This is a genomic window from Clostridium sp. Marseille-P3244, from assembly GCF_900120155.1.
Lineage (GTDB): Bacteria > Bacillota > Clostridia > Lachnospirales > Lachnospiraceae > Mediterraneibacter.
In genome coordinates, this window is the sequence record NZ_LT635549.1 from 171,217 (window position 1) to 228,887 (window position 57,671).

Genomic DNA, 57,671 nt, shown 5'->3' on the forward strand with positions numbered 1-57,671 from the left:
AATTTCCCTCGGTGTCCCGTGGATCACGATATGGCCGCTGTCCATAACAAAGACCTGATCCGCGTTGATCACCTCTTCCATATAATGCGTGATCAGGATCACTGTAACCTGCTTGTCCTTCCTCAGTTTCTCTACCGCCCGGATCACTTCCCTGCGTCCGCTGGGGTCCAGCATGGCGGTGGGCTCGTCCAGCACAATACACTTTGGTTCCATTGCGATCACACCGGCAATCGCCACGCGCTGCTTCTGGCCACCGGACAGTTTATTGGGCGATGCCTTTCTGTATTCCAGCATCCCCACAGAACTGAGACTGTCCTCCACCCGTTTCCATATCTCATCAGTGGGAACTCCCAGGTTCTCCGGTCCAAAACCCACATCCTCTTCCACTACAGTCCCGATGATCTGGTTGTCCGGATTCTGAAATACCATTCCGGCTGTCTGTCTTATATCCCACAGCTCCCCGGGATCCTTTGTGTTGTGCCCGTCCACCCAGATAGTCCCTCCCACGGGTACAAGGATGGCGTTCATATGCTTGGCAAGTGTAGATTTCCCGGATCCGTTATGTCCCAGCACAGCAACAAAGGAGCCCTGCGGCACGTCAATATCCACACCGTCAATGGCGCGGTTTCTTCCGATCACATTGCCTTCTTCATCCCGTTTATCATATTCATATACAAGCTTTTCGGCATGTATCATTTCCATTTGATCAACTGACCTCCATAGTAGAGTCTTCCGCATTATCTTTCAGATAATCCCCGACATTTTCCTGCGTGATCTTGGAATAAGGAAGGTAGACATATTTCCCGTTTTTAAAATCAATATCTTCCATCCCCTTCCCGGTGATTATGGCCACTGCCAGTTTTGCCATCGCTTCTGCCTGTCCCTCTTTGTCATTGTATACTGTTCCCCACATATCGGAACTGACCACCGCCTGGAGTCCCACATCTGTGCCGTCGATCCCCAGTACAAGGGGCAGCGCATTTTCCGTATAATTTGCCTTCTTATACGCGTCAATAGCTCCCAGAGCCATATCATCATTGTTTGCCAGGACAAGCTCGATCTGATCATGATACTGACTGAGCAGCTGTTCCATCCGATTCTGGGCCTGCGCGCGGTTCCAGTTAGCGATCTGATAACTCAGCTTTTCCAGTTCAATGCTATTGTCTCTCAGTGTCTCCACCGCATTTTCCGTCCGAATGATCGCGTCCTGATGGCCTGCCTCACCTTCCAGCACAACATACTGGATTTTTCCGTCATTATTTCGGTCGATCCTGTCATTTGATTTAATGGCCTCTGCTGCCAGCTCGCCCTGCATGATTCCCGACTGCTGCGCGTCCGCTCCCACATAATAAAGCTTCTCCCACTGCATCAGGTCTTCTGCCACCGGCTCTCTGTTAAAAAAGATGATGGGGACATCATTCTCCCGCGCCAGATCTATGATTTCCGACGGATCCGCCCGGTCTACCAGATTGACACAAAGAACATCACATCCCGCGTCAATCAGCTCTTTCACCTGATCATCCTGCGTCCTCTGGGAGCCTCCCGCGTCCCTTATCGTTACTGTGATCTCCAGATTTCCTTCTTCCAGAGCCGTCAGCTGTTTCCGAAAGCTGTCCAGCAATCCGTTTAAGAATGTATCGCTCTGGTTATAATAGGTAACTCCCACATGGATCTTTTCTGTTCTGGATGGCTCCTGCCTTGCGCAGGAACACAAAAACGGGATACCCATGCACACCACCAGCGCTGCTGCCAAAATTTTTCTTATCTTCATCCCATAACACCTCCGGTTTCCTTTTCCGGCCCATTCAGCAAATTTGCATTACTGACTCATCGTAAAAATAATCTCCTGATTCTCCTGGGTGAACAGCTCATCCCTTCGGATAACCGTATGGGAGATTGTTCTGTCCCGCATGCCATGCAGATAACTTCTGAGATTCTCTGATATTTCCGTCAGACTCTCATATCCCACATTAAATTCATCCGGTACGACAAGACATTCTGCAATGCCTGTGTCCAGATAGTATACTGCCTCCGTGGAATGACCGATCCCATACACCAGCGCTCCGTGCAGCCTGTTGGACGCGGAACATGCTCCTGCCGCCTTAAGACTGGCGTCATCCAGAGCCATAACACAGTCAACGGAAGGCAAGGTCTCTATGGAAGTCGCAGCCTCCCCTGAAAAATTTCCGGCCACTGACCAGGAAACCACCGCTCCTTCTGCTTCCGCCACATCCCGGAATCCTCGCTCCCGCTCCAGTATCGCCTGAGAATCTGTGGTCTCTGAAAGGATCCCAAGTATTCTTCCCTTTATATTACCGTCATAATCTTTCAGGAGCTCTTCTGCCAGAGCAGTGCCCATGGCATAATTGTCCGGCGCCACTACCGGAAGCCCGGAGCTGCTGTCTTCGGTAGCGGCATATCCTACGAGGACTACCGGCGTCTTTTTCTCGATCTCCTGCAGCATCTCCTGTGATTCCATTCCCGGGACCGGCTGTACAATGACTGCGTCAGCTCCGTTATCGACCTCACTTTCGATCAGTTCTTTTTCTTCTTCCATTGTCATCTCAGATCCGGTACTGACTACAAACATCTCAACTCCCTGGTCTTCCGCTGCCATCCTCAGGCCGTACTTAAAGGCCGACCACTGAGAATCATCAGAATTCCTGACAATAACAGAAATCTTTTCCATGTCTCTGCCCCTTCTCTCCCAGAGCATGGCGATCGCCACCACAAGGACCATTACTGCCAGGACTGCCTCTATGAGAATAAACATTTTTCTGCCGTTTTTCATTTCTGTGTCTCCTGTATTCCCTTATCTCCCATCTCTTCTTTACTCAGGATATGCCCCTGTTCCAGGACCTTTCTGTTTTCCTCCGTATAGGGGATCGCAGGAAGGCGGATAGAGACAGTGGTTCCTTCATCTGGCTCACTTTCCACCACAAGTCCATATTCCTTTCCGAAGAGGATCTGGATCCGATTATTTACATTGATAAGCCCTACTCCGGATCCATGCTTGTGGATTCGGTTACTGTCTGTCAGAACAAGGCTGACCTCCTCCTCTGACATGCCGATTCCATTATCCGCCACTGAGAGGATCACCGTCCCCTCTTCCTCTCTTCCTGTCACCCGGATCTCCCCGCTGTCATCCATTCCTTCCACTCCATAATTGATCGCATTCTCCAGCAAAGGCTGAAGGATCAGCTTAACAGTACAGCAGGAACAGATGGCAGGATCCACGTCAAATACTACCGAAAAAGTATTTTTATATCGGATCTTCTGTATATTCATATAGCTCTGGGCATGCTGCAGCTCATCCTTGATACTGATGATCGTACGGCCCTTTGAAAGACTGATCCGGAAAAGTTTCGCCAGCTGAGAAATCATAAATACCGCTTCGTCATTGCGCTCTCCCTCCACCATCCATGTGATAGACTCAAGCGCGTTATAAAGAAAGTGAGGATTGATCTGGCTCTGCAGCGCGTCAAACTCGCTTTTTCTCCTCTCATTCTGCTCCAGAACAATTTTTTTCATCAGTGTATCGATCTGCGCATACGAATTCTGTATAGAATAGCCCAGATGCCGGATTTCTGTAGATCCGCCGATATAAATCTCCGGCTTTTCTCCCGCCTCATATTCCATGACAGAATCATTCAGCTTCCGGATCGGACTGGAGATCCTGTCAGACACAACCCGGTTGATAATGACAAGCATCATCAGCATCAGCAGGATCAGCAGAATGATAAAATACCGTATATTGATCGTCCCGGCCACAAAAGTATCATTCGGGATCACACCAATCAATTTCCATCCTGTATAACTGATCGTATTAACCAGTACTTTCCGCTGATCCCCTTCAAATTTTACATCATAAACGCCATCCTTATACTTTGCCACCGTCTCACTGTCTTCATTAATGATGCCGTCGCTGATCTGGATCTGGCGTGGATGATAGATGATCTCCCCGCTGCTGTCACAAAGATAATAATACTGGCCGGTATTGGATGTATTGATCTGATTCATCATCCGCGAGATGGCAGAATAATCCATATCAACAAGAAGGACCCCCGGCTGGGAGACCCCGCCGTCCGTCAGTTCCACCACCCGGCTTAGTGAGATTACCCAGTAATAATTCCGGGTGCCATCGTCAAACAGATTCTGGATATGAGGCGTAGAGAAATGCATATTCTCCATTTCTTCCACCGCCTGCTCAAACCAGTCCTGCCGCGTCACATCAGGGTCCTCTTTCTGCGCAGCCACAGGCTCCGCCACGATCAGACTCCCGTAGTTATTATAAAGGGCAATGCTCTGAAGATTGTCTCTGTTCGCCTCATACAGAAGGTTCAGCCTGGTCTGGATATCCTGAGCCTGAGCAGAAAAATCATTCTCTTTTATGACATTATAATACGCGGCGTCTGATATCTGCCGCATACTGACCAGGTAATCTTCCAGATTTTCCCCGGTCTGCTCCATCAGTTTCTGAGTGCTCTGAACCGTCTCCTCCTTCCATATGGTGGAGAATCTCATATACAGCACAACTCCCAGAATCAGCATGATGGAGATCGATATCACGGAAAACGCCGCCATGATGGTCGTCTGAATCCCTCTGGGCTGAAGTTTTTTCAAATGCCTGAAATACTTATCCTTCACTCTCTGTATGCTCCGCTCTGTATTTTGATGGTGACACGCCAAATTTCCTCTTAAATACATAACTGAAATAATTGGGGTCCGCATAGCCGACCTGTTTTGCTATGATATAATTCTTCTCATTTGTCTCCAGCAGAAGCCGTGATGCCTGTTCCATCCGGTAGTCTGTCAGATATCCGATAAAAGAGTTTCCCGTCTCCTTCTTAAAAATAGTCGAAAAATAAGAATTAGACACATTTAAAGCCTGGCAGACACGATCCAGTGACAGCGACTCATCCGCATAATTCGTGTGTACATATTCCTGTGCCTTAAATACAAAGGACTTCGTCGATCTGCTCCTGGCATTGATCAGGCTTTCCCGGAAAGAAAGGCAGATCTCATAAAGCCATTTCCTGAGCGCCTCCGGTTCCAGATCCAGAAGACTGCTGTACAGATGCTTCATGTCCCCTGAAAAATCTTCCTCCGCGATGTCATTATTGGCGGCGAACCTGTACAGCTCTCCTGCCAGCTCGATCACCGCGATATGATGGTACTGCAGAGATTTCATCGGGAAGATCGTGCGCTCCATGTATCGGTCTACCGCGCCGGTGACATCTTCCTCTGATCCAAGCCGGACTGCCTTGAACAGCGCCGCCAGCTCCTCGTCCGCGGCATCATCCGCCTCTCCTTTTTCCTGGGGGGCGATCTCCTTTATATTCACAGCCCTTGACGCTCCGTATATGACCCGGTAGGACACGGCCTCACGGGCAGTACTGTAGGACTGGGACAGCTCCAGGACACTGGAACATACCTGACCGACACCTACAGTGACCACAGCGCCAATAATTTTCTGAGCGTACTTGCAGAAACGGTCACATTCATCCGTCAGCTCTGACACTTCATTTTCGCTCCTGAGCTGGGCGATCATCACCGTATTCCCCAGATAGGAAAAGCTCTTCGCGCTCCATCTCTTTTCCAGCCGTTCCTCCGCCTGCTTCCGTACGGAAGTCGACAGCAGGAGCGGATTCATATCCCCCGGTACCTGAGCGGAAGACGTATGGATGACCAGGCAGCAAAAATAAGGTCCCGGAAGAGATATCTGATAATCGGACAGATATTTTTCAAGCTCATTTTCATGGATCCTTCCCTCGATCAGCGTAGAATAAAAGTTTGCCTGCAGCAGCGGCAGAGACTCCAGATAATACTTCTGGAGCGTCTGCGCGTTTCTCTTTTCACTGATCTCCTGGTCCAGCTTGATCTTAAGTGATGTAAATACATTCATCAGCTCTACAGAATTGACCGGTTTTAATATATATTCCTCGACCTCCAGATGGATCGCTTCTTTCGCGTATTCAAACTCATCGAATCCGGTAAAAAGCAGGAGCTTAGTAGCCGGATACTCCGTCTTGATCCGATTGGCAAGCTCCAGCCCGTCCATGTATGGCATCTTGATATCCGTCATGACCACATCCGGCTGAAACTCCTCTACCATCTCAAGGGCTTTTACCCCATTGTTGGCATACCCGATGACAGAAAAGCCAAGTCCCTCCCAATTGATCTTCTTCATGATGACGCGGATCACTTCCTCCTCGTCATCCACCAAAAGTACTGTATATGTATCCATGTTCTCTTCTCCGTATCATTCTGTCCCTATTTTCGTCCGTTTCGTATCATTATACCAAATACGCAGAAAACTGTAAACGTGAAAAGAGCCAGATCAAAGTCTGACTCTTTTCCCTCTCATTCTTTATACTGGAATATAATAACCTTAGCGTCGCATTTAAAAAATCTGTATCTCCCTGATCATTTCTTCTGAACATATTTCAGGCAGTCGAGCGTTACCGCTACGAGGATGATGATACCTGAGAATACGAACTGAAGGTTTGTGTCGATACCAAGGATCGTCAGGGAATATGTAAGTGCTGTAAAGATACATACACCAACTACCACGCCTGAGATCTTACCGATACCACCGGTAAAGGATACACCACCAACAACGCAGGCAGCGATGGCATCCATCTCCCAGCCCTGTCCATAAGCGGCAGAACCGGAACCTACCATTCTCAGACATTCAAGCCATGAACCGAATCCGTAAAGGATACCAGCCAGAACGAAAGCTCCAACTGTCACGGCAAATACAGAGATACCAGAAACTGAAGCCGCCTCAGCGTTTCCGCCGACAGCGTACAGATTCTTACCAAATGTTGTCTTGTTCCAGATGAACCATACGATCACGATAGCAGCGACCGCCCAAAGGATGATCGTCGGGAATGTCCCTACTTTCGGGATGATCATGTTCGGGATCGTAGGCTCGATCGCTCCGAAGGACACACCCTTCGTCGCGTATGTAATAAGACCAAAGATCACAAGCATGTTCGCCATCGTTGAAATGAACGGATGCATCTTAAACTTAGCGGTAAAGAAACCGGCAATCGTCGTAAAGAATGTACAAAGTACAACACACATCACAAGCGCCAGGATGACTCTCGCGATGATCGGCATTGACGTAAAGTCAAAGATATGCCCGAACACACCGCCTGTATTGATCCCCTGATGCATGATGATCGTAGCAGTCGTCATGCCCATACCGACCATACGTCCGATAGACAGGTCTGTACCTGCAAGCAGGATCAGCGCGGCAACACCCAGCGCAAGGAACATTCTCGGGGAAGCCTGCTGAAGGATATTCAGGATATTGTTATATGTAAGCAGCGGTGATCCCTTTACGATCGGTGTAATGATACACAGAGCGATAAAGATCAGGATGATCGCGATATACAGACCATTGCGCAGAAGGAATGATCTGCGGTTGAATGTATATTTGTAGTTCTCCCATTTCTGTGATCTTGTCTCCATGAATGTAAACTTTGACATCCTGAGCAGATCAATCAGATGATACTTCCATGTGAAAGCCGCATGCTGTCTGTCTTTTGCGGCCTGGAAATCTTTCTGAAGATCCAGCTTCGCGTCAAACAGCCGGTTTTTATACACGTATTTCTCGTCTTTGATCTCCTGCTGGTCCGTGAGCTTTGACATATTCTGCTGATGCTCTTTTTCCAGTTCGGCGATCTTTTTCTGATACTTTTCTTTCGCGGCCACTTTTTCCTGCGCGCAGCTTTCTTTCACTTTTGAATAATATTCACTGTCAAAGTGCTCTTTCAGGTAAGCCTCCGCTTCAGAGATCAGCTTCGCGATCTCTCCTTTATTCTGCGCTTCAACGGCCTTAGCTTTCTCCATTTCGCTTTTGGCCTGTGCTATTCTGTTTTCTCTTTCTCCGGATGTAAGACTCTTGTCCTTCTTCGTTGTGTCGATAACACTCTGAAGAGAGACAACTTTATCCGTGCCATCTACTCTCAGGCTGTCGATCTTTGCCTGAATTTTACCGATATGATCCTCGATCGGCCTGCGGAGCTCCATCTCCTGCTCTGCCGTAAGGATCTTACTATTTCCATTCGCCATATCCATCAATCTCCCTCAACTATAGGTACTTCGCACTGAGTCTCAAAAGTTCTTCCTGGTTTGTCTCTTTTGTATTGACAATTCCAGAAAGATGTCCGTTAGACATAACACCAATGCGGTTGGTTATTCCCAGAATCTCCGGCATCTCAGAGGAGACAACGATGATCGTCTTGCCCTGTTTTGCCATGTTAATGATCAACTCATATATTTCATATTTTGCCCCGACATCGATTCCCCTTGTAGGTTCGTCCATGAGGAAGACCTGTGGGCTGCGCTCAAGCCATTTTCCGAAGATGACCTTCTGCTGGTTACCGCCGGAAAGACTCGAGATCATATCGTCCGGACCCATACATTTTGTATGCATGATCTTAATCTCTTTTGATGTTGCCTTTACCATCTTTGAATCAGAAAGCGCAGGTCCGGATTTGTACTGGCTCAGATTCGCGATAGTGGTATTGAATGTAAGGTCGCCCTTCAGGAAAAGGCCGTTTGCCTTACGTTCCTCCGTGATCATGGCAAACCCATGATCCATGGCCTCTCTGGCACTGTTGAAATTCATGAGACGCTTGTTCAGGTAGACACGTCCGGCTGCTCTGGTCCTGACCCCGAAAATGGTCTCCAGCAGTTCGGTACGCCCGGCTCCCACCAGGCCGTACAGGCCGAAAATTTCTCCTTCTTTTACGTCAAATGTAATATCCTGCAGATGAGGCTCAAACTTTGTGGACAGATGCTGGATAGACAGGATCACGTCTCCGGGCGTATTATCCACAGGCGGGAACCGGTTCTCAAGAGACCGGCCGACCATCGCCGCGATCAGCTCGTTCATATCTGTATCCTGGATATCCTTTGTCATGACAAGGTTACCATCACGCAGTACGGATACTTCATCACAGATCGTAAAGATCTCATCCATCTTATGAGAGATGTAGATCAGGGAGATCCCCTGTGCTTTCAGCATGTTCATCATCTCAAAGAGCTTGTCAACTTCCTGTACAGTCAGTGAGGAGGTTGGCTCATCAAGAACGATCACTTTTGAATTATAGGAAATTGCCTTGGCGATCTCACACATCTGCCTCTGTGACACAGACATGTTCCGCATCGGCTGAGTCAGGTTGACTGTCATACCCAGCTTTCTGAAAAGCTCGGAAGCTTCCTTTTTCATTCTTCCTTCATCAACCACACCCAGAGAATTCACCGGATACCGTCCAAGGAATAAATTGTCCATTACATTTCTTTCCAGACACTGGTTCAGCTCCTGATGCACCATGGCGATCCCGTTTTCAAGAGCGTCCTTGGGGCCTGAAAAGCTAACTTCCTTGCCATCAAGGAAGATTGTTCCCTCGTCTTTCTGATAAGTACCGAACAGGCACTTCATCATCGTCGACTTTCCGGCGCCGTTTTCACCCATCAGGCCCATAACAGTGCCGCGCTTCACATCCAGATTGATGTGATCCAGCACCCGGTTACGCCCGAAGGACTTACTCATGCCGCGTATCGATAAGACGATATCATCTTTCTTATCTGCCATTGTTTTTACTCCTGTATGCTTAGATTGATAATTTCCATTTTACAGAACCGGGTAATAGGGAGAATTTCTTCTCCCTATTACTCCGCTCCTCATTATTTCAATAACGTATTACTGACTAAGTATGGATGTGTAAGAAGCCGCGTTGTCCGTCTTCACCATGTTGATCGCAAATGCGTCATACTGGCTCGGGTTTCCAAGACGGTTTGTGATGTTGGACTCTGTCTGTCCGTCACCGCCGATGTACTCAACATCAAGGTTAAGAAGATCATCGTAGTTCTCAAGCAGCGGCTGATATGTTGAGCTTAAGAAGTTATCAGAAGCATTGTAGATATTCAGCCAAACTGATTTAACCGGTGATGTGCTCTCATCCAGCTGATTTGATACAGGCTCATAAACCTTTGTGGAGTCTGTGAAATCCTGATAGTTGTCAGCTGTAACGGCAACATTCAGTGCGTAGTAGGAACGCTCATCTGCGTTGTATACATATACATCATCGCTCAGCACGTTTCCTTCCTCGTCCTCTGTACCGATACCTGTGTCAATATCTACACCGTCCAGAGCGTTACGCAGAACACGAAGTGTCAGGTAAGCCTGTACGTCTGCATGCTGGCTGATCGTTCCGCCGTATCCCTCTGCGATAGCAGCAACCGCGTCAGCGTTTGCGTCATATCCGAATGTCGGAACGCCCTCGTCCTTTGACCAAGCGTTGAACATTGACATTCCCATACCATCGTTGTTAGATACAACAACATCGATCTGATCGCCGAAAGAAGAAGACCATGTTCCGATCGCGTTACCTGCTGTAGCTGCATCCCATGTAGCTCCTGCAGAGTTCTTCATCTCCTGTGAAGCAAGCTCGCGAACTGTGTATGTTGTTCCGTTGATATCAAGTGTTCCATCCTGTACAGCAGTTGCGGATCCGTCTGTGTTTGTTCCGATCGGATCACTGTTGACAGCGCCGTCAGCTTCAACAGCTGTGCCAAGTGCTGAACGAACGCCTCTTGTACGTGCGATAGAATCGTTATGTCCGATATCACCGATTGCCAGAACATATCCGATCACGCCGTCGCCGTTGCGGTCGATCGTGTCAATATTTGCTTCGATGTAATCCTTAACCATCGTTCCCTGGAGCTCAGCACCCTGATTTGCGTCGAATCCTACATAATATGTATCATCGTTGAAGCTCAGAGCTGTCATATCAAGCTCTCCGGTGGAGCTGTTGGATGGCTGACGGTTGAACCATACAAGCGGTTTGTCTTTGTTAGCAACTTCTCCGCCGCTTTCGCTTCCGGACTCAGAGCTGCTGCTGCTGTCATCTGATCCGCCGCCGCATGCAGTAAGTGAAAATACCATTACTGCAGCCATTGCCAGTAAAGCAAATTTTTTCTTCATATTACATTGTTCCTCCTTTTTCCGGCACGTTTCCGCGCCATTTGTTGATGGAGACAGTATAACTGATGTATCCGAAAAAAAACATAGAATATTTTTTTATCTTTATTGAAATTTTTATCTTTTTTTAGTTATATTTTACAATTTATTCCTGGCTTTCCATAAAAAAATATCCTCACTGCCCTATATTTCTCCGGAACCCTTCTCCAAACACCTCGCTTGTCTCGGCAAACATTACAAAGGCTTCTTCGTCTGTTTCCTGCACGGCCCTCCTCACCAGATAGGCTTCCGCCTTAGAACAGGCGCACAGAAGCACATTTCTCTGGATTCCGGTATACGCTCCCACCGCCGGCACAGAAGTAACGCCTCTTCCGACGGTCCCCGCGATCCTCTCCGCGATCTCGCCGCCCTTCTTTGTCACGATCAGTGCCAGAGTCCCCGCGCCGATTCCGTACAGGATCTTATCAATGACCACAGTGGAGACAAATGTCGCAAGCACACCGTATAAAACCGCGTCTACATCACCAAATACAGGCCATCCCAGAAGGATAACTGCCAGGTCGATCAGCAGTGTGATCACTCCGATGGTCATATGAGGTTTTTTCTTCTTGATGGTGAGCGCCAGAAAATCAATCCCTCCGGAAGAAGATCCCCGGATATAGAACAAAGCCATCCCTGCTCCCAGAAATACGCCGGAGCAGATGGCCGCCATCATCCGATTCCCGCTGTACATGGGAAACAGTGGAAAGATCAGGTCCAGGAACAAAGAAGAGATGACCATGGTAACAGCGCTCTTTATGAGAAGCCGCTTTCCCACAGCCCGATAGCTGATAAGCACCAGAGGAATGTTAAAAAACAGAGTCACAGTCCCCACCGGAAGCCCCCACAGATGATTCAGGATCAACGCAAGGCCTGAGACCCCTCCCGGGGCAAATCCCGCGTTTCCCGCGAAAGTATAGATGCCGGCAGCATACAGAATGCTCCCGGCAATATCATAGATCAGGTCAACTGCAACGCGTCCGGCTTTCGATGTATCCTCTTTCAACATCTGTGATCCCCTTTCCCTGCCGCCGCCGGCGGCCCGTCCATCACCATTGAGATACCTTCAGCATATGCAGTTTTCTGAAAAATCATACCTTTTCTTTATGGTTTTAAAACCGTCTCCAGAGTGACGCTTCCCCGGCTCGTATATTCTCCGGGTTCATACGCGATCACTTTCAGAGACACTTCTGTCTCTTCCTCTACAACTCTCTCAAGTTCAATATACTCTGTGTACTGTCCCTGCTTAAGTATTCCGCTCTCTCCGATCCGCTCTCCGTCCCGGTCAAGGACAGCCACCTTAAACCACACGTCATTTCCTGCCGGATTGGTAGGATAAAAATAAACTTTCTTCCCCTCGATCTTTGGATTCCCACATATATCAAGCTCAAATCCGTCTGTGACAAGCACATGGGCATACTGTTCTTCCTCCGGCACCTGAGGGGTTCCCTCCTGCGCCCCTGACTCCATCTGATAACCGTCGCCAAGAGACGCGGCGGCGCAGCATCTCACCCCGATCACCAGCGCCCCTGCCGCCAGTACAGACATTATAATGATTATCACTCTCTTCTGCAGCGCCCGCTTCCATGTAAAGCACATCATGGTCCTTCTTCCGCCTCCTTTTTCGTCTGTACAATAACCGTGATCTGTCCGGTCTTTACAGGATTGTTCTCGGGCTCAAAACTTCCGTCTGTTCCGTCAGTCCCGTCTGCCGGTTCTCCCGCTAACGAGAGATAGAGCTCTTTCTGATTTTCTTCTTCAGACGGGGAATCCTTATCGTTAAAGAGTTCAAACCTCCAATTCCCGCCTTCCGTCTGTTCCAGCGGAATACTCAGGCCGGGATCCTCATACCAGAAAGGAGTGACTCCCTGAATATCCATTTCTGTCTCAACAGTGAACACCGTTCCTTCCCCTTCCTCCGTAAGAGAACTGTCTCTGATAAAAAGCCGGTTGGCACTACCGTCAAATCCGTACCATCCCGGTTGTCCCTGCACAGTCCCCGATGCCGGGCAGATACTGGCATCATCTGCTTCATACGCAAATGTATTCGGATTCCATCTCCCGTAATCATACGTGAAATTCATCTCCCCCCATTCCATAAAAATGATATACTTATCATTCTCCCCCACGTGGCCTCCACTGTCCCGCGCAGCGCTGACACTTGCCGGCCCGCCCGGAAAGACCACGGTCAACGCGGCGGCACCCGTCAAAAGAATTGCCGATATTTTATGTATTTTTCTCATCCTGTTCATAATTCAGCACCTCTTTTCGCGGTTCTCATGCTCTGCTCTCCTCCCTGTAACAAAGGGCCGCCGCTCCGGTCGCTTTATTCGACGGCCCCGTCTTTTCGTTACGGGCTGACAGAATTGATCGTGAGAGTGACCGTAGCGATCGTCCGCGCTGTGGCATAATCTGCCGGATCGATTCCTGTCGGCGCTCCGGAGAGACTGATCGTTCCTGTTGTCTTCCAGTCACCCTCCGCAGCCTCTCCGATCGGATGAGCCCCCAGCTGTGTTTCGGAGACAGCTCCGTCAAACTGGGCGGTCACCGTTACTCCGGAAAGACTGGATGATATCGTCTGGGGGAGGCTGACCCTGACCGGAAGATCCGAGTGATTCTCCACACCAAATGTTTTGGACCCTTCCTCCCAATCTGGATTCTGGGCAGAACTGTCATATGTATGGGTCTGGGGATCCCATGTCCCGTCTCCCATCTTGTACACGAATGTCATTTCCTCTGTATCCAGAAGTACGGCGTATTTGTGGGTTACATCATCGTTCTTCACCTGCACTTTGACATCAATACTCCCCAGCTCCGTGTCCTGAGAGATTGAATCTTCTCCCTCTGTTCCTCCGTAGGTATAATTGGTGTCGGCCAGGACTGTTCCCGGCGCGCACATCACTGCCAGCGAAACAGCCAGCAGAACTGCTGCTTTTTTCTTCATAATGTTTCCTCCTTTTCTTCTGTGCCTGTTGTCTTCAAGCCGGAACTATGATCCCGGTTCGAATTTGACTGTTATTGTCCCGATCGGGACATAATATGAACTTTCTTCCATCTGGGGCGCATCCTTGCTGAAATAAAAATATACTTCCTTCTCTGCTCCTGGCCCTCCTTCCTGCGCCCTGTCTATCGTAATATCCGTAATTCCGCTCTCCGTCTGGTCCGGACTTTCCGAGAAAATCCCTTCCAGCCCTCCCAGATTGACCGGAAAATCAATATTGGCAGAAAATTCTGCCCGGATCTCCCGATTCGATCTGTTTGTTATCCTGATCCTGTTGTTCTCTCCATCATAGCCATCCCACGCGCCATCCGTAAAAGTACTGTATTCATGGCTCTGAGGATTCCAGACAGAACGGGTAAACACAAAATTCATTTCACCGATATCCAGATCGATTCTCACGAAATCACCTGGCTTACATCCGGATGGGAATTTTATCCGGACCAGATTTTAGCCCCGGGAGAAGAATCTGACGATTATTTGTCTGTCTATATCGGGCAGTATTTCAGTCTCTCCCGCTTTCATGAAAACGGATCTCCTTATGGGGAGGGTACCTACCGTATCACTGTCCGTGGGACAGGCGCTTACTCTCTTCTTATCCCGGAAGTATTTTCTGCATCCCGTGTCTACGTAAATGGAGAACTCGCGGCATCATCCGGATCTCTGGCCCCATACCGGGCTCAGGTCAAAGATCTGGTGGTCCCTGTCTATCTGGATGGATATACGGAAATTCTTATACAGACCGCGAATTATACCCACTATTACAGCGGTGTAACTTATCCTCCGGCGATCGGAAGCCCAGAGGCAGTCAGTACTCTGATTGCCTCCCGGATGATATTCTATGGTTTTTTCTGCTTCAGCTCACTGGCTGTCGCACTTTTTTCCTCGGTTGTCTGGATCGGTATGAGAAAAGACCGTTCCTCCCCGGAAGATCTCTGGCTTGGTATCCTCGCCCTGGCCTTCTCTTTGCGGGTATGCTATCCCTTCGTGCGTCTGTTCGGGATTCCCGTCACAGAGCCTCTCTATGCCCTGGAAGACGTCTCCGCCTCGCTGGGTCTGCTCTGTGTGACGCGCATTACGTCTCTGCTGTGCCTGAAAGCGGGTTCTCTGACAGATCGTATTCTGACAGGGACTTCATTCGGCTTTGTCCTGATCAGCGGAGCCGCCCCTCTTTTTCTTCTCCATCTTCTGCCCGGCTTCACCCCTGTGTACGGACAGATCGTCTTCTGGTACAAAGCGCTTCTCTCCCTGCTCCTGACCGGACTGCTGTTAAAGCACTGTCTCGCAAAAACCGCGCGGCCTGATCTTCTTCTGCTGCCTGGTCTGTCCGCCTACTTCATGTCTCTGGGAGCCCACGCCATCTGTCTCGGTCGCTTTGAGCCGGCACGCTTCGGATGGTTTGAGGAGTGGGGCAGTTATCTTCTCATCCTGTTCTTTTCCGTGCGTATGGTCCTGAAAAATATTGCTCTGGTCCGGGAAAACCGGTATCTGAATATACATCTGCAAGAAGAGGTGAACCATAAGACATCCGCCCTCTCCACTCTTCTGGATGAAAGACGGATGCTCCTGGCGTCATTTTCACATGATCTGAAGACCCCTATCACCTCCATTACCACATTTACCCGGCTGGTAGAAATGAATAATACCGCGCTTGACGAAGAATCCCGGCAATATCTGGACACGATCCGGCGCAAAGTCCAGGAAATGCGGGAGCAGATCGACAGTCTCAGCGAATTTACACGTCAGGATACTCCCGCCGCGGCATTTAATCCTGTGGATCTGACCGATCTTGTCAGCGAGTTTTTTCAAGCAAACAAAGACGATATGGAAGTTGCCGGAATCAGTTTTGAACTCTCCCTTGCTCCCGGGCCTCATATTTTTGTACTGGGGGACAAAAACCGACTGATAAGCGTACTTCAGAATCTTGTATATAACGCGGCTGCCTTCACCCCTGAAGACGGCACGGTCCGGATCACCCTGAGCCGGAAACAAAACAGTGGAAAATCCAATGCGGTGCTTACTGTATCTGACACAGGTTCCGGTATATCGCCGGATGACCTGCCTCATATTTTTGATCGTTTCTTCACCCGCCGGAAAGGACATACCGGTCAGGGAATGGGACTGTATATTGTAAAATCTGTTGTCACAGAACACAACGGAACAATCTGGGTGGATTCCGATACGGGAAAAGGCAGCGTGTTCACTGTCACGCTGCCCGAAAAGCAATTGGAAATATATTGAAAAACATTCTTTTACTCGTTGTGGATCGCCGCCAGAGGACTTAACCGCATTGCCCGCCGCGCAGGAAAATATCCCGCTGCCGTTCCTACCAAAACCGCGAATACGACAGACGCAAGGATCAGCCATACCGGTATATAAGAGATATTCCCGGATACTCCCATGCTTCCCCCAAGAGAAAGCATGTTGATCACGGATGACATTACAAGACTGAGCACATTTCCGATAATGCCGCCAGCCAGCCCGATAAACGCCGCCTCCAGGAGGAACATCTGACGTATATTTTTCAGACCGCATCCGATGACTTTCATGATCCCGATCTCTTTGGTCCTCTCATAAATAGACATCATCATCGTATTGGCGATTCCGATTGCCGCCACAAGGAGAGAGACCGCTCCGATCCCGCCCAGCACCGCCTGGATCATCGCAAGCTGTTTTTTCATACTGTCGATATATTCTGCGTTTGTAGTTACATTATAGCCAAGACTTCGGATAGCAGCGGACACCTGATCTACATTTTCAAATCTGTCCGCCTGAATTTTCGCGGAACTGTAGACAAACTTACTGTAAGGCTTTCCACTCTTTGTAGACGGTTGTCCCGGGATGGCACGCCCTCTGAATTCCTTCTGCAGAAATTCCCTGAGTTTATTTATATCGCAGTATGCAGAAAAGGAATTCACATGATAGCTGTCGATCCCGCCCGCAATTACGCCGCTTCCTTTTACCACATACTTTTTCGGCGCGGTCTGTAGCTGCCCTGTGCCCTGACTTCCGGCATCTCCTGTTCCGCTCTCGCCTACGGCCGACACTCCCGCCTGAGGAACATTCTGCGTCTGATAATATCCTTCCTGATCCAGTATAAGAAACAATGAGTCATTCTTCAGATCGATGTCCGGCCGTTCTCCGGTATCCCAGTAAGTCTTTCCTGTTCCTTTCTCATAGAAATTGGTAAGGACCGCATTCCCGTAAACCAATTCCAGCTGGGCGCTGTCCGGATCCGGCAGCGTCCCTCCCGGCTCCAGTTCCAGATCCAGAGACGCAAGCCCTTCCGGGGTCATCCCACAGATTTCGAGGCTCCCCTCATAACGTCCCTTCAGCGCCGTGGCAGAAAGGTTGAGCACAGGCTCCGCGCTTTTGACATGTTCCAGTGTCCTCAGATCTTTGATCGTGTCATCCGTGATGTATTTCTCAGACTCTTCCTGCTCTCCCATACCACTCATATACATTCCGGATCCGGTGTCTTTTCCCGTAACGGTAATACCTGCCGCCCCTCCGCCCTGCTCCACTTCTTTATACATTGACTCCTGAAGGCCAAGCCCTAGAGAGATCATGACCACGATCGAAGCTGTGCCGATCACCACGCCGAGAACTGTTAGAAAAGACCTCAGTTTTCTCCGTTTCAGGCTGCTAATGCTCATTTCCAGAAGATCGCTCCACCTCATCAAACAATTCCTCCTCTTCCGCCTCCCGAAGCTTTTTTCTTCTACGTCTGGTCAGCAGCACCGCCGCTGTCACGGCCGCGGCTGCCACAATCCCCCCGGGGATCAGCCACAGAAACGGGTGACTGCTTTCTGACACATCCTCAGACAGCATTCCCATATCTTCCGGGATACTCTCCGGCATTACATTCATCATAAATTTCTGTTCCGACGTGCTCACTTTTCCCGCGTCATCCTCATAACTCAATACCAGCCTGCATTCTTCTTCTCCCGCAGTCTCCTTAACAGCAGTGACAATACTGTCCACTGTCCCGGACGCGCCCGCGTCCAGATTCCCGATAAACTGCTCCTGTGATTCGATCATGTCTCCTTCAAACCGGGCTTTTACATTATACATTTTGACCCTTCCAAGATTGTACAGGTTACAGGTAATATTCGCTTCCTCCCCCGCCGATACAGGGTCCGGAGCGATCTGGATCTCACTGAACTCAAATCTTGCCTCCTGGATGACCGGGATCGCCAGGCTGGACTGTGCTTCATACTGTGTCGCCGAGCTGTCTTCATATTTCATGCTCATGCTGATGCTGTACGGTTTCTGCACCAGATCCGCGCGCGCGTTAAGATCGATGGATATGTCGCTGCTTCCGCCCGCCGGGATATTTTCCAGATAGATGGAACTGGAACCCGAGGATGGCAGGAATGCCGGCGCTTCTGCTGCCGCTTCTGTACCTGAAGACGGCGCCTGAAGATCAAAAAGCATATTGGAGACAGCAGTCCGGGAAGATGTATTTTTCAGATGTATGATCAGTTTAAAATCGCTCCCCGCCCGTACTTCCCCGGGCTGAGTATCAAACCCTGTAACAATCACCCGCGGCACAGACCCGTTTCCTGTTTCGGACGCTCCGCCGCCTGAGATGACCGGATCCCCGTTGTAAAAGCTGCCGGTATCCGGTCCATCCCCGGAGGAACCTGTTCCCGGACTGCCCGCCTGGTTATTTCCTCCGTTTCCCGGCTCATCCTTGGGAGTTTCACCTTCCGAAGCTCCGTCTTTCGCGGCTGTCTTCACAAAAACGTACTTTTGTATTGTGTATTCCTTCTCTCCGTCGTCGTAACTGATATCGAATATAAGCTTATAAGCCTTTCCTGTCACATCTTTTCTCACTGTAAGCAGATCGTCTTCCGTTCCCCAGACTGCCGTTGTCTGTCCGCCGGCTCCGATCGTACCAAGACTTTGAGCGTAATTCATTTTTTCCATCTCAAAAGGCCACTCAGACTCCTTCTGGATCACGGGAGTAATCTGTACATTCCGGGCATCCATGTTCCCGCCGTTTTTTACGCTGAGCTCAAGTTTTGCCTTTTCTCCCGCCCGGAACAATGGAGTCTCCTGTCCGTCTCCCACGCTGATCTGGATCCTTGCCAGCGCTCTGGCATTTTCTCCCTGCTCTTCTGCTGCAACCGCAGTCTCTATCGCTCCTGCTCTTGCCGGAACAACAGCGGCAAACACCACTGACGCGCACAGTAACGCTCCGATCTTCTTCAGATATTTCTTCCGCCTATACTCTTTCATTCTCATAATTCCTCCTGTTTTCCTGTATCTGTACGATCTCTCCGTCGATTATATGAAATACCCTGTCTGCATACTCTGCTTCATGGGGATCATGGGTGACCATTACAAGCGTTTTCTTCTGTTCCTTTACGACTCTCCGCATCAGACGCATCACTTCCTCTGACGTATGCGAATCCAGATTCCCCGTAGGTTCATCAGCAAAGATGATCCCGGGGCCTGAGACAAGAGCTCTCGCGATCCCCACTCGCTGCTGCTGTCCGCCGGACATCTGCCCCGGCAGATGCATTCGGTGTTTCCTCAGCCCCACCATCTCCAGCATCCGGTCTGCTTTCTTCATCCTTATTTTCTTCGGCTCTCCCCGGAAGGTAAGCGGAAGCGCCACATTCTCAAGTGCGTTCATTGTGGTGAGCAGATGAAAGGACTGGAAAATGAAACCCACATTTTCTCTGCGGAACCTCACCAGCTCATCTTCCTTCATTTTCTCAATATGGCAGCCATTGATGACGACCTGCCCTCTGGTCGGCTTTTCCAGGCCCGCCAGCATGTTGAGAAGTGTTGACTTTCCGGAACCGGATGTCCCCACCACCGCGCAGAATTCTCCCTCCCGGATCGAGAAACTGACGCCATTGAGCGCATGTACCGTTGAATCGCCGACCCGGTAGAATTTATAAAGTTTATTTACACAGATGATCTCCTTCACGTCTTTCGCTCCTTTTATGATCTGTTCTTCCTGATGCCGCGGTGCAAGGTTCTGTTAATTTTAACCTCTGATCTTTTACATTTTGTCATGGATTTTCTGAAGATTTCCTTAAAAAAGGGCGTAAAAAAATACAGGGAAGAATCCTTCAATCCTTCCCTGTATCTGATTTACATTTTGTATGGCTTACAGCCTCACATACATCTCTTATTACTCGATGATGGATGCAACTGTACCTGATCCTACTGTACGGCCACCCTCACGGATAGCGAATCTTAAGCCCTCTTCCATAGCTACCGGATGGATCAGTTCAACTGTCATTGTAACGTGATCTCCAGGCATGCACATCTCTGTGCCTTCCGGAAGCTCGCATACGCCTGTAACGTCTGTTGTTCTGAAGTAGAACTGCGGACGGTAGTTGTTGAAGAACGGTGTATGACGGCCACCCTCATCCTTTGTCAGAACGTAAACCTGGCATGTGAATTTAGTATGGCATGTAACTGTACCCGGTTTGATGAGAACCTGACCTCTTTCGATCTCTGTTCTCTGGATACCACGAAGCAGAGCACCGATGTTGTCACCCGCGCGGGCCTCGTCGAGCAGCTTACGGAACATCTCGATACCTGTTACAACTGTCTTCTTCACATCATCATGGATACCGATGATCTCAACTTCATCAGAAATATGAAGTGTACCACGCTCTACTCTACCTGTAGCAACTGTACCACGTCCTGTGATAGAGAACACGTCCTCTACAGGCATCAGGAACGGCTTATCTGTATCACGCTCCGGAGTCGGGATCCACTCGTCAACAGCGTCCATAAGCTCCATGATCTTGTCGCCCCACTCTCCGTCCGGATCTTCCAGAGCCTTCAGAGCAGAACCCTGGATAACCGGTGTGTCATCTCCCGGGAACTCATACTCGTTGAGGACTTCACGGATCTCCATCTCTACCAGCTCAAGCAGCTCCTCATCGTCTACCATGTCACACTTGTTCATGAATACTACAATGTAAGGAACGTTAACCTGACGGGACAGAAGGATATGCTCTTTTGTCTGAGCCATAACTCCGTCTGTAGCGGCAACTACGAGGATCGCGCCGTCCATCTGAGCAGCACCTGTGATCATGTTCTTAACGTAGTCGGCATGTCCCGGGCAGTCAACGTGTGCGTAGTGACGTTTCTCTGTCTCATACTCAACGTGCGCTGTGGAGATCGTGATTCCACGCTCTCTCTCTTCCGGAGCCTTGTCGATGTTGTCGAAAGCAACCTCTGCGTTACCGGATACTCTCTTGGAAAGTACCTTTGTGATCGCAGCCGTCAGAGTAGTTTTACCATGGTCAACGTGGCCGATGGTACCAATATTACAATGCGGTTTTGTTCTTTCAAATTTAGCTTTTGCCATTTTGAATAATCCTCCTTACAAATCACAGCCCGATTGGGGCATTCTTTATAGATTTCGATTTTACTCGGCTAAAACTGATTATATTTCAAACCTTGCCGTTTTTCAAGCCTTTTTCTATGATTTACTCATTTTTATTGGATAATACTTTTTCCTGTACAGACTTGGGCACCTGCTCATATTTCTCAAAGAACATAGAGTAGTTACCACGTCCCTGTGTCCTGGAACGAAGGTCTGTGGAATATCCGAACATCTCGGACAACGGAACGAACGCGCGGACGATCTTACCGCCGCCCAGATCATCCATACCCTCGATGCGTCCACGGCGGGAGTTCAGGTCACCGATGATATCACCCATATACTCTTCCGGCATGGTCACTTCCACCTTCATGATCGGCTCGAGCAGTACCGGAGCGCCCTTCTTCATCGCATCCTTGAACGCAAGAGAACCTGCGATATGGAATGCCATCTCAGAAGAGTCGACCTCATGGTAGGATCCGTCGTATACGTTCGCGTGAACGCCTACTACCGGGAATCCGCCGAGGATACCGGACTTCATGGCCTCCTCAATACCCTCTCCGACTGCCGGGATATATTCCTTCGGAATCGCGCCGCCGACTACAGTGGACTCAAACTTGTAAGTCTCCTCACCATTGGCGTCCATAGGCTCGAATTTCACTTTACAGTGTCCGTACTGTCCACGTCCGCCAGACTGTTTTGCGTACTTGCTGTCCACGTCCACCGGTTTGGTGATCGCTTCTTTGTAAGCAACCTGCGGAGCGCCGACATTCGCCTCTACCTTGAACTCACGGAGAAGTCTGTCTACGATGATCTCAAGATGAAGCTCGCCCATTCCGGCGATGATCGTCTGTCCTGTCTCCTGGTTTGTATGAGCACGGAATGTGGGGTCTTCCTCTGCAAGTTTTGCAAGGGACTCACCCAGCTTGCCCTGAGAAGCCTTTGTCTTCGGCTCGATCGCCAGCTCGATAACAGGCTCCGGGAATTCCATGGACTCAAGGATTACCGGATGCTGCTCGTCACAGATCGTATCTCCTGTTGTGGAGAACTTGAATCCGATCGCCGCGGCGATGTCTCCTGAGTAAACCTTGTTCAGCTCTTCCCTCTTGTTGGCGTGCATCTGAAGGATACGTCCGACACGCTCTTTTTTACCCTTTGTCGCGTTCAGTACATAGGAACCGGAGTTCATGGTACCGGAGTAAACTCTGAAGTAAGCCAGTTTACCTACGAACGGGTCTGTCATAATCTTGAACACAAGAGCGGAGAACGGCTCATCGTCAGATGAATGTCTCTCCACTTCATTGCCGTCCTCGTCAACACCCTTGATCGCAGGAATGTCTGTCGGGGCAGGCATGAACTCAAGGATCGCGTCCAGAAGTTTCTGGACACCTTTGTTTCTGTACGCGCTCCCGCAGCATACCGGAACGGCTGTACATTCGCATGTAGCCTTTCTCAGCGCGGCTTTCAGCGCGTCTACGGAAGGCTCTTCACCCTCCAGGTATTCCATCATCAGGTCATCGTCCAGCTCACAGATCTTCTCGATCAGCTCTGTGTGATACAGCTCCGCCTCATCCTTCATCTCTTCCGGAATGTCCACAACGGAGATATCGTCGCCCTTCTCATCATTATAGATGTAGGCCTGCATCTCAAACAGGTCGATAATCCCTTTAAACTCGTCTTCTTTTCCGATCGGAAGCTGAAGACAGATCGCGTTTTTCCCGAGTCTGGTCTTGATCTGATCTACCGCGTTGTAGAAATCAGCTCCAAGGATGTCCATCTTATTGATGAATGCCATTCTCGGTACATTGTATGTGTCTGCCTGGCGCCATACGTTCTCTGACTGCGGCTCAACGCCTCCCTTTGCACAGAAAACGCCCACGGCTCCATCCAGTACACGGAGTGAACGCTCAACCTCTACAGTGAAGTCAACGTGTCCCGGAGTATCGATGATATTGATACGATGCTCCAGAGCGCCCGGCTTCGGCTTGGTCTTCTCTTCCAGAGTCCAGTGGCATGTTGTAGCGGCTGAGGTGATCGTGATACCTCTTTCCTGCTCCTGCTCCATCCAGTCCATGGTGGCAGTACCCTCGTGAGTATCCCCGATCTTGTAATTAACACCGGTATAGTAGAGAATACGCTCTGTCAGCGTAGTCTTACCTGCGTCGATATGCGCCATGATACCGATATTTCTGGTTCTCTCTAATGGATATTCTCTTCCAGCCAAGGTTATTTCCTCCTCAATTTGGCAGCCTTAGAAACGATAGTGAGCAAACGCTTTGTTTGCCTCTGCCATCTTATGCATATCTTCTTTCCTCTTCACAGCGCCGCCTGTATTGTTCGCTGCGTCAAGGATCTCATTTGCCAGCCTCTCTTCCATTGTCTTCTCGCCTCTCTGACGGGAATACATTGTCAGCCAGCGAAGAGCGAGCGCCTGTCTTCTGTCGGCTCTTACCTCGATCGGCACCTGGTATGTGGCACCACCGATACGTCTCGCCTTTACTTCGAGAACCGGCATCATGTTGTTCATAGCTTCTTCGAACACTTCGATCGCCGGCTTCTCAGCCTTTGCCTCTACTCTTGCAAACGCTCCGTATACAATCTTCTGTGCTACGCCCTTCTTACCATCCAGCATGATGTTGTTGATAAGTTTGGTAACAACTTTATTGTTGTATATCGGATCTGCTAATACATCTCTTTTCTGAGTATGTCCTTTACGTGGCACGGTCCTTCCCTCCTTAATCATATTTTCCGGTCAACCCGGGGATTAATTCATCGGTACTCACATGTGTCTCTCTATGGAATCGCATAGCATGTGCTCGTGGCCGCGGGACTTTATTTTAACCGCAACCTTACGATAATCATAGTTCTGTTTGTGATACGATTTAACTACTTAGTTATACCTTTACTTTATGAAACCATTTTCAGCTTTTTATTTCGCGTCTTTCGGTCTCTTGGCGCCGTATTTGGAACGTGCCTGACGCCTCTTGGCAACTCCTGCCGTATCCAGCGTACCACGGATGATGTGATATCTTGTACCGGGCAGGTCCTTAACTCTTCCGCCACGGATCATAACAACGCTATGCTCCTGAAGGTTGTGGCCTTCACCCGGAATGTAGCTTGTTACCTCGATCCCGTTAGACAGGCGGACTCTGGCGATCTTTCTCAGAGCTGAGTTCGGCTTCTTCGGAGTAGCAGTCTTCACTGCTGTGCACACGCCTCTCTTCTGGGGAGCGGACACATCAGTCGCACGTTTCTTCAGGGAGTTGTATCCTTTCTGAAGTGCCGGTGCAGTAGACTTTTTCTCGGAAGTCTGACGTCCTTTTCTAACTAACTGGTTAAATGTTGGCATTCTTTTCACCTCCTATGAATTATTCGTTACCTCATGGCTTATGCCACAAGGGGCTGCGGATAATATCCTCATTATCCTTTTTGGCGCACGAAAAGAACAATGCACTTTCGTGCACGCTAGACTAGTTTATTACGTTTGGCGCGGAAAGTCAAGGGATTTTTGCGTTTTCCGGGGTTCTCCATACGTTTTTGTAAATTTTGCCCCAGAAGCTTAAATGCCCTGCCTCGGAGCAAGCTTCTTTCCTGTCACTTGACTCTCCGAAACAGAGCATGTCATTCAATTATTTGCAGTCTTCTATTTCTTTTTACCACTCAAAAGTGAAAACCGTTTTTTCCCTGTAAGGCCTCTTTGGTCCGAATACAGAACACGGGAATTCCTTTCTGTTGGGAGAATCCGGAAAATACTCTGTTTCCAGGCAGATCCCGCCATACTTATGATAAACAGTTCCCCGTTTCCCCGGTACGGCCTTCAGCATATTTCCCGTATACACCTGTACCCCGGGCTGCGTCGTGTACCCTTTCATCTTCCTTCCAGAAACCGGATCATACAGTTCGCAGAAAGGCCGAAGCTTCCCGACTTCTCCGTCGATGACAAAACAGTGGTCGTATCCGTCCCCGACGTTTTCCCGGATCTGCGGCAGATCCTGTCCCAGCGATTTTGGCCTTGAAAAATCAAAAGGAGTATTTTTTGTATCTGCAAGCTCTCCTGTAGGGATCAAGTTCTCATCTATATTTATATAGGAAGAAGAATACAGCATCAGCTCATTGGAAAGGACATTCCTCCCGCTTCCCGCCCCTCCCAGGTTAAAATAAGCGTGATTGGTCAGATTCACCGGGCACAGGGCGTCCACATCCGCCCTGTAATCTGCTGCCAGTTCATTTTTCTCTGTAATGCCATATGTGACCGCCGCTTTCAGATTCCCGGGATATCCCTGATCCCCGTCGGGGCTTTCAAGCTCGAAGCGGACATAGACTCCGTCTCCGTCTTTATATGGCTCTGCTTTCCACAGCCGTTTGGAAAACCCCTGCTCTCCGCCGTGCAAAGAACAGCCGGGTTTGTTCTCCGAAATATGGAATTCCTTCCCGCCCAGAGAAAAGGCCGCCCCGCTGATCCGGTTGGCGAACCGGCCCACGGTAGCTCCAAAGAAGCAGGTATTGTTTACATAAGCTTTGAAAGAAGGATGTCCAAGCAGGATATCTTCCTTTCCATATCTTTCGGATGGGACGATCAAAGACACCCACGCGGCCCCGGCATCTGTCAGTTCCAACGTAAGCTCTCCGGCCTGCAAAGTGTACAGCCAGGCTTCCTTTCCTCCGGGATAGATTCCAAATAATCGTTTTGTAAGTTCCATGTTAAGTCCCCGATTAAGACGTCGCCTGATTTTTCTGCGGCTTGCAGGGAAGCGCGTTGCCGGCGGCAGTATAAAGCGCGTACCACTCATCTCTTGTCAGTGTGATCTCTGCCGCTTTGACACATTCCTTCAGTCGTTCAATCCGCATGGTTCCCGTAATCGGCTGCATTCTGGCCGGATGTCTGAGAATCCACGCCATGGCAATAGTCGTCGGCGTAACAGAATATTTCTCTGCGATCTCCTTAAGGACTTTATTCAGTTCCGGGAAATCCGGATGATCCAGGAATACTCCGTTCATATATCCAAACTGGAACGGAGACCAGGTCTGAATCGTAATGTCATTCAGCCTGCAGAAATCAAGGATGCTTCCATCTCTGTCGATGGCACTGTCCAGTTCCATATTCGTGTAGATCCCCTGGGAGACCATACTGCAGTGAGCAATGCTGAACTGCAGCTGATTCGCGACGATCGGCTGCTTTACATAGCGCTGAAGCAGACGGATCTGCATAGGATTCAAATTGGAAACTCCAAACGCACGCACCTTTCCGCTCTGCTGGAGGATCCCGAAAGCTTCCGCCACTTCTTCCGGTTCTACCAGGGCATCCATCCGGTGGATAAGCAGCACATCTATGTAGTCTGTCCTGAGTCTTTTCAGACTTCCGTCCACTGACGAAAGGATATAGTCTTTGGAGAGATCAAACGCGTTCATGGCAGGCCGGATCCCACACTTTGTCTGGATAAACATTTTCTCACGGATGGACGGCTTCATATCGATCGCCTCCGCGAATCTGGCGTCGCTCTTCATGCCTCCATAAAGATCCGCATGATCAAAAAAGTTCGCACCAAGATCCATCGCTGTCCGGATAAAGAGCTCCGCTTCCGGTTTTTCCAGATTGTTGATCCTCCTGCATCCCACAGCGATCGCCGGGACTTTCATATCGCCAAGATTTACTGTTCTCAATTCTCACACATCCTTCCCTTATTCTTTCAGTTCGCCCCTGTAAAAATGGATATTACATTTCTCACAACCCTCTCCGATCGTAGACCCAAGATGAAGCTTAAATCCATTGGCGTCGGCAACGCCTCTGTCTCCCTCCATTGTCATATCACAGAGCACCGCAATTGTATCGTCATCAAATCCCATCTTCTGCCACGCCGCTACGAGTGGACAGTAATCCAGATACGCGTCCGCATTGTCCTTGTCTGAAGTAACCGGGTTCATATTGAACACTCTCTGCATCAATTCATTGAAGGAAAACTTCTCCAGGTCTTGTCCGTCCAGCGGTCTTCCTTCTACTGTATTTTTCGCCCTTACCCCGTGGATCTCACGGCCGCATCTCCGGATTGCCCTGCGTATGATCTTCTCGGCATCAATGCCGTCCTTTTTCATCTCATCATAGATAAGGCCCATCCATGTCGCTCTGAATTCAATGGCGCTTCTCACAGCTTCTACAATCTCATCTGATGGTTCTGCATAATTTTTAATTTTTGACATCATCTGTTCCTCCTGAAATAGTTTTTACTTTTTTCTTCTGTTTTCTAATCATGGACCACTTCAACCGCTGCCCGGATCCTGTCATTGCTGATCCCTTCCCCCTGGATCGTGCAGTCAGCTCCCAGCATATATCCTTCCGTCGTATCCACAGAAGCCAGGACATCAGACACCTCTCTTCTGATTTCTTCCACGGTTCCATCTAGGATGCTTCCCCTGTTGTTCATTCCACCTAGGATCGGTTTCCCTCCAAAAAGATCTCTTCCGTCAGCCAGAGATAATCCTGTATCCTTGACGGACCAGTTTACAATCGCAAAAGGATAGGACACATACCATTGGGGAGTGGACCGGTAATCATAATCGGGCTCGCCGCAGATATGGAGAATATTTTGTCCGCCGCTTTTTTCCGCAGCCTCAAGGACCACAAGATCTCCCTTCATGACCAGACGTTCAAACTCTTCTCTTGTAAAGCGTCCAGGCTCACTGAACTGCCCGGAATAAAAAATCCCGTCTGCGCCTGCTTCTATAAATCCCTCCGCCCATTCTGTCTGGGCCTGGGCAATGCGCATCACCGCATCCTCCAGCAGATCCGGAGCCTCTTTGGCATGGGCCATCACAAGGTCATACCCGTAAGTCTGCACCGCCGTCTTAAGCGGGCCGAACATGGTCTGGAATGTCATGGCGTCATGACCGGTAGCGTCAAGAATCCTTTTGAGCACATCCAGCAGTTTCTGGTACTCACTGGAAGCCCGTCCGGGAAATCTGACGTTTTTCCAGTCAGACGGCGTCGTCACATTCACATCGATCATCTGTACATAGTCCTGCATGATCTTATAAACATCCACCTTGGTCTCCCGGAATGTTTTCAAGTGTGCTTCTGCCATTTCCCGGGTGTCAAGGCTGCTGTCATAATGGTACCAGAAACCGGCCGGTATCCGGTCAGGTCTTCCTCCTCTCAGGACTGTTTTCACTCGTTCAATTTTATTCATATAACACCTCCCGTTACATATAGAGCGTACATGCCACATGGCGCCCTTTTTCCACTTCGATCAGAGGCACATCCTGACTTGTACATTTTTCAGTAGCGTACTTGCATCTGGGAGCAAAACGGCATCCCGGTTTCGGATTGATAGGATTCGTCACCTCACCGGTCAGAACGATCCGCTCTCTGTCGGGCCTGAGTTCCGGAAGCGGTATTGCCGAAAGCAGCGCCTGCGAATATGGGTGCAGCTGCTTCTCAAAGAGCTGCTGTTTCGTTGTATATTCGACAACCTTTCCCATATACATGACCATGATCCTGGAGCTGATATGCCTGACTACGCAAAGATTATGCGTGATGAACATATATGCCAGCCCGTTCTTCTCCTGAAGATCCATGATCAGGTTCAGAATCTGAGCCTGGATCGATACATCCAGCGCTGAAACCGGCTCATCACAGACAATAAATCTGGGATTCAGGGCCAACGCCCTTGCAATCCCCACACGCTGCCTGCGTCCGCCGTCAAGTTCGTGGGGATATGTATTGACATATCGTTCCGACAGTCCCACAAGATCCATCAGTTCAAGTACTTTTTCTTTGATCTGTTCTTTATCTTTTATCGTCTTTCTGACTTTGATAGGCTCCGCGATCAAATCCAGGATCGACAGCCTTGGATTCAGGGAAGAGAAAGGATCCTGAAAGATCATCTGCATCTCATTATAGATCGCGTCCTTTTTCCTTCCCCGCCCGTCAAAGATACTTTCTCCCTCAAACAGCACTTCCCCTTCCGTGGCCGGCAGCAGCCCCAGCAGGACCCTGCCCAATGTCGATTTTCCACATCCGGATTCTCCCACAACTCCCAGAGTCTCATTGGGAGCGATCGAAAGGCTGACATCATCCACCGCGTGAAGAAGCCCTTTATGGACTTTGAAATATTTTTTCAGTCCCTTTGTCTCAATGATTGGCCTTTCCATATCATCCCTCCCATTCATTTTCAAATTTATAGCATTTAATCTTATGGGTTCCTCTTGTGTATACCTGCGGTTCCTTCTGCGCACACTTTTCTGTGCGGTACTCGCACCTGTCATAAAATTTGCAGCCCACCGGAAGATTCGACGGATCTGCCATGCTGCCCTTGATCGGCGTCAGCCTGGGCGCGTCCGTTTTCAGATCCGGGATACACTTAAACAGCCCTTCTGTATAAGGATGATTAAACCTTCTGGCATACACATCCTCCACTGTTCCCGTCTCAATGATCTGACCGCTGTAGATAACGGCCACTTTTGTACAGACTTCCACAACGATCCCCAGGTCATGGGTGATCAGGATCATGGAAGTATTCAGCTCCTCCTGCAGCTTGCGCATCAGTTCCAGAATCTGGGCCTGGATGGTAACGTCCAGCGCTGTTGTAGGTTCATCGGCGATCAGAAGCTCGGGCTCCGCGATCAGAGCCATGGCAATCCCGATGCGCTGCTTCATCCCTCCGGAAAACTGAAACGGATATTCATGCTGCCTCTCCGGAGGTATCCCGACCAGCCGGAACATTCTGTCCACTTTCTCTTTCTTTTCAGCAGGGCTCATCTTCTTGAAATGCAGGTCCAGGACTTCCCGCAGCTGCTTTCCAACTGTTTTGGTGGGGTTCAGGCTGGTCATGGGATCCTGGAAGATCATGGCGATCTTATCTCCGCGGATCTTTTTCATCTCCTTCTTCCCCAGTTCAAACATCTGTTTTCCTTCAAATTCAATGCTTCCTGACTGGATCTCTCCGACCATATCGGGAAGAAGTTTCAGTATACTCAGCGCAAGAGTGGTTTTCCCCGCCCCGGTCTCCCCCACCAGCCCAAGGCTTTCCCCTTTTTCGAGGGATAGATTCAACCCGTTCAGCGCGTGAACTGTCCCCTCGTCTGTTTTGTAATTTACGTATAAGTCCTTGATTTCCAGGAACTGGGACATCTCCATTCCTCCTTACTTTTTCATCTTTGGATCAAGCGCGTCTCTGAGTCCGTCACCAATAAAATTCACACACATAACCGTCAGGATAATCGCTATTCCCGGCAGGATCCCCAGATACGGATAATACCTGATGTAAAACCTGTTGTCAGAAAGGAGCGTTCCCCACTCCGGTGTGGGCGGCGAGATTCCAAGTCCCAAAAATCCAAGTGATGAAATACTTAAGATCGCAACTCCCAGGGAGATCGTGGCCGTAACGATGACTGGACCGATCCCGTTGGGAATAATATGTTTCAGGATGATCCGCAGATTGCTCGCCCCGTAACATTTCGCGGCCTCCACGTATTCCATATTTCTCAGCGTCATAGTAGACGACCTGACGATTCTCGAATAACTGGGTATATTGCATATAACAAAAGCGATCACAATATTCACTACGCCTTCTCCCAGTGCCGTCACAATCGTCATCGCCAGAAAGATCGTAGGTACCGCCATAAAGATATCTACAAACCTCATCAGGACCTGATCCACCTTTCCTCCGAAGAAGCCCGCGATGGAGCCGATAATCACTCCGATCAGAAAGGAAAACAGAATAATAAACAGCCCCGCGAACAGAGAGATTCTTCCCCCGTATATTACTCTGGCAAGAAGATCCCGCCCGTAAAGATCCGTACCAAATGGATGTTCCCAGCTGGGCCCCTGAAATCTGATAGAGATATCCTGTACGATCGCTTTATCATAGTCGATGTAGAGCGGCGCCGTCAGGATCGCCAACGCGATCAGCCCAAGGCAGAATACGGAAAAGACCGCCAGCTTATTCTTTTTAAACCGGAATATGATCAGACCGAGCTGAGAATAATTCTTATGTTTTTCTTTTTTGTTTTTTCTCATCATAATCATAATCAACCTCTTTCAATCCTTATCCTTTGTATATCGTTTTACGAAATATATCCAAGTTTTACTCTCGGATCTATCACTGCATAGACAAGGTCTATGAACAGGTTGATGACCGCTACGATCACAGCCACAATGATAACGGTTCCCATGACCACCGGCACATCCCTCACTTTGACAGCATTAATCAGAAAAGAAGAAATCCCCGGAATTGAGAAAACGGTCTCTGAAATAATCGTGCCTCCAAACGCTGTCGCGAATGTAAGTCCCCAGTTCGTGACCACCGGCATCAGAGCATTCCTGATCACATGGCGGAAAACAACATGGAATTCACCCGCCCCCTTTGCTCTTGCGGTCCTTACATAGTTCATGTCGATCACATCCAGAACACTGGATCTTGTCATACGGATCTGATTGGCGATGGTCCCAAGACTCAGTGACACCGCCGGCAGCACCATGTGTCCTATCGTGCCCACTCCCATAGCCGGAAACCAGCCCAGCTTCAGGGCGAACAGCAGCTGGAGCATCAGGCCGAACCAGAAGGTCGGCATACTTGCAAAAAGCAGCGCGGCGATCAGCGTAGCGCCGTCGATCGGTTTATTCTGCCATACTGCCGCGATGGTCCCGAAAGAAAGTCCGAATACAATGGTGATCGCCAGAGCGCTGAAGGCCAGGGCCAGTGTATTTGGAAATCTTTCCAGGAATTCATTGATCACGGGCTGGGAATTGGTCCACGACACTCCGAAATCTCCCTGTACCGCGGAAACCATATAGTGAAAGTATCGTACAAGAACATTCTGATCCAGCCCCAGCTCCTGCCTAAGCTGCGCGATCTGTTCAGGAGAGGCATCCGTTCCCAGCATCATGGTCACAGGATCCCCCGGCGCCAGATCAAGCAGCAGATATACAAAAAGAGTGATCCCGATAACAACGGGGATGATCAGCAATATTCTTTTGATAATATATTTGAGCATCTTATACCTCCTCGGCAAACAAGCATTCCCCTTCAGAAACTGCCGCAGGGCAGACAGGTCTTGTCTCTCTGCCCTGCAGGACAGTACTCATCCGTATAGATATCAGTACGTGTATTCAAAGAACCGGTTCACAGGAACAGCCTGATCTGCCGAAACATTCTGCAGGTCTTTGCGGTAAAGGGCCGTATTGATCTCCTGATATATCGGCATGGAAACAGCCTCTTCGTTGATCAGATTGACAAGCTGCGTATAGATTTCAACACGCGCCTCCTCATTGGGCTCCACTCTTCCGGCCTCCAGCAGGTCATTCATCTCCTGGCCATTCGGAAGCACCTGATTTTCGTTAAAATACTGAGAGTACATGCTGAACATAAAATGGTTGTAGCCATCCATATCCAGAGACGATGCCCCAAGACAGTGGAGACACGCGTCCCAGTCCTCGCTGCTTCTTACAGTATCCCAGAAGGAAGACCGGTCCACAGCCACGACCTGCATATTAATGCCGATCTCCTGAAGGCTCGCCTGCATTACCTGGGCTGCTTTGTCCAGATTAGTGCTGGCCCATGTCAGCACCCGGAATTCCTGGCCGTCGTAATCCGATGCTGCCAGATATTCTTTTGCTTTCTCCGGGTCATAGGTATAGGTCTCATAGGTGCCTTCTGCCGGCCGCCCCGTCCATGTGTCATCACCCAGGATGTCCGGTGTATTGGTCTCCCCGTAGAAAACAGCTTCATTGATAGCTTCCTTGTCTATCCCGTACTGGACCGCCTTGCGGAAGTTAGTGTCGTTCCCGGCCCAGCTGGACGGAAGGAAATTGTACTGGAGATATCCGAACTCAAAGCTGATATTGGAATCCCATTCCACATCCGGATTGTTAATGTTGATCAGGCTGTCCAGCGGCAGGTTCAGAGCCACGTCAGCATCCCCGTTCTCTACAGCCAGCACGGCTGTGTTGTTGTCAGATACGGTCCTGACAACGCATCTCTCAAACGCAGCTGTTCCGTTCCAGTAATCATCGTTTCGCTCCATAACCACCTCGCTGCCGGATACCGCGCTGACAAATTTGTAAGGTCCGGTTCCGATAGGAGCCGCGTTATACCCTTCAAATCCGCCCACTTCTTCCCAGTATGACTTACAGGAAATATAATTCACACGGCTGCACAGCGCGTTCATGATCGCTCCATACGGCGCTTTCAGGTGGAAGATCAGGTTCAGATCGTCTACGATCTCAACATAGTCCCAGTTAATGAGAAGAGCGGTCCCCAGAGGTCTTGTACTCATCTCGTCAAACGTAAATTTCACATCCTCTGAAGTCAGCTTGGCGCCATTGTGGAAGTAAACATTATCTCTTAGCTTCACCGCGATCTGCAGTCCGTCTTCACTCATCTCATAGCTTTCTGCAAGATAGCCTTTCACCTTGCCGCCATCCTCCCAGTCTTTGTAAAAGAGCGGGTCATAGATCTGGCTGTAAACAAGAGTGTCCGGAAGGTTTGTCATACCGTCACATAAGTTGTTGTAGTACACAGGTTCTGTCGATGTCACGACTACAAGTTCCGTTTTTTCCGTCTGTCCGCTGTCCGTCGTGGTGTCTGATGATCCGCCGCCGCATCCTGCAGTACTCAGCATCATCCCGATGACCATGATCATCACCATTACTGTACAGACCAGCCTTTTTTTCATTTTTCTCAATACATTATCCTCCTTTGTATTTTTTTATTTTTAATTATTATCTGGCCGGGATAATAATTAATTTCTACATTGCGTCGCAGGCGAGACGCGTCCCGATATGTACATTTACCTTCCAGGGCTGGTCATCCGGATTGACCGCTCTCGGGCCGCAGCACGCTCCTCTGTGCCAGTGGCCTCCCGCCGCAAGGGCAGAGAAACTGTCCGCCTTCCAGCCATAGATCTGCCCCATTCCCGGGCCCAGTTGATCGTAATATTTCCAGACTCCCTCCCCCGCGTCATGCCGGTTGGTATACTCAGAAAGCCATTCCCATACATTTCCGGTCGTGTCCACCACGTTCCTGGCGCTGACCGCGTAAGGTTTTTCACCGTTCTCCGCGTCATACACGCCTGTTTTAAGATCAACACTGCATCCGGTCCTGGCCCTGACTTTATTCTCCACATGGCACCAGCCATATGTGTTGGAGTCGTCTTCTCCCTGGGGAGCACCGTAGGCCGCCGCCAGCCATTCCGTATACTTCAGAAGCCGCATTCCATCCCGGGCCGCCAGCTCGGCAAAATTATACTGGCACAGCCCGTCGATGCCGCTTACGGGAAGCTGGCCGTACCGGCTCTGCAACGCGCCTTCGGCCACATGGACCAGATTGTCGCCTTCCATAAATGTAAAATCACTTCTCTTGCTCGCCTGATAGATGGAAACCCATATAGTTCCCACCTTCACCAGCCCTCCAAACAGAGTCCGGGGACGGTTCCTGTGATCCCATACAGAATTGGGGATAATCCCAATGGTTACATTGTCCTGCCAGCGAATGCCGGTATTTCCGAATTTATTCCCATTGGAATCCACCGGAACCCACAATCCGTCATCGCTGACTTTCCGGATCGTGCCGTAATGAAATCCTCCGATCGCCACTGACCTTCCCAGTTCCGTGCCAACGGGCCATGTAGCGTTCCTGGAAACCCGGATCTCTGCTTCGGATCCGGACAGACACAGATATATGGTGTAGTCTTCTCCCGGAATAAATGCATCCCCTTCATCCAGCGCCGTAACAGGATCAAGCACAATCTCTTCTGTATTGATCATCCAGATCCGCTTTCCTTCGACAGACAGGCAAACAGCATATCCCGGCAGGATCCTCAGTTTATTTTCTGTGTAGGCAAATGGAAGCACCTTTTCGATAAAGTGATCTTCCCTCAGGCAGAAGTCTCCGCCCGGTATATTTTCAGTCCATTTTTGTCCACTGATCATTCTGAACACTGCTGAAGCCCTCCTATCAGTTCGTCGATCTCTTCCTCTGTAAATCCCAGTCTTCTCATCTCACAGCAGGGATCCGGCACCGGTATATAATCCTTCTGGTGCTGTCTGTCCGCCCGCATCGCGCGGCTGGACTCTTTCAGATCCATCCTGGTGACGCTGGTCTTCATACGGCAAAGCCGCGCAGTCAGGGCCGTTTTTCCCTCCCCGCTCTGTTTCGCATATGCAGCCGCATTGAGATAATCCTGCTTCGTGCGTAAATTTTCCTGAAAAATCATCTTTTCTGCTCTCCCGATCCAAACCCTTACTTCTCTGCTACGCTGACCCAGTTTTGTTTCTCTGAGGATTCCATGACCTTTGTAATCAGCCGCTGTGCAACAAGACCGTCTTCCAGATCAGCCGCCATACCATCGCCGCAGTCATTGAGAATATCAAAGAAGGACTGCATCTGTTCTGTACAATACTCAGCCGGGATATCCAGTTTCGTAAAGTTATAGCTGTCCGTGTACGGCTTCCCGATACAGACTTCGATCATGTCCTCAAGATTTTTGTCACTGAGCGTATAGATGATGGCACCTTTGCTTCCGTAAATCTGTATTCTCTGGTAATTCTTTCTTCCCGCGCAGCATTTGCTGATGGAGAAGACACCGGACGCTCCGGATGTGAATTTTGTCAGCATATGACAGAAATCGTCTGTCGTCACTTCCCTCTCTTCATTTGTCTCCGGATCCGGACGGGTCTTGATCACATTTTCTGTCGTAGCGCAAAGGCTCTCATACTTTAAGCCTGTAATAAATGTCACAAGGTCCATCACATGACACCCCAGGTCATAGACGACTCCGCCGCCGGCCACATCTTTCTGGAAGCGCCAGAACGTAGGAAGAGAATAAGGTCTGAGATCATAATCCTGGATGTACTCTGTATAAACATGATAAATCTCACCGATCGCTCCGCTTTCAACGATATGTTTCGCAAATCTGGCAGCCTTCTTGAACCGGTAAGTAAAGCAGACCATATTTTTCAGCCCCTTTTCTGTGACCGCTTCATATAATTTCAGCACTTCATCATCATTGACTCCCACCGGTTTTTCCATCGCAAATGGAATATTCCTTTTCAGAGCTTCCATCGCGATCATGACATGGGTATTGTTAGGCGTACAGATGCTGACCGCGTCGATCAGTCCACTGTCAAACATTTCCTTAAAATCTGTAAACGTGTGGCTTTCCGGAATATCCAGCTCCTGTGCCTTTTTACGCAGAGCTTTTTCATTGGCGTCACAGATCGCCGTAAGTTCCGCGTCAGGACTCCCCTTAATCCCGTTATAATGCCGATTAAAGATCATCCCTGTTCCAATGATGCCCATTCTGATTTTCTTCTTGCTCATTTCTATCTCCTGACCTTTCTATAAAATAATTGTTTTTCTGCATGATCCAACTGCCGCTAGCAGCTATCGTCCTGTCATAATGTTCAATATCGTTCTGTCCGTCTGATACATGCCCTGGGAGGCAAGACGTCCGATATTCACAATGGTATTTTCCACGCCTTTTGCCACGATCCCATCTCCTCCGCGGAACTGCTGCTCATGCATATACATGTGATATCCCACAATCCCCGCCTCGACAGAAGCCGCTATCTTGGCGGCGCACGATGGCTTTGCCCCGTCGCAGATGGTGCCTGATATAATCGCCAGCGCATTTACAATCGTGTGGGCGACCACCTCATAGTCCCCTCCGAAAAGATACGCGATCCCGGCTCCGGCTCCGCACCCTGCGCTTACCGCTCCACAGTACGCGGAAAGTCTTCCGATCCCTGTCTTCTGATGTATCGTCACCAGATCTGAAACCAAGAGCGCTCTGTACAACTGTTCTTTTTCTGCTCCGATATGTCTGGCGTAGCGTATCACCGGGACAGATGCCGTAATTCCCTGATTCCCGCTTCCCGACAGTATTACGACAGGCAGCTCACACCCGCCCATCCGGGCATCTGATCCTGCCGCAGCATATGCTTTCGCTTCGTTTTTGATATCACCTCCAAAGTCGGCGAGCAGTACGCTCCCTATATTTGCCCCCCAGTCAGACTTCAAGCCTTCTTCCGCAATGGCGGAATTGAACCTGATCTGATCATCCAGCATAGAACTTATCAGTCCGATATCGACCTTATCCGCAAATTCAAGGATGTCCTTCACATTGAGCAGACTCCTGTCACAGATGCTGTCCTCTTCTGAAATCTCCGGCGGACGATCCAGCAGGATCTGCCCGTTCTTCTCCTCATAGACAATATTCGAATGCCGGTCCGCGATTCGCACCACCGCTTCCTTCTCCCCCGCCTGACCCGTCAGGCGAATATCCAGCAAATGGGGCGTTTCCATACAGCTGACATCTATGGGTATTTCATCCGTATAACTTTTGATTGTTCCGTGCATTTCTTCCGGGATCGACGAGATCACCTGCAGGACTTTTCCCGCATCCCCGGCGATCACTCCCGCGGCCACAGCCGCATTGATGCCTCTTAGGCCCCCGGTATTCGGTACCACCACACTTTTTACATTTTTCAATATATTGCCGCTCACTTCTGCCTTAACACGTTCCGGCACTGCTCCGAGAAGATCCCGCAGCCTGGCCGCCGCATACGCAATTGCCACCGGCTCTGTACAGCCTGTTGCCAGCAGCAGCTCTTCTCGCAAAATAGCGATATACGCATTCATTTTTTCCTGATCAAGCATATTCGTCTCCATTTTTACTGATCTTAGATCACTTTTTTTGCAATACTTTTTACAGCATAAACTTTGTTATCTTTCTTAAGTTACTATGAATATTACTATAAAATTGCTATTATGTCAATTAAATTTTATTATTTTGTCGAATTTTCATTAATCTTTGTTAATATTATTTCTATTTCACCTGCCTGAGCATTTTCAAAACGGCGAAAATGGCAAAATGGTCAAAAAAAGAAAGGCCGCCGCGTCTGTGATTTCTCAACCACTTATGCGGCGGCCTTTCTGACCGTCTCATTCTCAGCACAATATATGATTCAGATCCCCTTTCAGTTTGCAGCCAGATCTCCACTGTTGACCAGCTGCCTCAGAGGAAGAGTGGCCGCACCTACAACAGACGCTTCTTCCCCCATCGTGGAAAGTTTTACTTCCACCGGCATTTTTCCGTAGTACAGACTTCGGGTTTCATTGATCTGGCTTTTCACCCTCTCTACCAGATATTCATTGTCCTTTACCACATATCCGGTGAGTACGATGAGCTCACAGTCAAACAGACAGATCAGATTCTCAAGGCCAATGGCCAGACTGTCAATTGCGCTGTCCACTATTTTGCGGGCCAGGAGATCCCCTCTCGAAGCCGCCTCAAACACAATATCCGAATCAATCTTCGCCTTTTCTCCGCCCACCAGATCCAGCATAATCGACGGCTGCCCGGAACTTACAACCTGCCGTGCCTGATTGGCGATGGCATTCCCCGACGCCAGCGTCTCCAAACAGCCTCTCTTCCCGCATTTACACAACGGTCCGTTGGGATCTATGACCATATGCCCGACTTCACCGCTCATATTATAATGCCCTTTATAAATCTCTCCGTTTATAATAAGAGCCGCTCCAATCCCCCTTCCCACTGTAACAAGGGCGAAATTATCACTGTCATCCCCGTTTCCGAACCATTTTTCGCCGATGGCCATTACTTTTGAAGAATTTTCTACATAAATCTTCATTCCAAAATGTTCCTGCAGAGGAGTCCTCAGATCCATGTCCTTCCAGCTATAGTCGATCGAGGTGATCACTCTCCCCTCCTGAGTCTCCACAAGCCCCGGCACGCCGATCCCGATACCACTCAGTTTCTTCCTGTCTATTCCGGATTCCGTGATCGTCTCTTCGATAAATTCTATAATGGACCCGATAATATCCTCTTTCGTATCAAGCTCACTCTTCTTGCGGACCCGGCGGTACACAATTCCTCCTCTTAGATCCATAATGATACATTTGAACATCGCGCCACTGATATCCATACCCACGAACAACCGGGCGTCCGGGATAAGCTCCAGTATCATCGGCGGTTTTCCTCCGCTGGACACTCCTTTCCCCACATCGGTCACAAGCCCGCTGCGCACAAACTCATCCGTGATCTTCATGATCGTAGGCATGCTAAGTCCTGTTTGCCTGGCCAGTTCCGCCCGGTAAACAGACTTATTCTTGCGCATGATCTCCATTACTTCACTTTTATTGCGCGCTCTGATTAAATTTGTACGCTGCATAATCGATCAATCCTTTACCCTTTCCATATTATTCCATATTTGATAAATACACCTATACTATAACATAGTTCAACTTAATTATCATCGTTAAGTTAGTATCTTTATCTGCCATATTTTAACACACTTCTATATTCTTGACAATACAGACAATTCAATATATATAATAAAATTTTCACATTTTATATTTTAATATTATTGACAATTTTATATATAGCTTATAAAATAAACATATTAACTTATTTATCTTTCTTAAGTTTTGTTATCTCTATTTCTTTAAAACACTAAATCATTATAAAGGAGTTTCTTATGCAGAATTTTACTTATCATGCACCTACAAAGGTTGTGTTCGGCAGACAGGCTGACGCTCAGCTTATCCATTTATTAAAGACGGAAGACGCTCATATGGTCCTGATTCATTATGGCGGAAACAGCGCGAAAAAATCCGGTCTTCTGGATCATATCTGTTCCCTCCTGTCCTCATCGGGGATCCAGTATGTGTTGCTGGGAGGAGTAAAACCAAATCCCCGGCTTTCAAAAGTATATGAAGGTATTGAGCTGGCCAGAAAGTCCGGTGTTGACTTTCTTCTGGCTGTAGGCGGCGGAAGTGTGATTGATTCCTGCAAAGCCATCGGATCCGGCCTGAAGTATGACGGAGATGTCTGGGATCTGTATACCGGGAAAGCAGAATGCCGCGGATGCGCGCCTATCGGCGCCGTTCTGACCATCGCCGCCGCAGGCAGCGAGATGAGCAACGGCTCTGTTATCACAAACGATCAAAATTTGCTGAAGCGTTCCTTTGACAGCGACTATTGCCACTGCAGGTTCGCCATTATGAATCCCGAATACACGTACACGCTCCCAGCTTATCAGACCGCCAGCGGATGCGTCGATATCATCATGCACACCCTGGAGAGATATTTCTCCACTGACAGCATGGAGCTCACCGATTCTCTGGCAGAAGCACTGGTCCGCCAGGTCATGCATTACAGCAAAATCGCCATGAAATATCCTTCCGATTACGAGGCCCGGGCCAATATCATGTGGGCAGGAAGCCTGTCCCATAACGGCCTCACCGGTTGCGGTTCAGAAGGTGACTGGGGCCCTCATATGATCGAACATGAGCTGGGCGGAATGTTTGATGTAGCCCATGGAGCCGGCCTTGCCGCTATATGGGGAAGCTGGGCGAGATATGTCATGAAAGTCCAGCCGTCACGCTTTGCCCGTTTTGCGGCAAACATAATGGGAATCGATCACGGCGGCCTGACAGAAGAACAGACCGCCCTGAAAGGCATCGAAGCTCTGGAAGATTATTTCCGGGAGATCCAGATGCCCGTCAACCTTCGGGAGCTCGGCTGTGAGCCGACCGATCAGCAGATCGCAGAACTCGCTGATCACTGCTGCGACGGAGATACCCATACCGTGGGACATTTCCTCCCCTTACATTCAAAAGACGTGGCCGCAATACTTACTGCTGCAAAATAATTCCGAATATTCAGAAAACGGCGATAAAAGGGGACAGGCACTTTTTAAAAGGTACCTGTCCCCTTTTTCCGGCATTTTCTGAATATTTCGACTTTTTACATATTCCGCCTTTACTCTTCGAACAGCGGCGTGGAGAAATAACGCTCAGCAGTATCCGGAAGAACTGTAACCACGGTCTTTCCCTCGCCGAGTTTTCTTGCCAGCTTCAGCGCAGCCGCCACATTGGTGCCGGATGAAATCCCGCACATGATCCCTTCTTTGGAAGCCAGCTCCTGAGAGATCCGAATGGCTTCCTCATCGGTCACGATACAGATATCATCGTAAATATTTCTGTTCAGGATCGCCGGGATCACCCCATCTCCGATCCCCATCTGAAGATGGGTTCCAATGGATCCTCCGGAGAGGATTGCCGCATGTTCCGGCTCCACTGCCCAGATCTCCATATCCGGGTTCTTCTCCCGGAGCACTTCCCCGATACCGGTAATGGTTCCGCCGGTCCCGATCCCGGAACAAAACCCGTCGATCCTGCAATCCACCTGCTCCAGGATCTCGATCGCCGTCTGGTTCCTGTGGACCTCCGGATTGGCCGGGTTTTCAAACTGCTGAGGCACAAACACCCGGGGATCGTCCTCTGCCATCTTAAGGGCGATCGCCAGACACTCCTCTATACAGGCGCCGATATCTCCCGCGTCATGGACCAAGATCACCTCCGCTCCGTAATGGCACACCAGTTTTCTCCGCTCCTCGCTGACAGAATCGGGCATGATGATCTTTGTCTGATATCCCCGCACCGCTCCTACCAGCGCCAGTCCGATCCCCTGATTGCCGCTGGTCGGTTCTACGATGATCGTATCCTCTTTGATCAGTCCTCTCTCTTCCGCATCCCGTATCATATTATACGCAGTCCTTGTCTTAATGGACCCGCCTACATTCAGCCCTTCAAATTTCACAAGGATCTGCGCGCTCCCCTTCTCCGCCATCCGGCCAAGGCGGATCAGAGGCGTATTTCCCATCGCTTCAAGTATGTTATTATAAATCACGTCTGTCCCTTACCTTTCCGCAAATATTCTCACTAATTATATTATTATATTACTCTAGTCGGGTTCCCTCAACTGATTTTTCAGACAATTTGAAGAAAAGGGGCCTGACCCCTTTTCTTACTATTATCAGAATATTCTAATATTTAGTATGATCTTCCCCAGTATACCATGTGCTTCGCCGGCTTTCCGCAGCAGACGCATACATCCGACAGGTGCTCCTCTTCCAGCGGAATACATCTGGACGTCACCCCGCCTGTCTGTGCTTTGACCTCATCCTCACACTCTTCTTCGCCGCACCACATAGCCTTGACGAAGCCTTTCTTATTCTGAACGGCATCCTTCATCTCATCCATTGTCACCGCTGTGCTGATATGGCTGTCGAGAAATGCCTTTGCCTTCACATAAAGGTCTTTCTGGATCATCTCCAGGATCTCGCCCAGTTTTTCTCCGATCTCATCGATCGCAACAACGATCTTCTCTCTCGTATCCCTGCGCACGACTACGACCTGCCCGTTCTCAATATCCTTGGGCCCGATCTCGATACGCGCCGGGATTCCCAGCATCTCCTGCTCGCTGAACTTCCATCCCGGGCTCTTCTCAGAATCATCGATCTTCGCCCGGTATCCTGCTGCCTTCAGAGCGGCCAGCAGCTCGTTCGCCTTATCCAGCACACCCTCTTTATGCTGCGCGATAGGAATGACCCTCACCTGCACCGGCGCGATCCTGGGCGGAAGCACCAGGCCGCTGTCATCGCCATGAACCATAATGATGGCTCCGATGATCCTCGTTGAAAGCCCCCAGGAAGTCTCGTAAACACTGTGCAGTTCGTTATTCTTATCCGCATACTTGATATTGAAAGCATCCGGGAACGAGTTCCCGAAGAAATGGCTTGTAGCGGACTGCAGCGCCTGGCCGTCATGCATCAGCGCCTCGATCGTATACGTATCCTGCGCGCCCGCAAATTTCTCGCTGTCCGTCTTGCGTCCCGCGATCACCGGAATTGCCAGATCTTCTTCCACAAAATCCTTGTAGACCTTCCACATCAGCTTCGTACGCTCTTCCGCCTCTTCATAAGTAGCATGGATCGTATGTCCTTCCTGCCATAAAAACTCTCTGGAACGCAGGAACGGCCTTGTCGTCTTCTCCCATCTGAGAACCGAACACCACTGATTCCACACTTTCGGCAGATCCCGGTAGGACTGGACCGTCTTGCTCCACACATCACAGAACAGCGTCTCTGATGTAGGGCGGATACAGAAACGCTCCTGCAGAGGCTCCATTCCTCCATGCGTCACCCACGCCACCTCAGGCGCGAATCCCTCGATATGATCTTTCTCTTTCTGGAGCAAGCTCTCCGGGATCAGCACCGGAAGATAGACATTCTCCACACCTGTTTCCTTGAACCGCGCATCCAGATCCGTCTGGATATTCTCCCAGATCGCATAACCATTGGGAAGATAATTCAGACATCCCTTGACCCCTGAATAATCACACAGCTTCGCCTCACGTACCACGTCCGTATACCACTGAGCGAAATCTTCATCCCTGGAAGTAATCGACTGTACCAGCTTCTTTTCCTTTGCCATTTCCTCTTCTCCTTTAAAATGCAGTTTTAACACTTGAAAAACAAAACGCCGGGACATCTTCCGTCCCTGAAACAAGGGACCGGATATCCCGGCGGTACCACCCTAATTAACCTCTGCGTTCTATGCGCAGACTGTTCACTCATCTGTCTTTAACGCAGACATACGCCGCACTTTCATACGGATGCTCCCGGGCCGGTTCTATATGCTCCTGCGGAGGCTCTCACCAGCCGCCTCCTCTCTGGGGCATTTCACATATATACTAATCCCGTTCATTGCCGCGCGCCTGCAGAGTCAGAAAATGTATCCTTCCTGCAAATACTGACGCTACCTGTGATTCTAAATGAAAAATCCTTCCATGTCAACCCACGGACGGGTTCCCTCGGTAATCTTTTGGTGTTCCTATGGTGATTTGATCCATTCCTACTCTATCCTGACGGACTTCCGATAAACAAAAAACGCGATAACTGCCGAAATGATCTCTGTAACCCAGAACGCATTCCAGACTCCCTCCGGACCGAAGATCCTGCTCAGCAGAAAAGCGGCCGGGATAATGACAACAATATACCGGCACAGGGAAATGATCAAAGACGGAGTGCCTTTCCCCAGACCTTCCAGCGCGCCTGACGAAGTCACGGAGACCGCCGACACAAGAAATCCCGTGCTGATGATCCGCAGAGCAGTTGTCCCTGCATGGATCGTCTCCGGCGTGTGCGTAAACAGACCCATCAGCTGCCCGGGGATCAGCAGGCAGATCAGTGTTCCGAACAGCATGATCAGGCCGCTCATGGCCAGTACGATCTTATAGATCTGATCCACTCTCCGGTGCTCTCCCGCCCCGTAATTATAACCCACCAGCGGGCGCATTCCCTGAACGAATCCATTCGCCGGAAGATACAAAAAGGTCTGCAGTTTATAGTAGATCCCCAGCACTAAAATATAGACCTGCGAGTACCCGGCCAGAATCGCGTTCAGCGCGGAAATCATGACTGATGGGAGGGCCAGGTTCAACGTAGCCGGGATCCCGATGGAATAGAGCCTTCCCGTCATGGATCTCTCCGGAACGAGATACCGTCTGTCGATCCGCACCCGGAGCGGACGCACAAAATAGATGACCAGATAAATCACCAGAGAAAGTGTCTGTCCCAGCCCGGTCGCCAGAGCCGCCCCTTCGATCCCCATCTCCGGGAACGGTCCCAGCCCGAAAATAAGCACGGGATCCAGGATGATATTCGCGACGCATCCGCACATCATGCTGATCATGGAAACCTTCATCCGGCCCTCCGCCTGAAAGATCTTCTCGAATGCCACTCCCGTAACCACAGCCAGCGTAAAGCAGAACGCCACTGTAGAGTAGCGCAGCCCAAGGCCGATCACCGTCTCAGATGATGTAAACATTCTTAAAAACACAGGCATAACGGCAATGCTTCCGACCGTTAGCACCACGCCATGAACGATGGTAAACACCATGCCCTGGGTCGCTGCCATATCTGCCTTTTCCTTTTCTCCCGCTCCCAGATAAAAAGCGATCACCGCATTGATCCCGATGCCGAATCCGATCCCCACAGCGTTGATAAAATTCTGGATGGGATAGACCAGGGACAGAGCCGTCATGGCATCCTCGCTGATCTGGGCGACGAAAAAACTGTCCACGATATTATACAGGGAATTGACCAGCATTGAGACCACCATCGGGATCGACATCGACAGGATCAGCGGCAGCACCGGCCTTTCTTTCATAAAACTCTCGTTCATCTTCCGTTACCTCCATCTTTTACCGGGAACACCGGCAAAGCAGCGCAAACAGTCCAGAGTATCTCCCGGACAATAAAACAGCCACTCAGCCGCATGTACCATTGCTGAGTGGCGAAAACACGATAAAATCAGGAAAAATCCACACAAAATTTTCCAAAGGCATTATAAGTCACAGAACTTGGCTCTGTCAAGGGAAACCATATTTTATGACCGGCTTTATGACCGGAAGTAAAATGACTGGATCAGCAGGACGATCCCGCCAAAAATATCAATTGCACTGCAGATCCGGCGGAGGCTTATCGCCAGGGCTGACGGCCGCACTTCTCCATTTATATCATAATACTGCCTTACCCGAAATATGGATAAACTGTTCATAAGCTGATCGCAAAGCCCTGTTACCGTACCGACTGCCAAAACGAGCAACGCGCCCAAAGTAAGCATCCCTTCCCATACCATAGGGTGCTCCAGATTATATTCCACCTCATCCTGTACAATAGTAACCGCGGCAATCATATCCGCCGGATAGCGCGACAGTTCTCCCTCACGGAACGATATCGGTAAATACATGCTATTATCTTCAAGCCGCGCCGTCATATTTGTCCATAAAAAAGAATCTGTCATGTAAGCAAATTGATATATCTGCTCATTCGGAAATGTTATATAACCACTGTCAGCCTGTTGCCGACCATATGTATAAAACTCTGCTATCCCGAATGTACCTGTGTTACATTCATAGACTTCCCCTTTATATTCCAGCCGGTCCCCGTCTGTCATCCACATTTCATCACCGGCAGCTCCCACTCCATCTCCCGGAATTTCCAGAAGCGTATAGTGAACAGTATTCTCTTCCGCCTCCGCACTGAAATAATATCCTGCAAATCCGACCTTTTGAACATCTACTGTATAAAACAGCCGGGATATCCCCAGTATGATGATCAGCAGCAGGATTGCTGCCCAGGCTGTCAGCAACTTCAGTCTATCGCTTTCTTTGATCTTTTGTACCCACTTCCCCATATTTCTCTTTCCTCATATTAATTCAACGCTGATACAGATTATAAAAATCCCCGCTGCCAGGAATCCACAGGATTATGCCCCCGATACAAACTCCGGAACATATAGATACCCTATTTATCCTCTCTCACGAACACAATCGTTCCCGTCATGTCAGTGTCGCTGCCATCTGCGGGCCACGACAATACGTCCCTTACAATAAACTCCGCGCTTTCTGTTCCCGGATCCTCCAGCGTGATCTGACCGTTTTCCGGATTTACACTGACACCGGGAGTAAGCACTTCCACTTCCGGCTTAAGGGCACCCTCCGCACTCCGGTACACACCGTCCTTTTCATCATATGTCACCTGGATCTCACACCTCTGATCTGACATCTCATAGTTGCGCATACTGTCGCTGATCAAAACATTCTTCTTAAGGCCCTGCAGACAGTTCCCACTGCAGTCCAGATTCTTCAGCTGGTCATTTCTGTCCAAATTCAGTTCACTCAGCCTGTTGCCGGCACACAGAAGTCTTTCTAATCTGTGGCTTCCGCTGACATCCAGTTCTGACAGATAATTATCCGTACAGTCAAGTAATCCCAGTGTATCCATCTCGCCAAATTCCAGGCTCTCCAGCCTGTTTCCAGAACACTCCAGCCTGTGCAGCATCCTGTTCTCACTGATATCCAGACCTGTCAGCCTGTTCTGGGAACAGTCAAGCCATTGCAACGCCCAAAAATGCTCGATTCCCTCCAGATTTGAAATGCCCGCATCGGAACACGTTATAATACAGACAGAGGCAAGCTCTGCACGGGAAATCCTAAGATCCCGCCCATAAGGCTGTATTATCAGAAATTCTCTGAACTTTCTGTCCGGGAAATTCCCGGGAGTGATCCACAGATATTGGGTGCCAAGAAGCCATGCATGGAACGCGTACCCGCCCATAAGAAAAATGGCCGCCGCAGCTCCTACGATTCTTATCCCGTTCTTTTTCTTCCGGCTCTCCCATCCTCTTCTTTCCTCTTCCTGGCCAGCGGCTCCATTTGTCCATATTGCGGATGCCAGCCATATCTTAAAGACCGGCTCAAAAATCCACAGGCCGACGGCAAACAAAAACTTTCTGCCAAAATATCCTGCCAGTTTCCGGCAAAAAACGAACCGAATCACCTCTGCCGCAACAAGAAGTAATGCTGTACCCGCGAATACAGCCATATGAAGAGTTGCGATTCTTGGCAATACCACATAATAAAGTATGACGCCAAGCAGATACAATGAATAAATATTCGCATTCCACACAAGTTTATAAAGGACACCCTCGCCGTATACAGGAATAAGGCTTTTCCACATCGGGATGCCTTTCTTTTTGAATATAGCGCATCCCGCCAGCGCGGAACACGCCCATCGGATCACATACCATATTGTTTCATATGATTCAGCCATTTCCCCGCCTCCCTCATTGTTTTTCTATGAATCTTATTGTCCCAGAAAGAAGCCCGCTCCCCTCTTCAAGCAGGGCATCATCATAAATCTGCACCGAAAACTCAGCCGTCTGTCCTTCTAATTCTTCCAAGAAAAATCTCTCATCCCACGTACTGTACAGGAAACCTTCCCCTTCGACTACCGCGTCAGGATCCATGACTCTGGCATCGCTTACATACATTCCCTCTTCCTCGCTGTAACTTACTTCAACTGTGACCTGCTGCTCTCCGGCATACAGAGACTTCAGTTTCGGACAGCTGCCAAGACTCAGGAAAGTAAGTGCCCCGCCGCTGCAGTCCAGTTCTGTCAGCTCCGGATTACCCCCGACACGCAGCGCGGATAAGTTCCTTTTTCCGCTCACGTCAAGCGAACGCAGTTTGTTTCCGTAACAATCCAGTACCCTGAGTTCCGGATTTTTGCTCAGATCCAGAACTGTGAGATTATTATACGAGCAGTACAATGCCTCCAGCCCCGGATTTTTACTCACATCAAGGCTGTCCAGCCCATTCTCGCGGCAAAACAGTTCTGTCAGCTCAGAATTGGCAGACAGATCCAGGCTGTCCAGATAATTTTTATCACACCAGAGATTATCCAGTTTCGGATTTCCGCTGACATCCAGGCTCTTCAGATTATTCAGGTTGACATGAAGTTCTTTCAGTTCCGGATTTTTGCTCACATCCAAAGTGTCCAGACCGTTCATATTGCAGTTCATAACTTCCAGTTCCGGATTATTGCTGACGTCCAGACTGCCGATGGGATTGGAGGAGCTCTGCAGTATTTTTAATTTTTTGTTCTGGCTGACATCCAGACTTTCAAGATTATTCCTGTAGCAATACAATTCTTCCAGATCCGGATTCTCACTGACATCCAGGGACAAAAGATTTCCCTCCGTACTACGCAGAATTTTTAACTCCGGAAACATGGAGGTATCCAGTTTCGCTGTCGGCGCAGGATCCGGAAGGGAATACCAGCCGTAGTGATTTCCAAAATCCAGCTCCGTCAGCTTCGGAAAATACTGGACGCCCTCCAGCGAATCTTCAAATGTCATTTCTTTTATTGACTCCCGCTCTTCCTTTGTCAGCAATGAATCCTCTCCGCAGCTTTGCGCCAGCAGTTCCTCTCTTGCTGTTGTATCCAGGAAATTTTCCGCATTAATCTCTACCGTTTCTGACTTAAATTCAGAAATTTCTTTAATGACTTCCCCTGTCACCAGTATGAAGATCAGCGGACAGCTGAGCGCCACAGCAACCCTGTGTTTCATCCGGCTCCGTCCGGCCTTTGTGTTCTCTTCCCGTCCGTCCTTTGGCCCTTCCCGTCTGTTTTCTTCTGTGCTGTCTTCTGTCACTAAAACTCTCTTTGTGTCCAGCGCCAGCAGTATTTTGAACACCGGATCCAGGAAGAATAACCCGACAGTGTATCCGATCCCTCTGCCAAAATATCTGGACGTCTTATAACAGAAAGATGCATGGAGCATAACCGAACTCAGTGCTAAAAGTAAATAAATGATATCCGTTCCCTTTTGCCCCCGGCCAAGAAGAAATATATAGATGAGAAAATACCAGAAAAACGCAGCCCAAACTGATAAATAAGCCCAAAATACTTCTGTCTTCCACACAAAACTGTAATAGATATACTGATCATAAACCGGAACAAAACTTTGCCACCCCTTTTTCCCTGCCCTCCTGAACAGAAAATATCCCGGCATGGCCGAACACAGCCAGGTAAATACATCCCAGACCAATCCATACTTCAAATATTCCATATTCTCTCATCCCTTCCCTCAGTACTTCTACATTCTTTTTTCGTCCGTCTTACCTCCGACTTCTGATAACCTCTGCTGCATATCCCGGTCTGATCCGGTTCACATCGCCGCCAGCGCGATCAGTACAAAGATTATAAAAACTGCCGCTGTGAGAACTAAAAACGTCCGTTTCTGTATCCTTCTTATCTCTGAGAGCTCCTCATATTCCGGCATGTCCTCTCCCTTCATATCCCCATAAGTCTCTTCGACCAGGCACTTTGCCTGCTCATATTCCTGTGATTTTACCAGGATCTCCTTTTCATAGATGGAATTTCCCATATAGATCCGCATAGCACCGCCGCTTTCCCGGTCCCGGATCACAGTGGAAATCCCTTTCTCCTTTAATATGTCTGCTATCATTTCTGCTTCCATATCATTCGAGGTTGATAACAAAACTGTAAGTTCTTTTTCTTTCTGTGTTTTTTGTTGAACAAAATGAAATGTACCCGCTTTTTTCGTCTCCTGATGAGACTCTGCCGGGTCTGTAAGACGCCGCATAAACCACCACAGAATAATCGCAAAAGCAGCGTAAAACCATGGATTTCCCCGCATAATCAGCATTGCAAAATATAAATCGATCTGCTCCAGGTCAAACAAGTCAGAATAGCGCTCTGCTGCCCGAGAATACTGAAAGAAGTTATTTATAATGAATATGATATATGTAGTTACAGACAGAATTAAAAGAATGCCCGGCGCTTTTACCCGCTTCCAGATCCGGGATATCTTCTCTCTCCCCAGAAAGAAAAACAGAATCAGAACTAATAATATTTCATAAATATAGGGAAGTACACCTTCAACTATCGCAATCTGCCGATAAGTCTGTCCCTCCCATGATGTCGCACCCCAGATAAAGTCAGCACTTATTTTTATTAACATAAAGCAGACCGTAAAAATCAGTGCTTTCATGATGCGTTTATTCATTTCTTTGTCTGATACTACAAAAGCTAAAATTTGAAGAAATGTATATATGATCCACAGAGGCAGCGCAAGCCATAAAAGTCCCTCTGTATGGAAAAAGTCAATAGAAGATCCGCCGCCCAGTGCGGCATGCACTATAACTGCATAAAAAATATTCGTGCCCCAGATTAAAACATATTCTTTTCCTCTGTTTTTCATGCTCTGTATCTCCCCCTTATGAATGTCTCGTCGACCTTATTGGCTCCTGATTTCATTATAAATTTCCTCAATTTTATCCCCATAATAAAAGATATCCCCGTAATTCTCCATCGCGTTCTTAATCTCTATTGTCTCTTTCGGGTGAGTGATTATCCATTCCGCAGTGACCGGATTCTCCTTTGACAACCCATATTCTTCTGCTTTTTCTGTTCCTGCTGCATTTTCCGGAGCCGCTTCCTCAAATAACAGCCAGTTCATAGCTGTTGCAGCTTTTTCTGTATATTCTGTAGCCTGTAAAGTAACATTTGTAAAATCCCGTTGTCCTTCTTTGAATTGTAAATATATTTCATTCCATTTTGGTGTCATCTCTACATTAAACAGCGTATATAAATTCGCCAGCTCCCGATATGACAACTGGTATGATGTATATGTGGGATCTGAGAGTAACATATTGTAATATATCCCTATATTATTTGACCTCAAATTATCTTGTATAAAAGGAGATTGATCAAGTATCTGAGCCGCTTCACTCAAATGATCCATCACCCAGTCTAATGTCATGCGATTTCCATAGGATAGTCCACACTTTTCCGCATACTCTTTCGCTGCCGTTTGTTGAAAAAAGACCCGGTCATACATATAATAATTAATCATGGTTATCATTTTTTCTGTATCTTCTGTCGGACTGATTTCTATATAACTGAAATCCGGACCTTCTTTTTCCAGCGCCTCATCCACATAGTATGGATCTGTATCCATATAATAAAAGAGCCTTAATATGTGCATTTCTGAAACAGTTAAATGATCTTCCGTAAAATATGGATGCCTTTTTGCCTCTTCTAATTCTTTCTCCTCCTGGTATTCATGGTAAAAGTGAAGCCCTGTTCCTATTCCAAACACACATAGCACAAATACAAGGAATCCGATAACTATTTGTTTTTTTCGTTTATTCACTTTCTCCTTCTCCATCTATATCTATCTCCTCATGTATCAATTCAACAATTTGTGAAAAATCCACTCCCTGATCGGCCAGTTTTTCCGTCACTTCCCAAAGTTGGTCGCAGACATCATATTCTGTCTCCTCTAATCGTTTCATTGTAATATCTTCATAACTTATTTCTGGATAATTCTCCTTCATATATTGATTTAATTGTTCTAAGAATGTTTCCAGATCTTCCTGTTCTAGAAAGTATTCTGTATATGTAGTATAGTAATCATAATTTTGTGTCAGTTCGCTATATCCAAGCAAATTCATAGTATCCCGGCGTCTTCCTTCCACTTTTGCCATAATAACTAAATCACCAAATGGAAGATATCCTCTGCCTCTCGTATTACGTTTTAAATAATCTTCCATTCCAGACCATTGCTCATAAATCTCATCATAATTCTTATCTAATTCTTCTGCCGTTATTGTCGTATACGGACTATCCGAATATGTCTCTTCCATAAATTGATTCACATATCTAATGCCATCACTTGTAGTTTTATCTTTAATAAACTCTTCCCAATACTTTTCATCATATTCTGGCTCTATATATGATGAAAGATATTTGTCATTTATCAATAGCATCAGATATTGCTTCGCATGACCATCTTGCAACCTTTTACGCTCTTTTTCTTGATAATTTTGGTATAGCATATACCCAACTATTCCTATAATAATTAAAATTATCGCCATTATAATAGTTATAATCTTTATTTTATAGCCCTCGCTCTTCATTATTACAAACCACCTTTCCGCAAAAAGTACCAATAGGATTACGAAACTTATTACGGTCAGCTTTCGCTTTATTTATTTTGTATACTTACAGAGAAAGAAATCCCTTCCTGAAAGATGCCTTTTTTATATGTTTGATTTCTAAATTCAGGGTTGCAATTATATCTTGATTAAATTTTATCTTTCGTTTTTATTATCATCCTCTTCAGGGTTATCGGCTCCTGATTTCATTGTAAATTTCCTCAATTTTATCCCCATAATAAAAGATATCCCCATAATTTTCCATCGCATTCTTAATCTCTATTGTCTCTTTCGGATGAGTGATTATCCATTCCGCAGTGACCGAATTCTCCTTTGACAACCCATATTCTGCTGCATTTTCCGGAGCCGCTTCCTCAAACAACAGCCAGTTCATAACTGCTGCAGCTTTTTCTGTATATTCTGTAGCCTGTAAAGTAACATTTGTAAAATCCCGCTGTCCTTCTTCAAACTGCAATGCTATTTCATTCCACTTTGGTGCCATCCCTATATTAAATAATGTATATAAATTTGCCAATTCTTGATATGATAGATGGTATGATGTGTATGTGGGATCTGAAACTAACATATCGTAATGCAGCCATTTCAAATCTAAGGATAAACTGTCTTGCATGGAAACTGAATGATTGACAATCTGAGCCGCTTCACTCAAGTGATCCATCACCCAGTCTAATGTCATACGATTTCCATAGGACAATCCACATTCCTCTGCATAATCTTTTGCTGCTGTTTGTTGAAAAAAGACGCAGTCATACATATAATAATTGATCACAGCGATTATTTTTTCCGTATTTTCTGTCGGCCTGATTTCTATATAACTAAAATCTGGGCCTTCTTTTTCCTGTAACTCATCCAAATAATATGGTTCTGTATCCATCAAATAGAATAGTCGCAAAATGCCCATCTCTTGAGAAGTTAAATGGTCTTTTGTAAAATAGGGGTGTTTCTGCGCTTCCTTTAATTCTTGTTCTTCCCTGTATTCATTATAAAAATAAATCCCAGTTCCTATTCCACATGCGCATATCATTATTACAATAATTCCGATAATAACTTGTTTTTTCTTTTCCCTCATCAGCTCAACCCATTATCTAAATCACTAAGCCGCAATGTCATCATACATTTCTACGATTTTATCTCGATAATAAAAAATCTCCCCATAATTCTCCATCGCGTTCTTAATCTCTATTGTCTCTTTCGGATGAGTGATCATCCATTCTGCTGTAACCGGATTCTCCTTTGACAGTCCATATTCTTCTGCTTTTTCTGTTCCTGCTACATTTTCCGGAGCCGCTTCCTCAAACAGCAGCCAGTTCATAACTGCTGCAGCTTTTTCTGTATATTCTGTAGCCTTTAATGTCACATCTGCAAAATCTTTTCTCCCCTCCTGCTCAAATTGAATATCTAAGTCCAACAAATCCTGAACAGTTTCTATACTAAACCAACTACTTAAACTTAGCAGCTCCACTCGGGATAAATAGTAACTTGTATATCTTACGTCTTCAGAAATCAGCTCATATCGAATCCACTTTTCATCTAATTCTAATATCCCTTTTAAGACCGGTGATTTTTCAAGTATCTGAATTGAGTCTTTTAAATGATTCATTAGCCAATCCACTGTCATTCTGTTCCCATAAGACAACCCACATTTTTCCGCATATTCTTTTCCTTTTATATCAGCGCTATAGAATTGGTCAAACAAATAGTAATTTACCAAAGCTACTATTTTTTCTGTATTTTCTGACGGACTGATCTCTATATAACTGAAATCCGGTCCTTCTTTTTCCAACGCCTCATCCACATAGTATGGATCTGTATCCATTAAATAAAAAAGTCTTAGTGTATGCATTTCCGAAATAGTTAAATGATCCTTTGTAAAATAGGGATGTCTCCTCGCCTCCTCTAATGCTTTCTCTTCCTGGTATTCATTGTAAAAGTGAAGCCCTGTTCCTATTCCGCATACCAAAATCATTATTACAGTAATCCCGATAATAACTTGTTTTTTCTTAATTCGTTTAAAATTCATATCCCCACCACACTGCTTACGAATCTGCTGTAACTACTGTCCCATGTATCTCCCTCATAATTTCAGCAAAATCTACACCTTCCTCCGCCAGTTTTTCCTTCACTTCCCAAAGTTGATCGCAGACATCATATTCTGTTTCCTGTAATCGTTCCATTGTAATATTTTCAAATTCTATTTCCGGATGGTTCTCTTTCATATACTGGTTTAATTCATTTAGAAAGTTTTCCAGATCTTCCTGCTTCAAAAATTCATCTGTATAGGTTGTATTATAGTTATAAGCAGATATTCGTTCATCATATCCGAGCAGGCTTATAATATCCCGCCACCACCCTCCTACAACCGCTTTATTTATAATCCTGCTGAGTTTATTATCTTCTTCATATTTTCTTTCTTCTTTTAAATAAGTACTTAAATCTTCTTTCCATTGCTTATAAATACTTCTGTAATCAGTATTCAAATCTTCTGTTGTAATTTCCGTATACGGACTGTTCGGATATGTCTCCTTCATATATTGATTCAAATATCTTACGCAGTCGATCGTGTTCTCATCTCCAAGAAAATCCTTCCAATATTTTTCATTATAATCCGAATTAATATACTGAGAGTAGTAATCCGAATCCATTATGAGCATGAAATATTCCTTCTTTTCGCCATCTTCCAGTCTCTTTTTTTCATCCTTCTGGAAATTGTAATATAGGCAGAGGCTTATACCAATAATGCTCAGAATCACTATGCCAACTACGACTGTTTTTAATACTTTTCTTTTTGGGGACATTCTGTTCTCCTGACCGTTTTCCCTTATATCAGCTTACCGGAAGCAATATATGGCTCTTATTTAATGACCAGCGCCAGCAATACAAATATAACAATAAGCGCCAGCACATATACTGTAAATGTTCTCCGTTTAAGTTCTCTTTGTTTTGCCAGTTCTTTATATTCGGACATCTCTTCTCCTGCGTCTGTACTTGTATCCTCTATCAATTTTTTTGCCCGGTCATATTCGCCGCTGTTTACCAAAATTTCTTTTTCAAAAATAGAATTTCCCATATAAAGTTTCATGGCATCGCCGCTTTCTCTGTCCCGGATCATAGTGAAAATACCATTTTCCTTTAACAAATCCCTTATAATTTCTGCTTCAATATCATTTGAGGTTGACAGCAGAACCGTAAGTCCCTTCCCATTTTCTGACTTTTGGCTGTTAAAACTAAAGGTCTCGTTATTTTTTATCTTTTCCGAAGTTTTCGCAGGATCGGTAAGGCGACGCATAAACCACCACAGAATAATCGCAAAGGCGGCATAAAACCATGGATTCCCATCTGCAATCCTGTATGCATAATAAAGATCGATATCTTCCTGTTCTCCATAATGACTTGTAACTAAAAGATACTCATTTTGCTGGATCCAGACAAAAATGCCATACAGTGTAATTATAAGTATCAGAATAACTGCCGGGACTCTGATCCTTTTCCAATTCCATGCAGCCTTTAGCTTTTTAATAACAAAAAACAAAACAACTATTAATATTCCGCCCCATAAAAATCCAACTGCACCTGACAACACAGCTGTTCTACGCATATTGATGTTAAATAACTCTACTTTAGTAAAGACAAAATCTCCCAGCATCTTTGCCCCGAGAAATCCAATTATCAGTATAAATAAGCGGATTATCTCGGGAATTGTCCATTTTTCTTTCCTTACATTCCCCCTGATGACCAAATACAGCGTTAATATATACATGCACCATAATAATATTGATATAAATGATACAGATGTCATATAAGCTATTAATATCAGAGGAATTCCACCCAGAAAACAATGCATGATTACCGAAAATGCTAAATTAATACATATTATTCCTGCGCATTCATTTATCCTGCTGCCCACTTTTTATCCCCCCTGTACATATGTGCTAATCTCCGTCACCTTTGACTTGTTCTAATCTATGATATACGGGCAAACCTACGTGCCTACAAATTAGAGACTCTTCATATTGTCTAATATAAAGAGAGAAAATCTACCCTTTCTATTTCGTTTTCATCAATAGTGCTTAAAAACCCTCCGCCCTCCTGCACTACCGTACATCCTCTATCGCTCAAAGCTTTTAATATTTTCTCCTGCTTATCATTTGTAGCCTTATAAAACAAAACCTTCAGTTCCGGCAGTTCTAACAATACATCTATATTCTCAATACAATTTCCACTAATATCTAAAGCTTCCAGATTATTTAAGTCTTTCAAAGCTTTAATATCCGTAATCTTGTTATTGGAAACATCAAGTATTCTTAGACTTTCCATCTCTTCAATACCGCTAAGATCCTCTATCTGATTTGTATTAATTCTTAATTCTTCAATCTGGTCAGCCCCCATAAATGGAGACATATCAAAAATAATTGTATCTGGACATAATACGATTGCCTTTAATTTTTCAAAACCCGGTAATACTTCTTGTAACTGTACTGCATATTTCTCATACACACTTCTGGTTATACTGTGTGTTTTTTCAAACTCTGCCCGTTCCTCTTCTGTATCAAATTCTGTAGTAGACATTGTTCCTATAAAAACTATATTTGAAAAATTCTTTAAATCCTCTAAAGTTGTCAAATTCTGCATTGTCGCATCATATATTATAAAAAGCTGGACCTTTTCCGCATCTACTTTTAATATCTTTCCCGCTTTATCAAGATTCGCTTTTGCCGAAGTTTCGATAACAGGATCTTTAAATATCACATATTTACTCCTGTATACAAAAAACCCGATTCCGCCAACAATTAATAAAAAAATAATTATTATAAATGCAATAAATTTACCCTTTTTTATTATTTTCAATCTTTTCATCCCTTTTTCTAAGCATTAAATGCAATTATTGTAATCTAATCCTGTTGCTTTTTCTCATCATATATCTCTTTGATTTATCTGATAATAACAGGCTTTTTATAATTCTCCATTTCTTTTTCTCTCTGTTCTCTTTCGGTTGCGTGATCATCCGTTCTCACTTTATTTTATTTCCATTACAGAATCATCAATCTCATAGGTTGGATCCGCATCTTTTTTTATTAACTCTT

51 protein-coding genes and 1 other annotated feature (2 of these 52 only partly in view) are annotated in these 57,671 nt (G+C 47.6%); of the genes, 2 read left to right on the forward strand and 49 right to left on the reverse strand.

Translation table 11 applies throughout. The features are described 5' to 3' along the window. The 13 genes from BQ7367_RS02625 to BQ7367_RS02685 all read right to left on the reverse strand — a co-directional run. Positions 1 to 702, reverse strand: partial view of an energy-coupling factor transporter ATPase gene (locus tag BQ7367_RS02625; protein ID WP_072524083.1) — the 5' portion only. The gene continues 159 nt to the left of window position 1, outside the view; only the first 702 of its 861 coding nucleotides appear in the window; its start codon is at positions 700 to 702; its stop codon lies off the left edge, out of view. Between the two features lie 4 nt (positions 703 to 706). Then, positions 707 to 1,771, reverse strand: a complete 1,065-nt coding sequence (locus BQ7367_RS02630) for a galactose ABC transporter substrate-binding protein (RefSeq protein ID WP_072524084.1) — start codon at positions 1,769 to 1,771, stop codon at positions 707 to 709. Between the two features lie 48 nt (positions 1,772 to 1,819). Then, the gene (locus tag BQ7367_RS02635; RefSeq protein WP_072524085.1) at positions 1,820 to 2,791 is read right to left on the reverse strand and encodes a sugar ABC transporter substrate-binding protein; all 972 of its coding nucleotides are present in this window, start codon (positions 2,789 to 2,791) and stop codon (positions 1,820 to 1,822) included. After that, positions 2,788 to 4,647, reverse strand: a complete 1,860-nt coding sequence (locus tag BQ7367_RS02640; protein ID WP_072524086.1) for a cache domain-containing sensor histidine kinase — start codon at positions 4,645 to 4,647, stop codon at positions 2,788 to 2,790. Before BQ7367_RS02640 ends, BQ7367_RS02635 begins: the two co-directional genes overlap by 4 nt. Continuing rightward, positions 4,637 to 6,247, reverse strand: a complete 1,611-nt coding sequence (locus BQ7367_RS02645) for a response regulator (RefSeq protein WP_072524087.1) — start codon at positions 6,245 to 6,247, stop codon at positions 4,637 to 4,639. Before BQ7367_RS02645 ends, BQ7367_RS02640 begins: the two co-directional genes overlap by 11 nt. Before the next feature lie 179 nt (positions 6,248 to 6,426). Then, positions 6,427 to 8,088, reverse strand: a complete 1,662-nt coding sequence (locus BQ7367_RS02650) for a galactose/methyl galactoside ABC transporter permease MglC (protein ID WP_442855337.1) — start codon at positions 8,086 to 8,088, stop codon at positions 6,427 to 6,429. A gap of 13 nt (positions 8,089 to 8,101) precedes the next feature. Then, positions 8,102 to 9,610, reverse strand: coding sequence for a sugar ABC transporter ATP-binding protein (locus BQ7367_RS02655; RefSeq protein ID WP_072524089.1), 1,509 nt, complete (start codon positions 9,608 to 9,610; stop codon positions 8,102 to 8,104). A 108-nt stretch (positions 9,611 to 9,718) separates the two neighbouring features. Continuing rightward, entirely contained in the window at positions 9,719 to 11,002 is a 1,284-nt protein-coding gene (locus tag BQ7367_RS02660; RefSeq protein ID WP_072524090.1) for a substrate-binding domain-containing protein, read from the reverse strand. Between the two features lie 172 nt (positions 11,003 to 11,174). Further along, a complete protein-coding gene (locus BQ7367_RS02665) occupies positions 11,175 to 12,047 on the reverse strand; it encodes a YitT family protein (protein ID WP_072524091.1) in 873 nt (290 codons plus the stop codon). Between the two features lie 95 nt (positions 12,048 to 12,142). Next, the gene (locus BQ7367_RS02670; RefSeq protein WP_072524092.1) at positions 12,143 to 12,640 is read right to left on the reverse strand and encodes a hypothetical protein; all 498 of its coding nucleotides are present in this window, start codon (positions 12,638 to 12,640) and stop codon (positions 12,143 to 12,145) included. Beyond that, complete coding sequence (locus tag BQ7367_RS02675; protein ID WP_072524093.1) at positions 12,637 to 13,290, reverse strand: hypothetical protein; 654 nt, start codon at positions 13,288 to 13,290, stop codon at positions 12,637 to 12,639. Before BQ7367_RS02675 ends, BQ7367_RS02670 begins: the two co-directional genes overlap by 4 nt. A gap of 98 nt (positions 13,291 to 13,388) precedes the next feature. Beyond that, a complete protein-coding gene (locus tag BQ7367_RS02680; RefSeq protein WP_072524094.1) occupies positions 13,389 to 13,982 on the reverse strand; it encodes a hypothetical protein in 594 nt (197 codons plus the stop codon). Between the two features lie 45 nt (positions 13,983 to 14,027). Beyond that, positions 14,028 to 14,438: a hypothetical protein gene (locus BQ7367_RS02685; RefSeq protein WP_159431615.1), complete on the reverse strand. Its 411-nt coding sequence runs from the start codon at positions 14,436 to 14,438 to the stop codon at positions 14,028 to 14,030. Positions 14,439 to 14,516: 78 nt separating this feature from the next. On the opposite strand from BQ7367_RS02685, the gene BQ7367_RS02690 reads away from it, so the two are divergent. After that, positions 14,517 to 16,277: a sensor histidine kinase gene (locus tag BQ7367_RS02690; protein WP_159431616.1), complete on the forward strand. Its 1,761-nt coding sequence runs from the start codon at positions 14,517 to 14,519 to the stop codon at positions 16,275 to 16,277. Positions 16,278 to 16,288: 11 nt separating this feature from the next. On the opposite strand, the gene BQ7367_RS02695 is transcribed toward BQ7367_RS02690, so the two are convergent. The 21 genes from BQ7367_RS02695 to BQ7367_RS02795 all read right to left on the reverse strand — a co-directional run bounded on the left by BQ7367_RS02695 (position 16,289) and on the right by BQ7367_RS02795 (position 39,583). Then, positions 16,289 to 17,716: an ABC transporter permease gene (locus tag BQ7367_RS02695; RefSeq protein WP_072524097.1), complete on the reverse strand. Its 1,428-nt coding sequence runs from the start codon at positions 17,714 to 17,716 to the stop codon at positions 16,289 to 16,291. Next, on the reverse strand, positions 17,682 to 19,280 hold the full coding sequence (locus BQ7367_RS02700) for a COG1361 S-layer family protein (RefSeq protein WP_072524098.1): 1,599 nt from the start codon (positions 19,278 to 19,280) through the stop codon (positions 17,682 to 17,684). Before BQ7367_RS02700 ends, BQ7367_RS02695 begins: the two co-directional genes overlap by 35 nt. Continuing rightward, positions 19,267 to 19,980 (reverse strand): ABC transporter ATP-binding protein, encoded by a 714-nt coding sequence (locus BQ7367_RS02705; RefSeq protein WP_072524099.1) that lies wholly within the window; start codon positions 19,978 to 19,980, stop codon positions 19,267 to 19,269. The genes BQ7367_RS02700 and BQ7367_RS02705 overlap by 14 nt, the downstream gene beginning before the upstream one ends. Before the next feature lie 207 nt (positions 19,981 to 20,187). Next, positions 20,188 to 21,381: an elongation factor Tu gene (gene tuf / locus BQ7367_RS02710; RefSeq protein WP_072524100.1), complete on the reverse strand. Its 1,194-nt coding sequence runs from the start codon at positions 21,379 to 21,381 to the stop codon at positions 20,188 to 20,190. 121 nt (positions 21,382 to 21,502) lie between these two features. Then, on the reverse strand, positions 21,503 to 23,620 hold the full coding sequence (fusA, locus tag BQ7367_RS02715; protein ID WP_072524101.1) for an elongation factor G: 2,118 nt from the start codon (positions 23,618 to 23,620) through the stop codon (positions 21,503 to 21,505). A 27-nt stretch (positions 23,621 to 23,647) separates the two neighbouring features. Beyond that, positions 23,648 to 24,118 carry a 30S ribosomal protein S7 gene (gene rpsG / locus BQ7367_RS02720; protein ID WP_207647040.1) on the reverse strand — a complete coding sequence of 157 codons (471 nt, stop codon included), beginning with the start codon at positions 24,116 to 24,118 and terminating at the stop codon, positions 23,648 to 23,650. A 207-nt stretch (positions 24,119 to 24,325) separates the two neighbouring features. Beyond that, positions 24,326 to 24,745 carry a 30S ribosomal protein S12 gene (gene rpsL, locus BQ7367_RS02725; protein ID WP_004847546.1) on the reverse strand — a complete coding sequence of 140 codons (420 nt, stop codon included), beginning with the start codon at positions 24,743 to 24,745 and terminating at the stop codon, positions 24,326 to 24,328. 304 nt (positions 24,746 to 25,049) lie between these two features. Next, entirely contained in the window at positions 25,050 to 26,096 is a 1,047-nt protein-coding gene (locus BQ7367_RS02730; RefSeq protein ID WP_072524103.1) for an aldose epimerase family protein, read from the reverse strand. Between the two features lie 13 nt (positions 26,097 to 26,109). After that, positions 26,110 to 27,057 carry an aldo/keto reductase gene (locus BQ7367_RS02735; RefSeq protein WP_072524104.1) on the reverse strand — a complete coding sequence of 316 codons (948 nt, stop codon included), beginning with the start codon at positions 27,055 to 27,057 and terminating at the stop codon, positions 26,110 to 26,112. Between the two features lie 18 nt (positions 27,058 to 27,075). Further along, entirely contained in the window at positions 27,076 to 27,594 is a 519-nt protein-coding gene (locus BQ7367_RS02740) for an L-2-amino-thiazoline-4-carboxylic acid hydrolase (RefSeq protein ID WP_235837527.1), read from the reverse strand. A 41-nt stretch (positions 27,595 to 27,635) separates the two neighbouring features. Continuing rightward, positions 27,636 to 28,577 (reverse strand): uroporphyrinogen decarboxylase family protein, encoded by a 942-nt coding sequence (locus tag BQ7367_RS02745; RefSeq protein WP_072524106.1) that lies wholly within the window; start codon positions 28,575 to 28,577, stop codon positions 27,636 to 27,638. A gap of 13 nt (positions 28,578 to 28,590) precedes the next feature. After that, positions 28,591 to 29,541, reverse strand: coding sequence for an ABC transporter ATP-binding protein (locus tag BQ7367_RS02750; protein WP_072524107.1), 951 nt, complete (start codon positions 29,539 to 29,541; stop codon positions 28,591 to 28,593). Position 29,542: 1 nt separating this feature from the next. Beyond that, positions 29,543 to 30,520 carry an ABC transporter ATP-binding protein gene (locus BQ7367_RS02755; protein WP_200786689.1) on the reverse strand — a complete coding sequence of 326 codons (978 nt, stop codon included), beginning with the start codon at positions 30,518 to 30,520 and terminating at the stop codon, positions 29,543 to 29,545. Positions 30,521 to 30,532: 12 nt separating this feature from the next. Further along, complete coding sequence (locus BQ7367_RS02760) at positions 30,533 to 31,417, reverse strand: ABC transporter permease (protein WP_143142944.1); 885 nt, start codon at positions 31,415 to 31,417, stop codon at positions 30,533 to 30,535. A gap of 38 nt (positions 31,418 to 31,455) precedes the next feature. After that, the gene (locus tag BQ7367_RS02765) at positions 31,456 to 32,385 is read right to left on the reverse strand and encodes an ABC transporter permease (RefSeq protein ID WP_072524109.1); all 930 of its coding nucleotides are present in this window, start codon (positions 32,383 to 32,385) and stop codon (positions 31,456 to 31,458) included. Positions 32,386 to 32,487: 102 nt separating this feature from the next. Further along, complete coding sequence (locus tag BQ7367_RS02770) at positions 32,488 to 34,065, reverse strand: ABC transporter substrate-binding protein (RefSeq protein ID WP_235837607.1); 1,578 nt, start codon at positions 34,063 to 34,065, stop codon at positions 32,488 to 32,490. Positions 34,066 to 34,138: 73 nt separating this feature from the next. After that, positions 34,139 to 35,320: a phage major tropism determinant gene (locus tag BQ7367_RS02775; protein ID WP_072524111.1), complete on the reverse strand. Its 1,182-nt coding sequence runs from the start codon at positions 35,318 to 35,320 to the stop codon at positions 34,139 to 34,141. Beyond that, positions 35,317 to 35,604, reverse strand: coding sequence for a hypothetical protein (locus BQ7367_RS02780; RefSeq protein WP_072524112.1), 288 nt, complete (start codon positions 35,602 to 35,604; stop codon positions 35,317 to 35,319). The genes BQ7367_RS02775 and BQ7367_RS02780 overlap by 4 nt, the downstream gene beginning before the upstream one ends. A gap of 26 nt (positions 35,605 to 35,630) precedes the next feature. Next, entirely contained in the window at positions 35,631 to 36,710 is a 1,080-nt protein-coding gene (locus BQ7367_RS02785; protein ID WP_072524113.1) for a Gfo/Idh/MocA family protein, read from the reverse strand. Between the two features lie 63 nt (positions 36,711 to 36,773). Then, positions 36,774 to 38,060, reverse strand: coding sequence for an L-cysteine desulfidase family protein (locus BQ7367_RS02790; protein ID WP_072524114.1), 1,287 nt, complete (start codon positions 38,058 to 38,060; stop codon positions 36,774 to 36,776). 308 nt (positions 38,061 to 38,368) lie between these two features. Beyond that, a complete protein-coding gene (locus BQ7367_RS02795) occupies positions 38,369 to 39,583 on the reverse strand; it encodes an ROK family protein (protein WP_072524115.1) in 1,215 nt (404 codons plus the stop codon). A 306-nt stretch (positions 39,584 to 39,889) separates the two neighbouring features. Between BQ7367_RS02795 and BQ7367_RS02800 the strand changes: the two genes are divergently transcribed. Then, positions 39,890 to 41,065: an iron-containing alcohol dehydrogenase gene (locus BQ7367_RS02800; RefSeq protein WP_072524116.1), complete on the forward strand. Its 1,176-nt coding sequence runs from the start codon at positions 39,890 to 39,892 to the stop codon at positions 41,063 to 41,065. 110 nt (positions 41,066 to 41,175) lie between these two features. Here BQ7367_RS02800 and cysK read toward each other — a convergent pair whose 3' ends face one another. From cysK to BQ7367_RS02875, 15 genes are all read right to left on the reverse strand, one after another. Continuing rightward, entirely contained in the window at positions 41,176 to 42,105 is a 930-nt protein-coding gene (gene cysK, locus BQ7367_RS02805; RefSeq protein WP_072524117.1) for a cysteine synthase A, read from the reverse strand. A 143-nt stretch (positions 42,106 to 42,248) separates the two neighbouring features. Further along, positions 42,249 to 43,691 (reverse strand): proline--tRNA ligase, encoded by a 1,443-nt coding sequence (proS, locus tag BQ7367_RS02810; RefSeq protein WP_072524118.1) that lies wholly within the window; start codon positions 43,689 to 43,691, stop codon positions 42,249 to 42,251. Positions 43,692 to 43,762: 71 nt separating this feature from the next. Further along, positions 43,763 to 43,973: a binding site (T-box leader), on the reverse strand. A gap of 138 nt (positions 43,974 to 44,111) precedes the next feature. After that, positions 44,112 to 45,443, reverse strand: a complete 1,332-nt coding sequence (locus BQ7367_RS02815; RefSeq protein ID WP_072524119.1) for an MATE family efflux transporter — start codon at positions 45,441 to 45,443, stop codon at positions 44,112 to 44,114. Between the two features lie 216 nt (positions 45,444 to 45,659). Beyond that, positions 45,660 to 46,457 (reverse strand): hypothetical protein, encoded by a 798-nt coding sequence (locus BQ7367_RS02820; RefSeq protein WP_072524120.1) that lies wholly within the window; start codon positions 46,455 to 46,457, stop codon positions 45,660 to 45,662. A gap of 110 nt (positions 46,458 to 46,567) precedes the next feature. Continuing rightward, positions 46,568 to 47,875, reverse strand: a complete 1,308-nt coding sequence (locus BQ7367_RS02825; protein ID WP_072524121.1) for a DUF5684 domain-containing protein — start codon at positions 47,873 to 47,875, stop codon at positions 46,568 to 46,570. Positions 47,876 to 47,888: 13 nt separating this feature from the next. Further along, positions 47,889 to 49,676 carry a leucine-rich repeat domain-containing protein gene (locus tag BQ7367_RS02830; protein ID WP_072524122.1) on the reverse strand — a complete coding sequence of 596 codons (1,788 nt, stop codon included), beginning with the start codon at positions 49,674 to 49,676 and terminating at the stop codon, positions 47,889 to 47,891. 99 nt (positions 49,677 to 49,775) lie between these two features. After that, a complete protein-coding gene (locus BQ7367_RS02835; RefSeq protein ID WP_072524123.1) occupies positions 49,776 to 50,831 on the reverse strand; it encodes a putative signal transducing protein in 1,056 nt (351 codons plus the stop codon). Positions 50,832 to 50,867: 36 nt separating this feature from the next. Continuing rightward, a complete protein-coding gene (locus BQ7367_RS02840) occupies positions 50,868 to 51,800 on the reverse strand; it encodes a hypothetical protein (RefSeq protein WP_072524124.1) in 933 nt (310 codons plus the stop codon). Further along, entirely contained in the window at positions 51,778 to 52,551 is a 774-nt protein-coding gene (locus BQ7367_RS02845) for a hypothetical protein (RefSeq protein ID WP_072524125.1), read from the reverse strand. The genes BQ7367_RS02840 and BQ7367_RS02845 overlap by 23 nt, the downstream gene beginning before the upstream one ends. Positions 52,552 to 52,759: 208 nt before the next feature. Continuing rightward, complete coding sequence (locus BQ7367_RS02850; protein WP_072524126.1) at positions 52,760 to 53,659, reverse strand: hypothetical protein; 900 nt, start codon at positions 53,657 to 53,659, stop codon at positions 52,760 to 52,762. A gap of 24 nt (positions 53,660 to 53,683) precedes the next feature. Further along, a complete protein-coding gene (locus tag BQ7367_RS02855; protein ID WP_143142947.1) occupies positions 53,684 to 54,610 on the reverse strand; it encodes a hypothetical protein in 927 nt (308 codons plus the stop codon). Between the two features lie 16 nt (positions 54,611 to 54,626). Further along, positions 54,627 to 55,385, reverse strand: coding sequence for a hypothetical protein (locus BQ7367_RS02860; protein WP_072524128.1), 759 nt, complete (start codon positions 55,383 to 55,385; stop codon positions 54,627 to 54,629). Between the two features lie 56 nt (positions 55,386 to 55,441). Continuing rightward, a complete protein-coding gene (locus tag BQ7367_RS14205) occupies positions 55,442 to 56,494 on the reverse strand; it encodes a putative signal transducing protein (RefSeq protein ID WP_083588854.1) in 1,053 nt (350 codons plus the stop codon). A gap of 110 nt (positions 56,495 to 56,604) precedes the next feature. Beyond that, on the reverse strand, positions 56,605 to 57,444 hold the full coding sequence (locus BQ7367_RS02870; RefSeq protein WP_072524130.1) for a leucine-rich repeat domain-containing protein: 840 nt from the start codon (positions 57,442 to 57,444) through the stop codon (positions 56,605 to 56,607). Positions 57,445 to 57,603: 159 nt separating this feature from the next. Then, positions 57,604 to 57,671 carry the final stretch of a hypothetical protein gene (locus BQ7367_RS02875; protein WP_072524131.1) on the reverse strand. Its footprint extends 499 nt past the window's final position, so the window shows 68 of its 567 coding nt (coding positions 500-567); its start codon lies off the right edge, out of view — the gene reads right to left on this strand; its stop codon occupies positions 57,604 to 57,606.

What these genes read in the sequence shown, in the direction of transcription:
- proS (WP_072524118.1), bottom strand. Translation starts at nt 43,691, where the DNA reads ATGGCAAAGGAAAAGAAGCTGGTACAGTCGATTACTTCCAGGGATGAA.
- BQ7367_RS02755 (WP_200786689.1), bottom strand. Translation starts at nt 30,520, where the DNA reads ATGTCCCAGTTCCTGGAAATCAAGGACTTATACGTAAATTACAAAACA.
- BQ7367_RS02850 (WP_072524126.1), bottom strand. Translation starts at nt 53,659, where the DNA reads ATGAGGGAAAAGAAAAAACAAGTTATTATCGGAATTATTGTAATAATG.
- BQ7367_RS02630 (WP_072524084.1), bottom strand. Translation starts at nt 1,771, where the DNA reads ATGAAGATAAGAAAAATTTTGGCAGCAGCGCTGGTGGTGTGCATGGGT.
- BQ7367_RS02870 (WP_072524130.1), bottom strand. Translation starts at nt 57,444, where the DNA reads ATGAAAAGATTGAAAATAATAAAAAAGGGTAAATTTATTGCATTTATA.
- BQ7367_RS02635 (WP_072524085.1), bottom strand. Translation starts at nt 2,791, where the DNA reads ATGAAAAACGGCAGAAAAATGTTTATTCTCATAGAGGCAGTCCTGGCA.
- BQ7367_RS02745 (WP_072524106.1), bottom strand. Translation starts at nt 28,577, where the DNA reads ATGAATAAAATTGAACGAGTGAAAACAGTCCTGAGAGGAGGAAGACCT.
- BQ7367_RS02760 (WP_143142944.1), bottom strand. Translation starts at nt 31,417, where the DNA reads ATGATTATGATGAGAAAAAACAAAAAAGAAAAACATAAGAATTATTCT.
- BQ7367_RS02650 (WP_442855337.1), bottom strand. Translation starts at nt 8,088, where the DNA reads ATGGATATGGCGAATGGAAATAGTAAGATCCTTACGGCAGAGCAGGAG.
- BQ7367_RS02675 (WP_072524093.1), bottom strand. Translation starts at nt 13,290, where the DNA reads ATGAACAGGATGAGAAAAATACATAAAATATCGGCAATTCTTTTGACG.
- BQ7367_RS02700 (WP_072524098.1), bottom strand. Translation starts at nt 19,280, where the DNA reads ATGAAAGAGTATAGGCGGAAGAAATATCTGAAGAAGATCGGAGCGTTA.
- BQ7367_RS02765 (WP_072524109.1), bottom strand. Translation starts at nt 32,385, where the DNA reads ATGCTCAAATATATTATCAAAAGAATATTGCTGATCATCCCCGTTGTT.
- BQ7367_RS02775 (WP_072524111.1), bottom strand. Translation starts at nt 35,320, where the DNA reads ATGATCAGTGGACAAAAATGGACTGAAAATATACCGGGCGGAGACTTC.
- BQ7367_RS02740 (WP_235837527.1), bottom strand. Translation starts at nt 27,594, where the DNA reads ATGATGTCAAAAATTAAAAATTATGCAGAACCATCAGATGAGATTGTA.
- BQ7367_RS02795 (WP_072524115.1), bottom strand. Translation starts at nt 39,583, where the DNA reads ATGCAGCGTACAAATTTAATCAGAGCGCGCAATAAAAGTGAAGTAATG.
- BQ7367_RS02835 (WP_072524123.1), bottom strand. Translation starts at nt 50,831, where the DNA reads ATGAAAAACAGAGGAAAAGAATATGTTTTAATCTGGGGCACGAATATT.
- BQ7367_RS02660 (WP_072524090.1), bottom strand. Translation starts at nt 11,002, where the DNA reads ATGAAGAAAAAATTTGCTTTACTGGCAATGGCTGCAGTAATGGTATTT.
- BQ7367_RS02860 (WP_072524128.1), bottom strand. Translation starts at nt 55,385, where the DNA reads ATGTCCCCAAAAAGAAAAGTATTAAAAACAGTCGTAGTTGGCATAGTG.
- BQ7367_RS02785 (WP_072524113.1), bottom strand. Translation starts at nt 36,710, where the DNA reads ATGAGCAAGAAGAAAATCAGAATGGGCATCATTGGAACAGGGATGATC.
- BQ7367_RS02770 (WP_235837607.1), bottom strand. Translation starts at nt 34,065, where the DNA reads ATGAAAAAAAGGCTGGTCTGTACAGTAATGGTGATGATCATGGTCATC.
- BQ7367_RS02800 (WP_072524116.1), top strand. Translation starts at nt 39,890, where the DNA reads ATGCAGAATTTTACTTATCATGCACCTACAAAGGTTGTGTTCGGCAGA.
- BQ7367_RS02645 (WP_072524087.1), bottom strand. Translation starts at nt 6,247, where the DNA reads ATGGATACATATACAGTACTTTTGGTGGATGACGAGGAGGAAGTGATC.
- BQ7367_RS02730 (WP_072524103.1), bottom strand. Translation starts at nt 26,096, where the DNA reads ATGGAACTTACAAAACGATTATTTGGAATCTATCCCGGAGGAAAGGAA.
- BQ7367_RS02825 (WP_072524121.1), bottom strand. Translation starts at nt 47,875, where the DNA reads ATGGCTGAATCATATGAAACAATATGGTATGTGATCCGATGGGCGTGT.
- BQ7367_RS02815 (WP_072524119.1), bottom strand. Translation starts at nt 45,443, where the DNA reads ATGAACGAGAGTTTTATGAAAGAAAGGCCGGTGCTGCCGCTGATCCTG.
- BQ7367_RS02840 (WP_072524124.1), bottom strand. Translation starts at nt 51,800, where the DNA reads ATGGAGAAGGAGAAAGTGAATAAACGAAAAAAACAAATAGTTATCGGA.
- BQ7367_RS02695 (WP_072524097.1), bottom strand. Translation starts at nt 17,716, where the DNA reads ATGAGGTGGAGCGATCTTCTGGAAATGAGCATTAGCAGCCTGAAACGG.
- BQ7367_RS02820 (WP_072524120.1), bottom strand. Translation starts at nt 46,457, where the DNA reads ATGGGGAAGTGGGTACAAAAGATCAAAGAAAGCGATAGACTGAAGTTG.
- rpsL (WP_004847546.1), bottom strand. Translation starts at nt 24,745, where the DNA reads ATGCCAACATTTAACCAGTTAGTTAGAAAAGGACGTCAGACTTCCGAG.
- BQ7367_RS02665 (WP_072524091.1), bottom strand. Translation starts at nt 12,047, where the DNA reads ATGTTGAAAGAGGATACATCGAAAGCCGGACGCGTTGCAGTTGACCTG.
- BQ7367_RS02830 (WP_072524122.1), bottom strand. Translation starts at nt 49,676, where the DNA reads ATGGAATATTTGAAGTATGGATTGGTCTGGGATGTATTTACCTGGCTG.
- tuf (WP_072524100.1), bottom strand. Translation starts at nt 21,381, where the DNA reads ATGGCAAAAGCTAAATTTGAAAGAACAAAACCGCATTGTAATATTGGT.
- BQ7367_RS02655 (WP_072524089.1), bottom strand. Translation starts at nt 9,610, where the DNA reads ATGGCAGATAAGAAAGATGATATCGTCTTATCGATACGCGGCATGAGT.
- BQ7367_RS02845 (WP_072524125.1), bottom strand. Translation starts at nt 52,551, where the DNA reads ATGAAGAGCGAGGGCTATAAAATAAAGATTATAACTATTATAATGGCG.
- BQ7367_RS02670 (WP_072524092.1), bottom strand. Translation starts at nt 12,640, where the DNA reads ATGATGTGCTTTACATGGAAGCGGGCGCTGCAGAAGAGAGTGATAATC.
- BQ7367_RS02790 (WP_072524114.1), bottom strand. Translation starts at nt 38,060, where the DNA reads ATGGAGACGAATATGCTTGATCAGGAAAAAATGAATGCGTATATCGCT.
- BQ7367_RS02855 (WP_143142947.1), bottom strand. Translation starts at nt 54,610, where the DNA reads ATGAATTTTAAACGAATTAAGAAAAAACAAGTTATTATCGGGATTACT.
- BQ7367_RS02750 (WP_072524107.1), bottom strand. Translation starts at nt 29,541, where the DNA reads ATGGAAAGGCCAATCATTGAGACAAAGGGACTGAAAAAATATTTCAAA.
- BQ7367_RS02680 (WP_072524094.1), bottom strand. Translation starts at nt 13,982, where the DNA reads ATGAAGAAAAAAGCAGCAGTTCTGCTGGCTGTTTCGCTGGCAGTGATG.
- BQ7367_RS02780 (WP_072524112.1), bottom strand. Translation starts at nt 35,604, where the DNA reads ATGATTTTTCAGGAAAATTTACGCACGAAGCAGGATTATCTCAATGCG.